The organism is Flavobacterium sp. R1_16, assembly GCF_057652095.1.
In genome coordinates, this window is sequence record NZ_JBYFCG010000011.1 from 1 (window position 1) to 47157 (window position 47157).

Genomic DNA, 47157 nt, shown 5'->3' on the forward strand with positions numbered 1-47157 from the left:
TAGTTCACCCGTTTCTTCTTCGGAAAAATAACTATTTATTTGATTATGCAAACTAAAGGCAAAACGTTAGTGGCAAGTTTGGAGCAACAGAACGAAAAAACATAATATGAACATAACTGAAAATAGAAAATTAATGACATTTACAAATAATCTTTGGCAAGAAATTAGCCCGATTTACGATTCAATTTTAGAACACAATTTTGTCAACGGACTTCAAACAGGTAAGTTATCAATGTCAAGTTTTCAATATTACATTCAACAAGATGCAATTTATCTTGCTGAATATGCGAGAGCCTTAAATCAATTAGCAGCAAGGTCAAATGAACCTGAATTAATGATGAAATTTATGCAATTCGCCCAAGATACTTTGCGAATAGAACGTGAATTACACGACAGTTATTTTAAACAATTTGATATTGAAGCGACAACAACAAAAATGCCAACTTGTTTTGCATATACGAATTATTTATTAGCAACAACAGCTCATCAACCTATTTCTGTAGGTTTAGCAGCGCTTTTACCTTGTTATTGGATTTATCCAGAAGTTGGAAAAAATATATATCAAAAATCTGTTAAACAGAATCCGTATCAAACTTGGATAGATACTTATGCGGGATACGTCTTCGAAGAATCAGTAAATGAAATGCTTGAATTGACAGAAATACTCGCTCAAAAAGCAAGTCCAACAGAAAAAAAAGCGATGAAAGAAGCTTTTCAAACATCAAGTCGAATGGAATGGTATTTTTGGAATGACGCTTATAATAAAAATAAATGGAAAGTTTAAAAATAAAACCTGCCACTAACAAAGAACTGTGCTTAAAAACAAATAAAACTTGATGTTTTTTAAATATATTTTGGCATAGTACTGTCTTGTCCTGAAATTAGAATTTATCAGTGTGTAAATAAAATGCTAATGCAAATCCTTTACTTCTTTCTGTTCTACTACAGTGGCGAAATCTCGGGTTAATCTTTCGGCATAAGTATCCAATAATTGTAAAATACGCTCATGTGATTGCGATTGCACAATGAGTCCTGCATGATACTCTAGAGGCACTCTAAAACACACTTCATCATCATCAAAGGAAGACAAATCGGGATGTTGGTATTTAGACAAGGTCAAAACGATTCCAGCATATTCTTTTTTTACTTCGGGTAATTGGTAGTCGATGCCGTTAACCAAAGCGTTTTCTATGGCTGCCCATTCGCTCCAAAGATTTATATTGGATGCAGCGGTAACCATCTCAGCAATGTGGGCTCCACCTACTCTTGAGGAAGTTTCTAGAAAATATACTTTCCCATCTTCATTGCATTTGATAAACTCTGTATGAGCCGCTCCATGTTTTAATCCAAAACCTTTAATGACTTGTTCGTTAATTTTTTTAATGGCCTTGTCGTCTTTAGAATCATACGAAATATTTGCCGTTCTGAAAATACCGCCTCCATGTGAAATTTCCATTGGAGTTGCCAGATATTTTGAAGTGATACTGAAAATGATTTTCCCATTCAAAATCAAACTGTCGCAATGGTACACATCGCCTGGGCGAAATTGCTCCACCAAATACTTGAAACGGTTGTTTCCCATTTCGTTAATATGCATCCACAAACTATCTTTATCATATACTTTTATAATTCCTGCTGCCGAAGCTTCAGAACGTGGTTTTAAAACCCATGGCGGAGTTACTGTATCTACAAAAGCATTGATATCAAAATCATTAAATAAAGAACAAAAATTAGGATTAGAAATACCACAACTTTTGGCTCTCATTCGCATGGCCAGTTTATCTCTGAAATAACGACCTGTAGTTTGCCCCATCCCGTCAATACGAAGATTTTCACGCAAATACGTCGCTTTCTCCACATCAAAATCATCCAATGCCACTATAGCATCAATTTTGTGATTTTTCATCAAATTGCCTACGCCCAATAGCAAATGTTCCATATTCCAGTCGGTATCATGACCTTCCATAAAAAATATTTCGTCAATATATTCTACTGGCCAAGACTTATCGCGAAGTTTCTCTGAAGTAACCAGAAAAACCTTGTTGCCTAATTTTTTTAAACTGATTAAAAAATCAGCTCCTTTAAAATAATTTGAAATGCAAATAAATGTTTTCATGTCGTTACTCCTATTTTACAGATTTTCAATAAATTTAGTCAATAAATGAACACCATAGGCGGTGGCATGTTTTGTTTTTGCAAATTCGTCATCGCCAAAAGCAACACCAGCAATATCCAAATGCGCCCAAGCGGTATGTTCTTCGGTAAAAAATTCTAAAAATTTCGCTGCAGTAATAGCGCCAGCCACTGGTTTTCCACTGTAATTTTTAACATCTGCAATTTCACTTTCAATGTCTGGTTTATAAGCGTCCCAAAGAGGCAGTTGCCAAAGTCTTTCTCCAACTTCATCACCTGCTTGTTGTAGTTTTTTAGAAATTGACTCATTATTGGTGAACAAGGCAGCACATTCATAACCAAAAGTACCTACGCTACTTCCTGTTAAAGTGGCAATATCGACAATAATTTCAGGAGAGAAATTTTTAATGAGATACGATAATCCATCGGCTAAAATAAGACGACCTTCTGCATCGGTATCAATAATTTCAATGGAATATCCGCCATAACTTTTGATAACATCACTTGGTAAAAAAGATTTGCTATCTACCGAATTTTCACAACAAGGAACAATAGCCGTAACTTTTACGGGTAACTTTAAATCGGATATCAATTGCATAGCACCAAAAACGGCAGCTCCACCAGCCATATCACATTTCATGTGCACCATGCCTGAGGTTTTGATATTTAAGCCTCCAGTGTCAAAAGTAATTCCTTTTCCTACTAGTCCAATGTGTTTGGTTTTAGCATCAGCATTTTCAGGAACATAGTTCATAATGATAAACTGTGGCTCTTTATCGCTTCCTTTTCCAACGGATAAAAAAGCCTCCAAATCGTTTATCTTGGCTTCTTCATAACCAAAAACCTTTGTGGTAAATCCGTATTTTTTTCCACTTTCAATAGCCCAATTGGACAGATACTTTGGTGTGATTTTATTGGGTGGCAAATCGACCAAATTGAATATTTGAAGTTGGGCAGAGGCAATTTTTATGGCCTTCACTACAGATTCTTTGTACTCCTTTTTGGATACGAGTTGTAAAACAAAATCAGGATTCAAAAAAGGATGTTCTACTTTCTCTCTTTTATAATATCCTAAATTGTAGGTGCCTAAAAACAAGCCCGAAATTACGGCCTCGACTTGCTCTGCTTGAAACGATTCGGGAATATTTAATGCTACGTGAGTATTGAACGAATCTTTAAGCTTTGATGCAATTCTTCTAAATGAAGTTTTTAACGATTTGTAATCAATTGTTTTTCCTAAGCCAACAAAAACATGCACACAATCGTACTTTTCCACCACATAATAGCTGTCTTTTTTTCCGTAGAATATTTTCGAAGAAACTGAGACTCCATGAAACTCAATTGGAACCAAACTTTTGGAATAGGTTTCATAAACTGGAATAATAATAGTCCCTGTAAATTTTTCTAAATTTTGTATTGTATTTGTTTTCATTGCTTAATTGATATTTTCGTTGCTATTATAACTTCCTAATTCTCCTTGGTACTAAAAAACAACCATTCAATAGCTTTAGGAAATTCGTCACTCCAATAGGTTTCATTGTGCTTGCCAAGCATGTTAATACTCAAATTAATTTTCATTTTATTGGACACAAATTCATTTTTAATCATGTTTTTCTTAAACTTTTTGACATGCTCCACCATAGTAGCACTTTCATCTCCACCGGCATATAAATAAATTTTGGTATCTCCTGGTTCCGAAAAATCAATCCCTGTAAAATCCATTTTGGGAACCACCCAAAGTGAAGGAGAAAAAATCATTAATTTACCATAGACTTCAGGATACATCAATCCACTGAAAATACTAACTAATCCACCCATAGAACTACCACCAATTCCTGTAAATTCTCGTTCGGGTTTGGTTCTAAATTGCTTGTCAACAAAAGGTTTTAAAGTATCAGTTATGAATCGAATGTATTTTTTTCCTTGTCCAGCACCAAGAATGGTGTTCCCAACATTGTATTCCTTGATTCGGTCTTGCTCTGCGTGCTCAATGGCGATGATGATAATTTTACCAATTTTATATTCTGCCATTACCGCAAGTTTTTTATCGATTTCCCAATTGCCATATTGGGCTTTTTCGTTGAATAAATTTTGCGCATCCTGCAAATACATTACTGGGTAATGCTCTTGAGAAGTTTCGTAATCGTGAGGAAGCAAAGCCCAAATCCTGCGGGTTTTATTCAACTGTGGGATTTCAAATTCTTCTGAAATAAGGTGAACTTTTGGTAAAAAATTAGGCTTAAAAGGCAACCAGTTTCTTCTCCATTTGTCGACATGTTCTTTTTTTACACCTGAATTTTGTTTGCAAACCCGATTTTCAGTTCTGTTACCGTATTTATCAATTTCAACCTCACTCCAATCGCCTTTGGTAAATTTATATAATAGCTCCTCTGGATAAACAAAATCATGCGGAAACTTAAAATGGTACAAGCCATTGCCAATTCTTTCCATCTGAAAATTTTGATCTTGTGTGTGCCAATGATTGAAATTCCCAGAAATATAAACGGGTCTTAAATCATCTTCATCAGTAGTGAGTACTATATTGAGTTGGGGTTCAACTAATTCGTCTTCAGTATGTCCTGAAAAGTTATTTTTATTAGAAATCATATCAATACTAAAAAAACTACATATCCTATTTGAGGAGTAAATATAGTTTTTTTGATTGTTTAAAAAAAGTTATCGCTTGATTAAGCTCTTAAAAAAGGTAAAGCAGTCCCTATTTTTCTCTCGCTTTTAAAACTGAAACCACGTCCTGCAATTGATAACCTTTGGCCTGAAGTAAAATAAGATAATGAAATAATAAATCAGCACTCTCACTTAGAAATAAATGGTCGTTACTATCTTTAGATTCAATTACAACCTCAACCGCTTCTTCCCCTACTTTTTGGGCAATTTTATTGATTCCTTTTTCAAATAAAGAGGCCACATAACTTGTATTTGAACTAGCATTTTCTTTTCTCTCTTTAATGGTGTTTTCTAATTTTGAAATAAAACCATATTCTTGATTATTAGATTCTTGCCAACAATTATCAGAACCTGTATGACAAGTTGGTCCAACTGGATTTACTTTGACTAAAAAGGTATCATTGTCACAATCGATTTTAATATCAATGAGATTAAGAAAATTTCCGCTTTCTTCTCCTTTAGTCCACAATCTATTTTTTGAACGACTGAAAAAAGTGACTTTTTTTGTTTCTAACGTCATTTGATATGCCTCTTCATTCATATAGCCCAACATCAAAACCGTTTTAGTTTCGACATCTTGAATAATGGCTGGAATTAATCCGTTTGTATTTTTTGAAAAATCTATCTTCATCTTGATTTAGGATTTTAAATGTAAGATTTAGGAACTAAAGCCTAACCTCAATATTGTTATTTTTAAGTTCTTGTTTTAAATCGTGAATTTCGATTTCTTGATAATGAAAAACACTTGCTGCCAGTGCTGCATCTGCTTTTCCTTTTTGAAAAGTATCCACAAAATGTTGCATGGTTCCCGCACCGCCCGAGGCTATTATTGGAATATTCACGATTTGTGATAATTTTGATAAAGCTTCATTTGCAAATCCGTTTTTGGTTCCATCATTGTCCATTGAAGTGAAGAGAATTTCACCTGCTCCTCTTTGCTCTACTTCTTTTGCCCAATCAAATAATTTAATTTCTGTGGGCACTTTCCCTCCTACCAAATACACCATCCACTCACCATCCATTTGTTTGGCATCAATAGCAACAACAACACATTGGCTTCCAAAAGCAGCAGCTAAATCATTGATTAACTGCGGATTTTTAACCGCCGATGAATTGATTGAAACCTTATCTGCTCCATTAATCAGAAGCTGAGACACATCCTCAACCGATGAAATTCCACCTCCAACAGTAAAGGGAATATTAATCGTCTCGGCTACTTTCCGAACCAAATCAAGTAACGTCTTTCTTCTTTCCTCAGTTGCTGAAATATCTAAAAAAACCAGTTCATCTGCCCCTTCTTCAGAATATTTTTTGGCCAATTCTACTGGGTCGCCAGCATCTTTCAAATCAACAAAATTGACTCCTTTGACGGTTCTTCCGTTTTTGATATCAAGACAAGGAATGATTCTTTTTGTTAACATTTTTTGTTTTTTGTTTGTGGTTTATCGTTTATGGTTTGCTGTTTAACAACTACAAACTATCAACAATAAACTATAAACCAATTATATAATTTTCTAGTTGTTTCAATGTAATTCGTCCTTCGTAAATTGCTTTTCCAATTATGGTTCCTTCGCAACCTATTTCGGCTAATTTTGGTAATTCATCAAAAGTTGAAATTCCGCCAGAAGCTATTAATTTTAATCCTTTAGTTTGTGATAAAATCTTTTGATACAACTCAAAACTAGGTCCTTCAAGCATTCCATCTTTGGCAATATCCGTACAAATAACATACTGAATTCCATTTTCTTGATAGTTATGAATAAAAGGGATTAAATCTTCTTTACTTTCTTCTAACCAACCCGAAATGGCTACTTTTTCATTATTCGCATCAGCACCAAGAATGATTTTATCAGAACCGTATTGAGCAATCCATTCTTTAAAAAGAATTGGATTTTTAATGGCTATACTTCCTCCTGTAATTTGACTAGCTCCGCTTTCAAAAGCAATTTTTAAATCGGCATCAGATTTTAATCCTCCTCCAAAATCAATTTTTAAGCTAGTTTTAGAAGCTATTTGCTCCAAAACTTTGTGATTCACAATTTTACTTGATTTTGCACCATCCAAATCTACTAAATGCAAATATTGAATTCCGTGTGCCTCAAAAGATTTAGCTACTTCTAGTGGATTTTCATAGTATATTTTTTTTGTGTCATAATCTCCTTTTGAAAGTCGAACACATTTTCCGTCGATAATATCTATTGCTGGTATTATTCTCATTTTAAAATTAGAAGTTAGAGGTTAGAAGTAGGAAGTTTTTTAGGATTTGCTCTCCAAATTTTCCGCTTTTTTCAGGATGAAACTGAACTCCATAGAAATTATCTTTTTGTAAAGCCGTGGCATATTCCATTTCATAATTCGTTATGGCAATGGCTTCTTCACATTTTGGGGCATAAAAACTGTGCACTAAATACATGTATTCGTTTTCAGCAATGCCTTCAAACAATGGAGATTTTAAATTATAAATCGTATTCCAACCCATTTGTGGTACTTTGACCGCATTTGAAAATTTGACAATATCAACATCAAAAATTCCTAATCCTTTTGTATTTCCCTCTTCAGAAGAATGACACATCAATTGCATTCCCAAACAAATCCCTAAAACGGGTTGCTTTAGAGTAGGTATTAGTGTATCTAATCCTATCTCTTGCAATTTTTTCATTGCACTACTCGCCTCACCCACACCAGGAAAAATAACCTTATCGGCTGATAGAATTTCATTTGAATCATTGGTCAAAATTCCTTCAAAACCTAGTCGTTGCAATGCAAATTGGATACTTTGAATGTTTCCTGCACCGTAATTTATAATAGCTATTTTCATTTATCTTGAATTAAGAATAGTGAGCAATCATTTTATTCACTAAACCTTGCTTGTCAAAAAACATGACCTCAATTGCTGTTTTATTCATAATCGATTTATAATATAACGCAACTGAATCTACTCCTTTAGTTACACCAATCAATTCAAAATGCAAATCAGGAATTTTATCTAAAGCCCTTGACCAATAATCTTTTACAGACTCTTTTCCTTTTAACGAATCACTTTCAATGCCTGTAGCTATGCGTATCATAGGAGTCGTAATTTCTACATCGTCAGAATAATGTTTGAGGATTTCGTCTAGATTATGAGAATTCCATACTTCAATCCATTTGTTAGCAAATTCATTCGCGTCCATAATTTCTATCTTTAAAGCATTCCTTTTGTACTTGGTAAAATCATTTTTTCTACATCTCGTTTTACTGCTGCCTTTATTGCTTTAGCAAAAGCTTTAAAAATGGCCTCGATTTTATGATGTTCATTGTCCCCTTTGGCTTTAATATTTAAATTGGCTTTGGCTCCGTCAGAAAACGATTTGAAGAAATGCAAAAACATCTCGGTTGGCATCTTCCCTATCATTTCACGCTTAAATTCGGTTTCCCAAACCAACCAATTTCTACCGCCAAAATCAATGGCAACTTGAGCCAAACAATCGTCCATAGGCAGGCAGAAACCATAGCGTTCGATACCCAATTTGTTACCTAATGCCTTTGCAAAAACTTCTCCCAATGCAATAGCAGTATCTTCAATAGTGTGATGTTCATCGACTTCTAAATCGCCTTTTACTTTGATTTCTAAATCCATTTGTCCGTGGCGAGCAATTTGGTCGAGCATGTGATCAAAAAAAGCAATTCCCGTTTCTATTTTACTTTTTCCTGTACCGTCGAGATTCAAGTTAATGTAAATATCTGTTTCATTTGTCTTTCTTGAAACAGTTGCTACTCTGTTGTCTAGTTTCAAAAATTCATAAATAGCTTTCCAATCGGTTGTTTTTAAAGCTATAACTGCTTCTAATTCGTGTAGTTTTGATGCAATTTCATCGCTTCCTAAACCTTCATCAGTATTGATGAAAATAGCTTTAGAACCTAGGTTTTTTGCTAATTCTACATCTGTAATTCTGTCCCCAATAACGAATGAATTTGCTAAATCATACTCCGAATTATCGATATATTTGGTCAACATACCTGTAGCAGGTTTACGTGTAGGTAAATTTTCGTGAGGAAACGATTTATCGATATACACAGCATCAAAATGAACGCCTTCGTTTTCAAAAGACTTCAAAATCAAATTATGAACAGGCCAAAAATTAGCTTCTGGATGTGAATCCGTACCAAGTCCATCTTGATTGGTCACCATAACCAACTCGTAGTCTAATTCATTAGCAATTTTCCCTAGATATTGAAACGCTTTTGGATAAAATTCCAATTTGTCAAAACTGTCTAATTGATAGTCGCTTGGTTCTAAAACCATTGTTCCGTCTCTATCGATAAAAAGTATTTTTTTCATTTTATTTTTAATTTAACCCTGCTAGTAGAGTTAGTGATTCAATTAATTTTAAATTCTCCTTTGCAGTACCAATGGTTAACCGCAACGTATTTTCACATAGTGGTTGCGTAGTTCTATTTCGAATTACAATTCCTTTTGCTATCAATTGATTGTATCTTTTGGTAGCATCGTCCACTTTTATTAAAATAAAATTAGCTTCGGTTGGATATACTTTTTCAACATATTTTATTTCTTGTAATTGTTGAAGTAATTTATCTCTTTCCTCTTTAATACAATGAATTTCATATTGTAAACTAATTGTATCTAAAATTCTAGTTAACGCTTTTTGCTGTGTCAATTCGTTAACATTATACGGCGGTTTTATTTTATTCAAAATCGCAATAATTGATGCGGAAGCATACAAAATTCCTAATCGAATTCCCGCCATTCCGTAAGCCTTTGAAAGAGTTTGGGTAATGACTAAATTGGGATATTGCTTTATTTTTTGCAACCAACTTTCTTTTTCGGAAAAGTCTATGTAAGCCTCGTCTAACACTATTAATCCATTAAATTGCTCTAATAACAATGAAACATTTTCATCGGAAAATGAATTACCCGTAGGATTATTTGGTGAACAAAGAAAAATCATTTTGGTGTTCTTATCCACTGCGTCTAGAATAGCTTCAACATTAGGCTGAAAGTCTTGATTTAAAAGTATTTCTTTGTTTTCGATGGCGTTTAAATTGGCTAAAACGCCATACATACCATAAGTTGGAGGGAGTGTAATTACATTGTCACGATTGGGTTCGCAAAAAGCACGAAATAACAAATCTAGCACCTCATCACTTCCGTTTCCTAATAAAATTTGATTCTGTTCGACTTTCTTCAATTCAGCCAAAACACCTTTAACCGTTTTTTGTTGTGGATCAGGATAGCGATTTACTCCATTTTGAAATGGATTCTCATTGGCATCTAAGAAAATCATATCGGAGGTATCAAAATCCTCGAACTCGTCACGCGCAGAAGAATAAGGCTTCATCGACTTAACGTTTTCGCGAATTAAACTATTTATATCAAAACTCATTTCTTTCAATCTTTAAATTTTAAATCATTCAATCTCAAAGTAACTGCGTTTTTATGAGCTTGTAAGCCTTCGGCTTCTGCCATAACCTCAATTGCTTTTCCGATATTTTGAATGCCCTTTTTGGATATTTTTTGAAACGTCATCGATTTTAAAAAGCTATCTAAATTTACCCCTGAGTAATTTTTAGCATAGCCGTTTGTAGGCAAGGTATGATTTGTTCCAGAAGCATAATCTCCTGCACTTTCTGGTGTATAATTTCCTATAAAGATGGAGCCTGCATTCGATATGTTCTCGACATAAAAATCTTCATTTTTACTACAAATGATAAAATGTTCAGGACCGTATTCATCGATTAAATCTAAGGCAATTTTGTCATTTTCAACATAAATTAATTTAGAGTTTTTGATGGCTTTTTCAGCGATGGCTTTTCTGGGTAACAGTTTAATTTGATTGCTAATTTCAGTTTCGACTTCATCAATTAATTCCTTAGAAGTACTGACTAAAATAACCTGACTATCAGCACCATGTTCCGCTTGACTTAACAAATCAGAGGCAACAAAACTAGCGTTTGCAGTATCATCAGCAACAACTAATAATTCTGAAGGTCCTGCAGGCATATCAATAGCTACTCCAAATTGTGTGGCAAATTGTTTGGCAACAGTTACAAATTGATTACCTGGCCCAAAAATTTTATATACTTTAGGAATCGCTTTAGTGCCAAAAGTCATTCCTGCAATTGCTTGAATTCCGCCCACTTTCAGTATTTTAGTTACTCCACACAAATGTGCAGCATATAAAATAGCTGGGTTTAGTTGCCCATTTTTATCTGGTGGCGAACACAAAACTATTTCTTGACATCCAGCGATTTTGGCTGGAACCGAGAGCATTAAAACCGTTGAAAACAAAGGAGCAGTTCCTCCTGGAATGTATAAACCCACTTTTTGAATAGGTCTTTTTTCCTGCCAGCATTTCACACCTTCTGTAGTCTCAACGAATACTTTTGATGTTTGTTGAGCGGCATGAAATTTCTCAATATTTGATTTTGCTATAGCAATAGCCTCTTTGAGGTCATCAGAGACTAAATTAATAGCTTCAATAATTTCATTGTTTGTAACTTCTATATTTTCAAGTGTAATTCCATCGAAAAGAGAGGTATATTTTGTTACAGCGGTATCTCCTTTTGCTTGAATTTCTTTAAAAATTCCTTTGACAGTTTCTTCAATATCATTGAAATTAGCTGTTGGTCGTTTTAATAATTTTGACCAAGTTGCTGCTGTTGGGTTGTATATTTTATTCATTTTAAAAAAAATTAAAGCACCATTTTTTCAATTGGACAAACTAATATTCCCTCAGCCCCAGCTTCTTTGAGTTGGTCAATAACATCCCAAAATGTATCTCTATCAATTACGGAATGAACACTACTCCATCCCTCTTCTGCTAATGGCATAACGGTGAGGCTTTTTAAAACAGGTAAAATTTTACCTATAGTTTCAATTTTGTCATTAGGGACATTCATCAAAATATATTTCGAATTTCGTGCTTTTAAAACCGATTGAATTCTAAATTGCAATTTGTCTAAAATAGATTGAGTTTCGGCCGAAATTGTTGGAGAAACTGCCAAAACCGCCTCGCTTTTTAAAATGACTTCTACTTCTTTCAAATTGTTTTTAAACAAAGTACTTCCACTAGAAACGATGTCTACAATGGCATCTGCTAAACCAATGTTAGGTGCAATTTCAACAGAACCGGATATTTGGTGAATATCTACAGTTAATCCAAAAGAATTAAAATATTCTATAACGGTATTGGGATAGGAAGTTGCGATACGCATTCCGTCTAAATCTTTTATCGATTGATATTGAAATGTTTTAGGCACCGCAACAGAAACTTTGCATTTTGAAAAGCCCAATTTTTGAGCAATTTTTATTCCTTTACCTTTTTCTATTAAAAGATTATCTCCAACAATAGCTGCATCTACAACTCCGTCAATAAGATATTGAGGAATATCAGAATTTCTAAGAAATAATACTTCTAATGGAAAATTGGTAGCCTGTGCTTTTAGTTGGTCGTTTCCGTTGTCTATTGAAATGCCACAGTCTTTTAAAATCTGGATACTATCTTCATTTAGACGTCCTGATTTTTGAATTGCGATTTTTAAAGTACTCATTTGTTGCTTTTTGTTTTTTTGATTTTGTACATTTTGTTTGAGCACTACTAACTAATAAAAAACCCGTTTGAAGTGCTCAAACGGGTCATTAAAATATAGTGAATTACACACATACCATTAACACATCGCTTGAGAGCAATTTGTAAAATGATGGTGATGTAATTGATTTATAAGCATGGTTATTTTTTATTTGTTGCAAATATAACTTAAAAAGAATTTAAAAAACAAAGCATTTAAAAAATATCACAAAAAACATCTGTCAGTATATTTTATTTAACTAGACAGATGTTTAATCAACAAACTTTAAAGAAACAAACACTATTCACTCATTACCGCTGCCTCAACTGATGGTCCTGCCGCCACTAGACGTTTCCCTTCTTCAGTATTGGTGTACTGCTGGAAGTTTTTGATGTATCGAGCTGATAAATCTTTGGCTTTACGTTCCCATTCTGCTTTATCTTTATAAGTATCTCTTGGATCAAGAATACCTTCGCTTACTCCTGTTAGAGCTGTAGGAATTGTTAAGTTCAAGAAAGGAATATGCTTAGTTTCAGCAGTATCTATTTCGCTGTTAATAATGGCATCTATAATCGCTCTAGTATTTTTAAGAGAGATTCTTTTTCCTGTTCCGTTCCAACCCGTATTCACTAGATAAGCCTTAGCCCCATGTTTTTTCATTTTTCCAATTAATGTTTTAGAATACATTGTTGGGTGTAATGTTAAAAAAGCTTCTCCAAATGCAGGTGAAAATGATGGTTCTGGCTCAGTTATTCCTCTTTCGGTTCCTGCTAGTTTAGAGGTATATCCGCAAAGAAAGTGGTATTGAGCTTGATCTTCATCTAAGATTGAAACTGGAGGCAGAACTCCAAAAGCATCGGCAGATAGGTAGATGATTTTACTTGCATGACCTGCTTTAGAAGGCAACACGATTTTATTGATGTGATAAATTGGATAAGACACTCTTGAATTTTCTGTTATAGAGTGGTCGAAATAATTGATTTCTCCATATTCGTCAACGATTACATTTTCTAACAAAGCATCTCTTTTGATAGCTCTCCAAATATCCGGTTCGTTATTTTCGCTCAAATCAATCACTTTTGCATAACATCCACCTTCATAATTAAAGACTCCGTTGTCATCCCAACCGTGCTCATCGTCTCCAATCAAATAGCGTTTTGGGTCAGCTGATAAGGTTGTTTTTCCAGTTCCAGAAAGACCGAAGAAAACAGCAACGTCTCCTTTTTCGCCTACGTTTGCAGAGCAGTGCATTGATGCCATTCCTTTTAAAGGAAGGTAATAATTCATCATAGAAAACATTCCTTTTTTCATTTCACCTCCGTACCAAGTTCCGCCTATAATTTGGATTTTTTCAGTAAGGTTAAATAAAACGAAGTTTTCAGAATTTAATCCGTGTTCTTTCCAATCAGGATTGGTTGCTTTAGAGCCATTCATTACGATAAAATCAGGTTCTCCAAAATTTTCTAGTTCATATATAGAAGGTCTAATGAACATGTTAGTTACAAAATGTGCCTGCCATGCCACTTCCATTATAAAACGAACTTTTAATCTTGTATCGGCATTGGTTCCACAAAAAGCATCCACTACATACAATTTTGGAGAGGTTGACAGTTGTTCTAAAACCAATGCTTTCAAATCATTCCAAACTTCTATAGTAGTAGGAAAATTAACTTTATCGTCCCAATATATAGTATCTTTGGTAATATCATCTTTTACAATATATCTGTCTTTAGGAGAACGTCCTGTAAAAATTCCTGTTTTTACAGCCACTGCACCAGTATCAGTTAAAGCTCCTTTTTCATATCCTTTTCTTTTATGAGAAACTTCTGCTTGAAATAACTCTTCATAAGAAGGATTGTAAGAAACCTCATGATACCCTGTAATTCCTAAGTCATGTAATTCCTGAATAATTTTAATGTTTTTCATATTGCTTAATTTTAAAAAATTCTTAGTTGTTTATTTATACTCCAAAATTAAAATTCTTAGATGGTATAAAACCTGATTTTTATCATATTAGTTAAAAAGATGCGAAATCGATTTCGAAAAAACATCACTATTTATAAGGCTTTTCAGTTGTCAAATAAATTTAGAAACGGTATTTCTGAAATGCTTAAATTTACAAAAATAATCTGATTTTTATCATGTAACCTGAAAAAAAGATGTTATTCATTTGCACTATTATTTACTTTAAATCATAAAATTATGTTTGATTGGTTTTACAAATTGTTTTCTCCGAATGATAATCCGGATATTACTCAATCATTAATTGTATTATTAATTGCCATTAGTGTAGGTTTTTTTGCAGGTAGAATAAAAGTACGAAATATATCTCTTGGTGTTTCTGCTGTTATGTTTGTTGGTCTATTTTTGGGACACTATGGATACAGAATGGATGAAAGCATTCTGGTTTTTGCGCGAGATTTTGGTTTGATCCTGTTCGTATATGGAATTGGTATTCAAGTAGGTCCTTCGTTCTTTTCGTCCTTTAAAAAAGATGGATTACTCTTTAATATTTTGGCTGTTGGTTCTGTTCTACTGGGTGGAATAATTACCTATTGTATCCATTATGTCACTAAGATCGATATTGAAAATGCTGTTGGTTTGATGTCAGGCTCGGTAACAAATACGCCTGGTCTTGGAGCAGCAAAATCTACTCTTCAAGAGATACAGAATCAATTTCCCTCAAAAGTGTTTGGCGACCCAACCATAGCTTATGCCATTACTTATCCATTGGGCGTTTTTGGAATTATTTTGACTATTATTTTATCCAAATCAGTACTAAAAATTGATTTACACAAGGAAAGTCTACTTCTTAAGATAAAATCATCAAACAAAGAAAATAAGATTATTCATGAAAAATGTAGAATTACCAATCAAGAGTTGTCAGGAAAAAGTATTTATCAGATTTACAAAGAATTAGACATTCATAACATCATTATTTCTAGACTCAAAAATAGTGGTTCAAAAGTAGTTTACTCTCCTTCATTAGACTCAAAAATTCATCACAAAGATGTAGTAATGGTAGTAGGAAACAAGAAAGATGTAGACCATTTTATTCAACTAACAGGAAAAGTTTCCACTGATTTATTCATTGAATCTGAAGAAGATGTTGTAGCAAAAAATATTCTTGTTACCCGCAAATCTGCCACTCATAAAACCCTAGCAGAATTGGATTTGCATAACAAATTTGATTTGAAAGTAACTCGTGTGATACGTTCAGGGTTGGAACTATTAGCACAGCCTTCATTAGAATTGTATTATGGTGACAAATTATTAATTGTAGGAAACAAAGAGGCCATTACTGAAGTTGAGAAAATAATTGGAAATTCTGAGAAAAGTCTCTTGGAACCTGATTTTTTATCCTTATTTGGCGGTCTGATTATAGGTATTATCGTAGGTTCAATTCCAATTTTTATTCCATCTCTTCCTGTTCCTCTGAAATTAGGTTTTGCAGCTGGACCACTTTTAACAGCGCTTTTCATTAGTAGGTATGGTGGTGTTGGAGTTATACATTCTTACATCAATAATGGAGCGGTGTATTTTATGAAAGACTTGGGAATTTGCCTCTTTTTTGCCGCTGTTGGAATTCATGCTGGTGCGGAGTTCTATGAAAATTTCATTAAATTCAACGGTTGGATTTGGATTTATTATGGTTGTTTCATCACTTTCATTCCATTGATTTTAATGGTTCTGGTGAGTCGATTTGTATTTAAACTTAACTTCTATCAACTAGTTGGAATCATGAGTGGAGCCTATACCGATCCTGCTGCTCTTGCATTTAGTACAAAATATTTAGATTCAGATATTCCAAATCAATCCTATGCTACGGTTTATCCTTTGGTAACCATATCCAGAATATTAGTTGCACAATTACTCATCTTGCTATTTGCTAGTTAATACTAAAATATTTTTCAATAGAAAAGGAGAATTACTTTAAAGCGATTCTCCTTTTTTGTTAAAACAATCTGCTATTATTTTTAATCTTCTTTTTCGCCTTGCTCCGTTTCTGTAGTATTTTGAGCTTCAGATGAAATAGTTGCGTTAGCTCTAATTTCGGTATGGCGAATTTCGCCGCCCGAAGTACCCACTTGTTTTGCAAAAAATACAGCAACTAATGCAAGTATAACTACAAGTATAGAAGTGTGTTTTTCAAATACTATCTTTTTAATAGAAAAATATAAAGAAAGTATAGAAAAAGCTCCAATGATATACAATAACAAAGCTAATGTTTCTGCAAGTTCCTCGTGTTCATGAATAATTTGTTTTCCAACACTTGGCATATCTTCCACTAACTCCTCTGCTCCTTCTCCTGTCCCCATACTGAACGCTCCAAATAAAGCTGCAATAATGAATAGGACATAAGCAACTGTTTTTACAGATTTATTCTTTAAAACAATTCCTATAATTAAAATTCCTAATCCAAAAATAGTTCCGATAATCGGAAAATGGTTTACTACCATGTGTAAATGTGCGTCGTTCATGATTTTATTTGTTATTTGTTGTTAATTTATCCTGCTAATGAAACACCTATTAAAGAGCCTATTCCATAAGTAACCGCAGCTGCTGCAAGTCCAAAAGCTACTTGTCTGAACCCAGAAAATAAGACGCTTTTACCTGTTAAAAGTGTTATGGCGGCACCTATACCAAAAAGACCTATTACACTGCTACCAATACTTAGTAAAATAGCATTTTTACCATCTAAGAAAATAAAAGGATACAATGGAATAATGGCTCCAATTGCAAATAAAATAAAAGAAGCAATAGCAGCTTCCCATGCTGAACCTCCTAATTCTTCTTTATCAATTCCTAACTCTTCGGTTATTATTGCATCAATTGCTGTTTGTGGATTTTCAAATGCTTTTTCAGCTAATTTCTTAGCCTCATCTGTACTCATACCTTTGGCTTGATACAATAAAATCAGTTCTTTCTTTTCTTCCTCAGGAGATGCTTCTAATTCTTCTGTTTCTAAATCTATTTGCCGTTGATTCAATTCTCTTGAACTTTGAACTGATAGCCATTCGCCTAAAGCCATAGAAATTGCTCCAGCTAAAAGTCCAGCAATTCCAGTTAAAAGAATGGTATTATTAGATACTGCCGCTCCAGCAACTCCCATAACCAAACTCATATTAGAAACCAATCCATCATTAGAACCTAAAACAGCCGCTCGCAGGGCATTTCCTCCAACGGATTTATGACGACTTTCAAATTTAGACAACAACCCTCCGGAAATATTTAAGGCAGCGTTATTATTGACTGCTTCAATAATATTAAGATGATTGTGCTCAAAACCTGTTGGCTTTTCACCATTTTCAATCTTGTTTTTTACTGCATTCACAGCAAACTGTCTTTCGATACTTGACAAATTACTGATGATGGAACCATAACCAAAAACTTTCCCCAATTTTAATTGAAATTTTGCTCTTGAAGATGGTAATGGCATAGTGTAACTCGAGTCAAAAGTCAATACTTTTTCCATCATGTGGCGAGCATGTCCTTTCTCAATTTCAGCTAAACTCTGTAAAACTCTGGCTAAATTTTCATCAGATTGAATTTCCGCAATACTCTCGTATAAAAAGGCAGTATCCACCTCCGTCTGCAGTTGTTCTTTTAATTTAGTACTATCCATATTTGTTTGTCATGTTAACTATTTACAAACTCAAAGGTAATCAAAATAAAGCTGAATTTTCATGATATTAATTGCTATAATAACCTGTTGGGTGTAATTAGTTTTTGATGAAAATCATTTTAACATCTTTACTTCTAAAGACAATTCAATACAGAAATACCCTACTTTAATTAAAAACATTAGACAATCATTTGAGTAGATTATCTACCTTTGTTAAAAATTTATTACGATGTCTTTCTTTAAAAAATTATCTCCTTTTTACACATTAGGTCTATTATATCTTTCGATTACTTTTATTTTGAGGATTGTACTACTTTTTCATCCTATTACACAATCTTCATTTGATTTTGGTAGTATCATTTCTATTTTCTCTTTTGGATTGCTATCCGATATTTTTGTTTTTATTGTTGCTAGTGGATTTTTATGGCTGTATTTGATTTTTATTTCCAACTCAAAATATACAAAACCCTATGGCTATATCCTTTTTGGATTATTACTTGCTTTATTGATTTATGTGAGTTTTTTCAATACCATACTGAATGAATATGGAGGTTCTCTTCCTGAAATAGGTATAAGTTTTATCGCCATTAAAACAATTCTATTTGGAATATTCCTTTTCCTACCAAAATATCGTAAAACCATTCGATTCTGGCTTTTTAGTTTTGTCGTATTTTTATTTGTAATCATCATCATTCAAAATGCTATTAGTGAATATTTTTTCTGGAATGAATTCGGGGTACGATATAATTTCATAGCCGTAGACTATTTAGTTTATACCAATGAAGTTATAGGAAACATCATGCAATCTTATCCCGTAATACCCATTTTTACTGGGTTATTTATAGTATCTGGATTGATTAGCTATCTTATTATACAGCAATCAAAATACTACATTGAAAATATTCCTACATTTTCGGAGAAAATTAAATTATCGGCTATCTATTTACTTTTGTTATTCATATCATTTGTAGCAATTCCATATTTATCTTCAAAAGAAAAATCTACGAATATTTTTGCTAATGAATTACAAGCTAACGGGATTTATAAATTTTATCTCGCCTTCATGAATAATGAACTGGACTATTTTAAATTTTATAAAACTATTTCGGAGAAAAAGGCTTATGAATTGTTGCATCAGCAAATTCCTGATACCTATGGCAAAAATATCATCCGACAAATAAACAGTAATTCAAGCGAATTACATAAAAATGTGGTTCTTATAACCATTGAAAGCTATAGTGGTGAGTTTTTAAAAATGAATGGAAACACACAAAATTTAACGCCGTTCATTGATAGCTTAGCAACCAAAAGTTTACTATTCACTAATCTTTATGCTGTAGGAAATAGAACGGTTCGCGGTCTTGAAGCCGTAACTTTGTGCTTGCCTCCAACTGCTGGTGAAAGTGTCATAAAAAGAAAAGACAATAAAAATAAATTTTCAACTGGATTCATCTTCAAACAAAAGGGTTACACTGTAAAATACATGTATGGTGGAGATGCTTTTTTTGACAATATGGAAGATTTTTTCTCAGGAAATGGATATGAAATTGTAGATAAAAAAGCTTTCCAACCTAATGAAATTACATTTCAGAATATTTGGGGTGTTTGTGATGAAGATATGTATAACAAGGCGATAAAAGTCATGAATCATGAAGCTGAAAAAGGCAAACCCTTTTTCAATCATATTATGACAGTGAGTAATCACCGACCATTCACTTTTCCTAATAATAAAATTGATATTTCTGGAGATTCAAAATCACGTGAAGGAGGTATAAAATACACGGATTTTGCAATGAAACAATTTTTTAAAATGGCTAGTAAACAGCCTTGGTTCAACAATACCGTTTTTGTGATTTTAGCCGATCATTGTGCCTCAAGTGCTGGTAAAACCGAACTTCCTCTTGATAAATATCGTATTCCTGCCATGATATATAGTCCTAGTTTTATTCCTCCTAAACAGGTAAATCAACTCATGTCGCAAATAGATGTCATGCCTACATTATTCGGATTATTGAATTTTAAGTATCAAAGTAAGTTTTTTGGTCAAGATGTATTAAAAGACACCTACAAACCAAGAGCTTTAATTGCTACTTATCAAAATTTAGGTTTAATAAAAGACTCTGTTTTGACGGTACTTTCACCTAAACAACAAGTAAAACAATTTCATTTGAACCAAATTAGAGACCCAAAACTAGGTTCCAATTTCCAATTGTACTATGATGAAGAGCCTCTAAAAAAAACACGACCAGATTTAGTAGACGAAACCATATCCTATTATCAAACAGCTTCCAGCATGTTAAAGAAAAAAGAGTATCAAAAATAAATTATGTTTAGACATCAGGGTAAAAATAGAACTTTCCTGCACAATCTTCGCTTGGCCACTTTACTATCTTTGGTTGCAGGCATGGTAAATATCACTGGTGTTTTGGCTCTAAAAACCCTTACTACAAATGTTACTGGACACTTTGCCTATTTTGCTGATGAGTTCATGAATAAAAATTATGCTGTTGCTTTTACCTTTTTGGCTTTTATCTTTTTCTTTTTTATAGGTTCATTTACTTCAAATTTTTTATCAGAACTTGTAGCATTACGACGCCCTCGTTTAATGCATCTCATACCCATTGCTCTCGAAATCATTGTATTAATCAATGTTGGCTATTTTGGTTCCAAATATGATTTATCAATGATTAATGGTAAACTAATGGCCTTTGCACTATTATTTGCTATGGGTTTACAAAATTCGCTTGTGACAAAAGTTTCAAATTCGACAGTTAGAACAACACATCTTACAGGACTTTTTACCGATTTAGGAATTGAATTATCTCAGTTGTTTTTTTATAAAAAACAGGAGGAAAAGAAACGATTAAAAAGCAATATATATCTACGCTTATCAATAATTACCTTCTTTTTTATTGGATGTTTCTTGGGTGATATCATCTATCTAACAGTTGCATTAAAAACATTGTATGTTGCCGCATTTGTTTTGTTACTAGCCTTGATGTATGATACTATTCGATTACATTTTCACGCTATTAGAAGAAAAACTTTTCATTAAGAATTTACAACAACCCATTATATTTTCTGATAAACCATTCTGAGGCTAACGTGAAGGCTGTCAAAATAAGCAACCAAATCCAATCAATCAAAGGAGTTCTTTTTACTATAGTTTTCTGAATGGCTTTGTAGTTTTCGTTTTCCAGAAGGGATTTAATTAATTCCTCAATTTGATTTGGATAATATACTTCCCCTTGTGTTTGAGTTGCTAGTTGAGTTAGTTTGACAACATCTGGATTCACAAACTGTTTCTCTATATCAAAATCTAAGATTTCAAAATAACCGTTGTACGCCGTATTTGAATTCAATTCTTTAACTACAAAAGTATATTGTCCAGCCGAAAGTCCATCAAGATTAACTTTAAAAGCATTATTTGTTTTGAGCAAATCGTATCGTTTCAACGCTTTTGTTTTCTTGTTCGTAACCGCAATTGTCAAACGGGCTTTTTCATCAAATTCATAATTCTTATTAAAATATTGAGCACCAATTTCAATAGCATCACCTGAATTGTAGAAACTTTCATGATTCACCACGAGAGATTTTTTTGTGTCATTTGAAGCCAAAAACTGGATAATTTTATTAATAAAAATATCATACTTTTCAAATGATTGATGGTCTAGATACGATTGCATCCTCCATTTCCAACTGTTTTCTCCCAATAAAAATGCAGAACGTTTTCCTTGATTTTCAACAAATGCCAACAACGGTGCATTAGTATCTATGTTTCTTATTTTTGATGAAAGTAAAACTGAAACAGCATCATTTACCGTAACAGCACCGAATGCATTTTGCAATGGTGGAAACTGCTCGAAACCAATATCTTCCAGAGCAAATAAATTAAATTGTGGATTATAACCCGACAAATAATCTTCTTTTTGATTACTCATTCGAAACACTAGATTGTTTTGTTGTTGGTTCAAAAAAGGAAAATCTGTATTGATTCCTGTTATAATAAAAGTATTGATTCCAGCATTTTTATTATTTTCAAAAACCGATTTGAATTCTGCCGTTGGTTGGTATAAAATCAAGACATTATAGTCTTGTAAAGATTTGATTTCACTGGGTTTCACAATACTCACTTTTCGTTGAGCATTACTTTCAATAGCTCGTTTTAATGCTCCAATATCAGGGTGATTTATTGCAGATACGATAGCAATTGATGTTTTTTGGTCAATAACTTCTACTGCAAAATTCTTGCTATTATTATACGTATTTTTCTCTTGTTTTTTGGATGAAATAGAAGCTTTAAATATTTGTAATCCAACTTTATCAGCTGGTAACAACACGTTCACGATAGCCGATTTTTTTGAAGAAGAAAAAGAAATACTTTGTTTACTCAATACTGAATTTCCTTGCGAAATGCTAAAATCAGCATTTATATTCTTGGTTCCAGAATACTGCAAAAAGACTTCTACTGGAAACTTATTTTTATGAAAAGCATATTTATTGACATTCAACTGATTGACTTTTAAATCTAAAAATGTAGTTGTATCACCAAGAATTAGAGGGAAAACTTTATTGTTAGCATCAAAACTATATACATAATCCTCACCTGCTGTTTGGTTTCCATCGGTTATCAAAACTGTAGGATAGATAGTGTTTTTATGTATACTTTTTAGATTCTTAGCTACTTCATCTAAATTGGTTTGGTTGCCTTTAAAAGTGAAAGTTGAAGTACTCTCAAACTCCGAATCAAAACTATAGGATTCAACATCAAACTTATCTTTCAGATCACTATTTTCTGATAGTTTTTTGTACAACTCGACTGCAACAGCATTGGCTTTCAAATCGACAATAGAACTTGAATTATCAACCACTATGGGCAATGGCGTTTTTATGGTTTCAAAAGTCTTGGTGGAAATTATTGGATTAATCAATAAAAGTAGGATTCCAAAAAGAGATACAAAACGTAAAAAAGCCAAAAACAAAGTGACCTTAGACTTGTTTTTGGCTTTATAAAGGTATTGATAAAACGACAAACCACCTGCTATAATCAAAGAAAGCAATAGGAATAGTAAAGTGTTTGTTGTCATTTATTTTTTAATTTAAGGATTAAAAAATTTAAAGATTAAAAAAATATAAATGTAATTATCTTAAAAATCTTTAAATTCTTTAATCATCAAATTTTTTAATTTATGTTAGCATTCCGCCATCTACATTCAAAACTTGACCCGTAATGTAAGCGCTCATGTCAGAGGCTAGGAACAGACAAGCATTGGCAACATCTTCTGAAGTTCCGCCTCGTTTCAATGGAATACCATCTCTCCAACCTTGAACTACGTCTTCATTTAGCTTTGCTGTCATCTCAGTTTCAATAAATCCAGGAGCTATAGCATTACAACGAATATTTCTAGAACCTAATTCTAAAGCTACTGATTTTGTAAATCCAATAATTCCAGCTTTGGAAGCCGCATAATTGGTTTGACCCGCATTCCCTTTTACTCCAACAACTGAACTCATATTAATGATGGATCCAGCACGTTGTTTTAAAAACGTTTTTTGAACCGCTTTGGTCATATTGAAAACTGATTTCAAATTCACTTCTATCACCTTGTCAAAATCTTCTTCTGACATTCGCATGAGTAAATTGTCTTTCGTGATTCCAGCATTGTTAATCAAAATATCTATTGTGCCAAATTCAGCCAAAACTGCATCTACAAAGGTTTGCGCTTGATTAAAATCAGCGGCATTCGATTGGTATCCTTTGGCTTTCACTCCCATATCGTTTAACTCCTCTTCTAAAGCTAAAGCCGATTCTACAGACGAACTGTAAGTAAACGCCACATTGGCACCGTGTTTTGCAAAAACTTCTGCAATTCCTTTACCTATTCCGCGACTTGCGCCAGTAATAATGGCTACTTTCCCTTCTAATAATTTCATAAAGATTTTGTTTTTTATGTCGGTCAAATATAACAATAATTGTGGTTTGAAAAAAATAGTCCTCATTCAATTCAATTCAACTAATATATATTTATCCAAATCCCGCCCAAGATTTTATAGCGATACAATCACAAATGAATAAATATAATTTAAAAGCCGAATTAATAGACCAATTAGGGAAAGTCATTAAAAGTTCTCAAATTTTACAAGGAAGTACCCTGAGTATCATCGAAACGGATACGTTGTATTATGGAATTTATTTTTTAAGAATTTCTGACTCTAAAAACAGTAAAACCTACAAAGTAGTTATTAATAAGTAATACTGAAATAGCATAGTCATACTATCAAAAAAACATTAGACAATTGTTAACGAACTGTTTAACAATAGTTCAACGCGATAAATTATTGAAAAATAGCATCTTATTTTTTTATTAAAATCATTTTTTATGTAACTTCTCTTCATATTTGAAGGAACTAAATTTTAACTAATACAGAACTAAAATGCTAGTAAATACTAAAAATTTAGAAACTGCTCTGAGGTCAGAAAGGAAGAAATTCAATTCTGAAACTGTTATTTTAGAAGAAGTAAAAGCCATTTTACAGGAGAATGAGAAACAAAGAGTAGCAATTAGGGAAAAACTTCAAGTGGAAAGTTCAACAAAACAAAATAATTTTGTGTTCGATTTACTAGAAACGGATAAAATTTTCCATATTCAAGAAATAAAAAATGTCTGTATCGATTACAGATTGCGATTTTTAGATACTCATTATTACAAAAACACTATTCCTGAAGAAGCTATTTCTAAAATAGCATCGCTGGAAAAAAAGCATACTACTCAACTAAGTGGATTTAAAATTATTGCTCCTAGTAAAGCATTTCTTTTGCTAAATTATGACGACCCTATGTTATTTGCTCCAATTGGAAATGACTACTATTATTTGATTCATAAATGGGGAAACGATATGAGTCCTTTTCGAAAATTGGCAGTTAAACCAGTCCGAAATTTATGGAATTTTACAATTTTTAGTTTGCTAATTAGCTCACTATTAACTTGTCTTGTTCCAGAAAACAATTTAAGTAAGTCGATTCCTTTTGCATCATTCATCATTTTTCTATTTATGTTTAAATCTGTAATTGCTGTTTTCTGCTACTACTTTTTTATGTTAGGGAAGAATTTTAATGAAGAAATTTGGCAACGAGAATATTATAATAATTAAATAAATGTTTGCCACAAATTACACAAATTAGCACGAATCAATTTGTGGTAATTTGTGTAGCTAGTGATAAAAATATTTTTTAGAAGCTAAAGTGAAATACATTAAAGTCTGCTCAAAAAAAGAGTTTTAAATCTGTTTATGACCAATAAAAAAGTCCCGAGTAATCGGGACTTTTTATATTAAAAATTAAGAAAAGAAATTATTTCTTTTTCTCGCTTTTTTCCATTTTCGCTTTCAAACCAGCAAGAATATCATTGTTATCTCCTAAAGTTGCAGCTGGTGCATTGTTAGAAGCAACAGCTTCAGATACAGCTTTCACATTTTTCTCTTCTTCTTCACGGAAGATAGCAGTGTGAGAAGCTACAACTCTTTTGAATTCTTTGTTAAATTCGATTACTTTGAAATCAGCAGTATCGCCTTTTTTCAATTTCTTTCCGTCTTCTTTTTCAAGGTGACGTGTAGGAATAAATGCAACGATATCATCACCAAATTCTACAGTAGCTCCTTTGTCAACAATTTCAGAAATTTCACCTGAGTGGATGGTTCCCACTGCAAATGAATCTTCGTATTGATCCCAAGGGTTAGCAGTAGTTTGTTTGTGACCTAAAGATAATTTACGTCCTTCAACATCTAATTCTAATACAACTACATCTAATTTCTCACCAACGTTTACAAATTCTGATGGATGTTTGATTTTCTTAGTCCAAGATAAGTCAGAAATGTAGATTAATCCGTCAATTCCTTCTTCTAATTCTACAAAAATACCAAAGTTGGTAAAGTTTCTAACAATTCCTGTATGTTTAGAACCTACTGGATATTTAGCAGTAATGTCTGTCCATGGATCTTGTGTCATTTGTTTGATACCCAATGACATTTTACGATCGTCTCTGTCAAGAGTTAAGATAACAGCTTCAACTGTATCTCCTACTTTTACGAAATCTTGAGCTGAACGCAAGTGTGTAGACCATGACATTTCAGAAACGTGGATTAAACCTTCAACACCTTCAGCCACTTCGATAAATGCACCATAATCAGCGATTACAACTACTTTACCTTTCACTTTATCTCCCACTTTTAAGTTAGCATCTAAAGCATCCCATGGATGAGCGTTTAATTGTTTTAAACCTAATTGAATTCTTGTTTTCTCATCATCGAAATCAAGGATTACAACATTTAATTTTTGGTCTAATTCAAGAACTTCACTTGGGTGATTAATTCTAGACCAAGAAAGGTCTGTAATGTGGATTAATCCATCAACACCACCTAAGTCAATAAATACACCATAAGAAGTAATGTTTTTAACAACCCCTTCTAATACTTGTCCTTTTTGTAATTGACCTATGATTTCTTTTTTCTGAACTTCGATATCTGCTTCAATAAGCGCTTTGTGAGATACAACAACGTTTTTGAATTCGTGGTTGATTTTTACCACTTTGAATTCCATCATTTTGTTCACATATACATCATAATCACGGATTGGTTTCACATCAATTTGTGAACCTGGTAAAAACGCTTCAATTCCGAAAACGTCTACAATCATACCACCTTTAGTTCTGCATTTAACAAAACCTTGAACAATTTCTCCACTTTCATTAGCTGCAATAACTCTATCCCAAGATTTAATTGTTCTTGCTTTTCTGTGAGATAATACCAATTGACCTGTTTTATCCTCACGGATATCAATTAATACTTCTACTTTGTCACCCACTTTTAAGTTTGGGTTGTAACGGAATTCATTCAAAGAAATAACACCTTCCGATTTTGCGTTGATGTCAACAATAGCGTCTCTGTCAGTAATTCTAACAACTACACCTTCTACTACTTCTTCCTGATCCGTGTCAATAAAAGTTTTAGAAACTAACTCTTCAAATTCTTGTAAGTTTTTTTCATCTACAGCGTCAATTCCTTCTTGGAAATTGTGCCAGTTAAAGTTAGTCAAAAACTCTTCTTGTGATTTTAATAATTCAGACATGCTGATAAAAAATTTGTATTCTGCTTTCTCTGTGTTTCTTAATGCGATGAAAATAACAGAAGTTGTTGATTTTAATTAGTTGATACCTAATGGAAACACTTCTCCGCCAAAAGGTGTGCAAAAGTAATTCTTTTTTGTTTATTTACAAATAGTTAAGCAGAAAAAAAGAATATAGAAAATAGAAGAAAAAGAAAAGAATCTCTGAAATTAATTTTTTTGGGAGCTATTTCCCGCTTTCGCCTTTATCTCTACGCTGCGCTACGAGGATATCGGCTCTATCGGGGCTAAAAAAACCCGATATACCTTAACATATATCGGGTTATTATTATTTTAATTTTTATCAATGACTCACATTTTCCACCGCATTTGGGTCATGTTTATGCTTGAACATTATACCAAAGAAAACAGCAATTACAAGGGCATAAATTGCAAAAGTTAACCAGATATTTTGCCAATCTTTAACACCTTCATGAGTAAAATAAGTATCTATCAAATATCCGCTTATGGAACTTCCCATTATCGCACCAAAACCGTTAGTCATCATCATAAACAATCCTTGTGCACTAGAGCGTATTTTTGAGTCAGTAGTAGTTTCTACAAATAAAGACCCTGAGATATTAAAGAAATCGAACGCCATTCCGTATACAATACAAGATACAATAATCATCCACAAGCCCTCTACTGGATTTCCATAGGCAAATAATCCAAAACGCAATACCCAAGCCAACATTGAAATCAACATCACTTGTTTAATACCAAATCGCTTCAAGAAAAATGGGATTGCCAATATGAATAAAGTCTCTGAAATTTGAGATATTGACATGATTATAGTGGAATATTTTACCACAAAGGAATCAGCATATTCAGGCACATTAGCAAATTCTGACAAATAAATATCTCCATACATATTGGTTAACTGTAATGCTCCTCCCAAAAACATTGAAAATATAAAAAACAATGCCATTTTATAAGTTCCAAATAATTTAAATGCATTTAAACCTAAAGATTCAAGTAGAGAAGCGTCTTTAGAATTTAAGTTTTGGGGAGTACATTTTGGCAAAGTGAAAGAATAAACTCCTAATATTACAGCAGAAAAAGCAGCAATATAAAACATGTTTGCAGAAGCTTTATTACCTGACAAATTAGTAATCCACATAGCGATAATAAATCCAATTGTTCCCCATACACGAATGGGCGGAAATACTTTTACTACATCAAACTTATTATTTTTTAATATGTTGTAAGCGATAGAATTTGATAATGAAATTGTTGGCATGTAACACAACATTGCAGCAAATATTACCCAAAAGAAACTGGTTGGGTTATCTACCTGTGGAATATAAGCTAATGCCAAACCTCCTAAAATATGTAGTATTCCATATAATTTTTCGGCATTAATCCAACGATCAGCAATAATACCTGTCAAGGCGGGCATTAAAATAGAAGAAAGTCCTAAAGTAGAAAAAATAGCGCCAAATTCGGCACCACTCCATTGTTTGGTAGCAAACCAATAATTTCCAACTGTAATCAACCAAGCTCCCCAAACGAAGAACTGTAGAAAGCTCATTACTGTCAATCTATACTTAATATTCATAAAATTTTGTTTTATTCCGCTTCGCTGCATACAATTCGGCTGCGCCTCGGGTTGGTTTTTAATAAAAATAGAATGTAAATCTACTATTAAAAACGAGATAAACAAAAAATTATGCCTTTTTAGTTACTTGCGCTACCAAGGCTAAAACAACCTCAAATTGCTCTTCTCTGGAAAGATTAGAATTGTCAATTTCAATGGCATCATCTGCCTTAACCAAAGGAGAATCATCCCGATGGGTATCAATATAATCACGCTCTTGGACGTTTTTATACACTTCATCAAAAGAAACATCTTGACCTTTAGCCTGCAATTCTTCAAAACGTCTTAGTGCTCTAGTCTCTGGGCTGGCTGTCATGAAAATCTTAAGTTCAGCATCAGGAAAAACAACGGTTCCAATATCCCTACCATCCATAACGATTCCTTTTCTTTTTCCCATTTGTTGCTGCTGTTGTACCAACTTAGCTCGCACTTCTGAAACTTCAGCAATCTTACTCACAAAATTAGAAACTTCTATGGTTCGAATTTCAGTTTCCACATTTACATCATTCAAATACATTTCTGCAAAACCTAAATCAGGATTGTAATTAAACTGTAAATTGATGAAAGGTAAACTATTGATTAGTGTTTGTTTATCAAAAAAATCTGCAGTAATACATCCATTTTGCATGGCAAATAAAGTTACAGCACGATACATAGCCCCAGTATCTACATAGGCATAACCCAACTTTTTAGCTAGTTGTTTTGCTAAAGTGCTTTTACCCGTTGAGGAAAAACCGTCAATGGCTATGGTGATTTTTTTCATATCTTTTGTGACTTGTAAGCTTTAGGTGAAAACAGTTTTTGATGTTACAAAAATAGAAAAACGAATCAAGACATTGATAATCCCAAGCTCTTATTTATGATTACTAATTTACCGTTCATTAAAATTGATGGTCAGACCAAATAAGCTTGTATTTGCTGCTAGTGTATATCGAGAATAGGAATAATCAAACTTAAGTCTTCCCATTTTAAGACCAAAACCTAGAGAAATTCCAGAGAAATTTCTTTGTTCTATTAATTTCAATTCTTCTCCTCTTCTAAAATTATACCCAAGTCGAATATTAAAACTTTTAGTAGGGAACAATTCTGCCCCAACAATTACATGGCGTAAAGCGTTATTAAAAAAAGAGACTTTTTCTTCTGTAGTTCCTCCATCTAAACTATTTACCGCTCTGTTTGGATTAGAAAATGCTATTTTCCATTGTTGTAGATTTTCCAAAGTCAAATGCCAACGAATAGGAACATTTTCAACTTGCTGAGAAATTCCAGCCATAATTTCCATGGGCAATTTCTCGTTGGTTCCTGAATAAGTAGTAAATTGAGTTCCAACATTTCTAATTACTAACGCATAATTTACCTCATTGACTTCATCGATATACAATCCTCCAATATCGATAGCTCCACCAAATGAATTGTAACTTTCCAATGTAGAAGAAATTAATTTTCCGCCGGCACCAATATAGAAATCGGTGTAAGGAACATTATAGGAATATCCAAAACTCAAGGCAATTTCACTACCAGTAAAGCTTGAAGTTGGTGTGCCATTCTCATCATAACCTTCAAATTGCCCATAATTAATGTAGTTAACTCCTGCTTGAAATGTTTGAACATGTCTATCAAAAGTGTACGCATAAGAAGCGGTTCCATATGTTGCCTGACCGTGATAATTCCCGTAATTGATAGCCAAACGATTGTTCATTTCCTGGTTAATCGTAGCTGGGTTAAAATTAGCTTGATTCACATCATAATCATAAATGGTAATCGTTTTGCCTCCCAAAGCAGCTTGTCGTGGTGAAGTAACGAGATTCAGAAACTGATAAACTGATTTTCCTCCTATTTGACTGTAGGACACAGTACTCAATAAAAAAAGGATACAATAAATTTTATTTTTAATCATGTTTACAAGAGCAGTTTCTATGAAGTATAACGCAAATGCGAAGATATTATTTTTTAATAAAAAAAACGGCTAAAATAATTAGCCGCTCTCTATTATAATTTTTTAGCATTCTTAACTTTCTGATTTGTTATTGCTATTGCTAAAACCTCACTCATTTCCTTGACATAGTGAAACGTCAAACCTTCTACGTACTCGGGTTTTATTTCATCAATATCACTTTTATTTTCATGACACAAGATAATTTCTTTGATATTGGCACGTTTTGCCGCCAAAATCTTTTCCTTAATTCCTCCTACTGGTAAAACTTTTCCTCTCAGAGTAATTTCTCCAGTCATGGCAAGGCTTTTTCTTATTTTCTTTTGTGTCAAAACTGATACTAATGAAGTTAGCATAGCTATTCCTGCACTTGGGCCGTCTTTTGGAGTTGCCCCTTCTGGAACATGAAGATGAATATTGTATTTGGACAACGTTTCAGAATCTAAGCCTAAAAGTTCTGTATTGGCTTTAATATACTCTAAGGCAATTGTTGCAGATTCTTTCATGACTGTTCCTAAATTTCCAGTTATAGTCATCATTCCTTTTCCGGGAGAAATCAAAGATTCAATAAAAAGTATATCTCCACCTACTGATGTCCAAGCTAGACCTGTTACCACTCCAGCCACATCATTATTCTCGTATTTATCTCTTTCTAACCTTGGATTTCCAAGAGCCTCCACAATATCTCCATCGGTAACTTTAGTATTGTATGGTTCTTCCATTGCAATCGACTTGGCTGCATGACGAATTACCTGAGCAATTTTTGCTTCAAGACCTCGAACACCTGATTCACGAGTATAGCCTTCAATTATTTTTTCTAATTGCTTTTTCCCAATGGTTAGCTGTTTTGTAGTCAACCCGTGTTCTTTTAATTGTCTTGGAAATAAATGTTGACGAGCAATTTCAATTTTCTCTTCAATAGTGTAGCCTGACATCTTAATCACTTCCATTCTATCTATCAAAGCTGGCTGAATTGCAGACATATTGTTTGAGGTAGCAATGAACATTACTTTAGACAAATCATAACCCATTTCCAGGAAATTATCATAAAATGAATTATTTTGTTCAGGGTCTAAAACTTCTAACAATGCTGAAGAAGGGTCACCTTGATGACTATTAGACAATTTATCTATTTCATCCAAAACAAAAACGGGATTAGATGTACCTGCCTTTTTTAAACTTTGAATAATTCTTCCGGGCATGGCGCCAATATAGGTCTTTCTATGTCCTCTTATTTCAGCCTCATCTCTCAATCCTCCCAAAGAGATTCTAACATATTCTCTACCCAATGCTTCAGCAACTGACCTACCAATTGAGGTTTTACCAACTCCTGGAGGACCTGTTAAACAAATGATAGGCGATTTCATATCGTTTCGCAATTTCAAAACGGCTAGATGTTCAATCATTCTTTTCTTAACGTCTTCCAATCCAAAATGATCTTTGTCTAAAATCTTTTGAGCACGTTTTAAATCAAAATTATCTTTTGAATATTCGTTCCAAGGTAAATCTAAAAATAATTCTAAATAATTTCTTTGAATACCAAAATCGGGTGCCTGAGGATTCATGCGTTGCATTTTGGACAACTCCTTTTCAAAATGCTTTTTTGTTTTTTCATCCCATTTTTTGGTTTTAGCCTTTTGACGCATTTCGTCCAATTCTTCTTCTTGTGAAACGCCACCCAATTCTTCCTGAATGGTTTTCATTTGTTGATGAAGAAAATATTCTCTTTGCTGCTGGTCTAAATCAAAACGAACTTTTGACTGAATATCATTTTTTAATTCTAATTTTTGCAATTCGATATTCATGTAACGAAGCGTCTCTAAAGCTCTTTCTTTCAGCACGTTTACCGCTAATAAATCTTGTTTTTCTTTAACAGATAAATTCATGTTAGAAGTTACAAAATTGATTAAAAACGATTGGCTTTCAATGTTTTTAATCGCAAAAGTTGCTTCACTAGGAATATTAGGACTTTCCTTGATAATTTGTATTGCTAGTTCTTTTATAGAATCTACTATAGCAACAAACTCGGTATCGTGTTTGCCTGGTCTTTTTTCAGGAACTTCTTTTACTTCTGCTCTTATGTAAGGATTTTCAGTAATTACTGTGTCAATTTCGAAACGCTTTTTACCCTGAAGAATAACGGTTACATTTCCATCAGGCATCTTAAGTACCCGTAAAATTTTAGCAACAGTTCCTATTTTATGAATATCATTTTTGGTAGGATCCTCATCTTCCTCATTTTTTTGAGCGACTACTCCAATGATTTTCCCTTCTGCATTGGCTTCATTAATTAACCGTATTGATTTATCCCTACCTGCGGTTATGGGGATAACAACACCTGGGAATAAAACCATGTTCCGAAGTGGTAATATTGCTAAATTATTGGGTAATTCTTCATTGTTCATCTCTTCTTCATCTTCTGGAGTAAGAAGAGGAATTAATTCTGCTTCTGAACCAAAATCTTGAAGTGACAGATTGTCTAGAGTAAATATTTTTTGGTGTGACATATATTTTTGTAAGTCAAAATGACATTAATTTCTTAAATAGCCTAACAAATGTAGTACATGTAAAGTTTACGGTGAATTAAAATCGATATAAAGCCAATTAATTCGTTGCATAAATGAAAAAGACAAAATGCATGCCATAAAAAAATCCGCAAACTTGCGGATTATATCCTTTTTATCCTATTTTGTTAATCAGTTGTATAAGGAATATTGGTGAATACTCCATTAGTAAACTCTTTTGTTGACGTCACTGAGCCGTCATTGCTGTAGCCCGTAAAATTAAAAGTGCCTGAAATTCTTTTATTAACGGTATTTATTGATGTAATAGTAATTTTGCCCGTATCCGAAACTTCATCTGCTGGATTAACACTAACAAACAAAGGTGCTGTAACGGAAGCTCTGTATGCTATTTCATTTTCATTTGTTGGATAATCACCTACAGTATTCCCCATTATATCCATTGAAAAAGATTCTAATTCATCGCCTCTAAATGCGTTAATAATAATATTACCATCTATAAAAACAGCACTAGCAAGTGAAGTTGTGTATGTCTTACCACTAAACGAAACTTTGAATGAAATCGGTAATGAAGGCGTTACAGGGTTTAAATTTACCGTGGAATCAACAGGCTCATTATCACAAGAAAACAAAAATAGAAGCATGAAAGTTCCTATTATCGATAAAATTTTTATTTTTTTCATTTTGAATTTATACTATAAGATTTTTTTCAAATATAGTAGATTCGTTCTTGAATAAAAAGAAATATTATTTTTTTATGATTGGTAAATAAAAAAATAAGTTTAGATAGTTTCTTTCTTTACCACTATTTTTCTCGGAACCCTAAACAATAAAAGTACTCCAACAATAAAAAACACTGCTAAAAAAACGATTGCAAATCTTGGACTTCCGGTAACTTGGTCGATGATTCCATAGACACACATTCCTATTACTATTCCAATTTTTTCAGAAACATCATAAAAACTAAAAAAAGAAGCTGTATCCAGTGTTTCGGGCAATAACTTAGAATAAGTAGAACGAGATAATGACTGTATGCCACCCATGACTAGACCTACTAAACCTGCCATAACATAAAAATGGATCGGTTTTGTAATAAAATAGGCCGCTATGCAAAGTAAAATCCAAAAACAATTAACTACAATTAGAGTTAGAATATTTCCAAATTTTGCTGATGCTCTTGAAGTTAAAACTGCTCCAATAACCGCAACCAATTGAATAACTAAAATACAGATTATCAAACCTGTTGTACTCTCACTTTTAGACTGCCAAGCTATTTCTTGTGCACCAAAATAAGTGGCAATGAGCATAACCGTTTGAACAGCCATGCTGTAAACAAAAAAACTGAACAAATATCTTTTTAATGGTTTATTGTGTTCTAATAATTTCAATACTTTTTTTAGTTCTTTAAAACCATTAAAAATCAAAGCCTTTGTCACTCTTCGCTCAGTGCTTTCGTTTCCTTTCGGTAAGTAATAATAGGTATATTGACTGAATACAATCCACCAGATTCCAACCATTATAAAGGAATAGCGCATTGCTTTCATAGCCGCCTCTCCTTTTGTTCCTGTAATACCAAATAGCTCTGGTTGCATTATCATGGCTAGATTGATAATTAGTAAAATTACACTTCCTATATAGCCTAAAGAATAGCCCTTAGCACTTACCTTATCTTGTTGCTCAGGAAAAGCTATATCGGGTAAATACGAATTATAAAATACCAAACTACCCCAAAAACCTATTAACCCTAAAAAATAAAACAACAATCCAACATAAATAGTACTCAAACTAAACCAATATAAACCCATACACGATAAAGCTCCTAGGTAACAAAAAAATTGCATGAATGATTTCTTGTTGCCCACATAATCTGAAATTCCAGAAAGTAAAGGAGATATAAAAGCAACAACTAAAAAAGCTGATGCTGTTATAAAACTTATTAGGGCAGAATTCTTTAGATGAGTTCCAAAGACATGGATATAATGATTCCTTTCTGAAAATAAAGCCTCATAAAAAATGGGAAATACTGCTGATGAAATTACTAGTGGATAAACCGAATTTGCCCAATCATAAAAAGCCCAAGCATTTAATAATTTTGAACTCCCTTTAGCTAAATTTGCCATAAATCATTTACTTTTTACTTTGGCTAATTTATTTATAAAATTTATAAAAATTCAATTATTTAAAAATAAACTATAAAGTGGTGCCTTGTAGAAACAAAAAAACCATTTCTTTCGAAATGGTTTTTAATATTTTAAAAAGTAATTTACTTAAAAACTACTCCAAATTTTGCCGCCTCAGCTTTTGCTTGAGGTATTAACTTTTTGATATTTGCAATTCTTGTTGCATCAGAAGGGTGGGTACTCATGAATTCTGGTGGTGCAGCCCCTCCAGATTTAGCTGACATTCTTTCCCAAAAAGCAACTGCTGTTTCGGGATTATAGCCCGCAATAGCCATCAAAGTTAAACCTATCATATCTGCCTCAGATTCATGACTTCTGCTAAAAGGCAACATTGCCCCAAATTGAGAACCAAGTCCATAAGCTTGTTGCCAAATTTGTTGTGTTTCTTGACTTTTATTTCCAGTTGCAACCGCAACTCCTACCGCTCCTATTTGTTGCAATTGAGCAGCACTCATTCGCTGTGCACCATGATTTGCTAAGGCATGTGAAACTTCGTGACCCATAACAGTTGCTAAGCCTGCATCATCCTTGGTTATCGGGAGAATACCTGTATAAACTACAATTTTTCCTCCTGGCATACACCAAGCATTTATATCTTTGCTGTCAACCAATTTATATTCCCATTGATAATCCTTTAAATATCCCGAATATCCATTAGCATTTAAATATTTTTCAGCTGCTGTCTTTATTTTCATCCCAACGGTTTCAACTCTCTTGGCATCAGCCGTTCCTGAAATCACTTTGTTCTCCTTAATAAATTGCCCATATTGCTGAAATGACGATGGAAATAGTTCATTATTAGAAACAAAATTCAAATTACTTTTTCCAGTAAATGGGTTTTTTGAACAAGAAAACACCAAACCCACAAATCCAATTACAAACAAATATTTTTTCATTTTTTTTACTATTTAGAAATCAAAATATAACTCAATTTACAAAATTAATCGTTCTTTACTTTAAATTGATTTAAATTTTAAATTGTTATACGCCAGTAATATGAATCTCGGTAAAGTCCCTATCTATAATTAAACTATTGTCTTTAAACGAAGCTTTTCCTAAAGCTACTTGCTCTTTATCGAATAATATTTTCTTCACCTTAAACGGTAATCCGTGAAAAATAATTTTATATCGAGTATAATTTGGCACAAACTTTCCTTCTTTATGCTGTTGGATAATTAATTCTGTTTCTTTTCCTCTTAAATTAAAAGTAGAAAGGCTATATCTACCTTTATTATAATCATATCCGTCTTGTGCATCTTCGTAAAAAATTGATTTTTCTTTACCTAATTTGAAATAAACATCTAATGTGATTTCTTCAAATTCTAATTCTCCAACATACTGCTGAACTGGATATTTTGGAATTATAGCTCCTTCTTTAACAAAAATTGGTATTTGATCGAAATCGGTTTGTACCCACAACTCTTTTTTCCCTGTAACCAATTCATCTGTCCAATAATTATACCAATTCCCTACAGGTAAATACATTCTTCTTCCCTGTGCATTAGGCTCTAGTATTGGACAAACTAATATTTGATTCCCAAAGATAAACTCATCAGTTCTATAATGAGTTTGTGGATCTTCTTGGTCAAAATATACCAAAGGTTTCAACATTGGAACACCATCATTGATATATTCCCAAAACATGGTGTACAAATACGGAAGTAATTGATAACGCATTTCGACAAACTTTCTTGTAATATCAATTACTTCATCATCGAAAGACCAGGGTTCTTGATCGCCATGATCTCCAGAAGAATGCGTTCTACAAAATGGATGAAAAACACCAAGTTGAATCCAGCGTGCATAGAGTTCTCCTGTAGGTTGTTCAGCAAATCCTCCAATATCCGAACCTGTGAATCCCATTCCTGAAATTGACATACGTTGCACTTGGATATTAGCTATCCAAAGATGCTCCCAACTCGCCACATTATCACCAGTCCATGATGAAGTATAGCGTTGAGCACCTGAATAGGCAGAACGAGTTATAACAAAAGGTCTTTTTGGGTGTGCAAATCGTTTGATTCCGTGATACGTAGCACGAGCCATTTGGGTACCATAAATATTATGAGCCTTTCTATGGCTACATGGATTTCCATCATAATCATGACGCACATCCATTGGGAATGTTTTTCCAGGAACCTCCATCACCGCAGGCTCATTCATATCATTCCAAACACCTTTTACCCCAAAATCAGAAATTAATTCTTTAAATAATCCTGCCCACCACTCTCTAACTTCTGGATTTGTATAATCTGGAAAATTACACTCTCCAGGCCATACCTTACCTTTCATGTAGGGACCGTCTGCTCTTTTGCAGAAATAATCTTTCTCAAGAGCTTCTTGGTAAACCCAATAATCTTTATCTATTTTTATTCCTGGATCTATAATTACTATTGTTTTAAAACCATCTTCAGCTAACTCTTTAACCATTCTTTTTGGATCAGGAAAATAATCTTTATTCCAGGTGAAGCATCTAAAACCATCCATGTAATCTATATCCAGATATATTGCATCACAAGGGATTTTTAATTCTCTGAACTTACTTGTAATTTCTTTAACTTTACTTTCAGGAAAATAACTCCATTTACATTGATGATACCCCAAAGCCCAAAGAGGAGGCAACTCTGGTTTTCCTGTCAAATGTGTATAAGTCGTAACAACATCTTGCATTTGAGGACCGTAGATAAAATAATAATTCATCTCCCCTCCTTCTGCCCAAAAACTGGTTACATTTCTTCTCTCGTGGCAAAAATCAAAGGAGGTTCTAAAGGTGTTGTCGAAAAAAATCCCATAAGCCAGCTTGTTTTGTAAGCCGATATAAAATGGAACAACTTTGTATAAAGGCTCTTGGTCTTTATGAAAAGCGTATTGATCAGTAGCGAAATTCTCTACTCTCTTCCCTTTTAAATTCATTTGAGTAGCCTTGTCACCTAATCCGTAAAAACTTTCTCCATCTTTAGAAGCCTTACTCATTTTTACAATATTTCCACCAAAATGGTAACTTTCCTCCCAATGAAATCCTAATTCATCCTCTAGAATACAATTCCCTTCCAAATCAGTTATTGAAACCCGTAAATCTTCTTTTTGAATTTTACAAATAACTTTGTTAGTTTGAATAACATAACAAACTTTTTCCTCAGTAACTTCAAGGAAATTATATCCATGTGATTGGTTTCTGTCAATAGCATACGAAAAATCTTTGCTAAAATATCCTTTGGTGGTGTATCTAAACCGTAAAAGACTGTCTCGGAGTACCGTAACTTTTAATATAACACTGTTGTCGGTGTAGAAGTAAACACTATCAACTTCTTTCTTGAATTCTATTATTTTTGATGGATATAAATCGCCTTTATATTCTAATTCCGTATTTGTAATCATAATGCTATTTTAAATTCAGGGTGTACTTATTTTTAAGTGACAAAGGCTTCAAACTTACAAAATTTGTTGGTTTTTAGTAGTGTATTTTATGGTTTTTTACGAAAACGTTATCGAATACTTATTAAAATCTCAATTCTTAATTCGAATAATCATGATTTTAAGAAAATATAAAAAATCTCGCACTAAATTCAATTTTATTTCTAGTGAGAGACTTTTTTCTGTTTATGGTCAAGATTTAATTTTTGACCAACTTATGCTATTTTAAAAACAACGACACTCAAAGGTGGTAAAACCAATGCGGCTGAAAAATCCCTTCCATTCCAAGGGTCTGCTTCGATTTTTATTGGCTTAGAGTTGGTCACTCCACTACCTCCATAAGTAGTCTCGTCACTGTTAAAAATTTGAGTAATTTTTCCTTTTTTTGACAAACCTATTCGATAATTTTCTCTTACAACTGGTGTAAAATTGCACACTACGACTAGATCGTCTTTTTGATTATTCCCCTTTCTGATGTAGGACATAACGGCATTTTGATAATCTGAATAGCTAATCCATTCAAATCCTTCTGGGCTGAATTGTTTCTCATATAATGCCGGATAACTTTTATATAAATTATTTAAATCGGTGATGACATTTTTTATACCTTGATGAAAATCATATTGTAATAAATGCCAATCCAAACTTCCTTGAAAATTCCATTCGCTACTTTGTCCAAACTCTGCACCCATGAACAATAACTTGGTCCCAGGATGAGTAAACATGTAACCATAAAGCAAACGTAAGTTAGCAAATTTTTGCCATTCATCTCCGGGCATTCTTCCTGCAATTGATTGTTTCCCATACACCACTTCATCATGAGATAAGGGTAACATGAAATTTTCAGAAAATGCATAGGTCATCGAGAACGTAAGATCGTTTTGGTGGTACTTTCTATATATAGGTTCTTTCTTAAAATACTCTAAAGTGTCATGCATCCAACCCATCATCCATTTCATTCCAAAACCTAAACCTCCAACAAAAGTAGGTCTAGAAACCATTGGAAACGAAGTACTTTCCTCTGCAATGGTTTGTACACCCTCAAAAGTAGAATATACTGCTTCATTAAAATCCTTTAAGAAACTTATGGTATCTAAATTCTCTCTACCTCCAAAAATATTTGGCTCCCATTCACCCTCTTCTCTAGAATAATCCAAATACAACATCGATGCAACAGCATCTACACGAAGTCCATCCACATGATAGTTTTGCAACCAAAAAATAGCATTACTTATCAAAAAGGAACGTACTTCATTACGTCCATAATTGAAAACCAAACTTTTCCAATCAGGATGATATCCTTTTCTTCTATCAGGATGCTCATAAAGATTCGAACCATCAAAAAATCCTAATCCATGAGAATCATCTGGAAAATGAGAAGGAACCCAATCCAATATAACACCAATACCTGCCTGATGCAGTTTATCTACCAATAACATAAAATCCTGTGGCTTACCAAAACGTGAGGTTGGCGCAAAATAGCCTACCAATTGATACCCCCAAGATGGGTCATAAGGATACTCCATTACAGGCATAAATTCAACATGAGTAAATCCAGTTTCCTTTACATATTTAACTAAATCATCCGCCATTTCAACATAGGTCAAAAACTTACCCTCGGCATTGCGTTTCCAAGAACCTAGATGTACTTCATAGACAGAATAAGGCTTGTCCAATCCATTTTTATCCTTTCGGGTTTCCATCCAAGACTTGTCTTTCCATTTATAATCCAAATCCCATATAACAGAAGCTGTATGAGGTGGATGCTCACAATAAAGTGCAAATGGATCGGCTTTCTCAGTTATAATACCATTGTTATGAGATTGAATTTTGTACTTATAGGTAGAACCTTTTTCTAATCCTGGAATAAAACCTTCCCAAATTCCTGAAGAATCCCATCTCACGAATAATTGATGCTCTCCTTGAATCCAATAATTGAAATCTCCAACAACTGAAACTGAACGAGCCGATGGAGCCCAAACTGCAAAATAAACACCTTTAACTCCGTTCACTTCTGTAAGATGTGCTCCTAATTTTTCATATAGCCTAAAATGTTTACCTGCTTTAAATAAATCAATATCAAAATCGGTAAAAAGTGAATACGCTTGTACTTGATTCATAATGCTTTGTTCTTTACTCATTATTTTTTCTAAATTAATTATTAAGTTAATTTGTCATAAAGATGACAAATTGTGATGGACCACTAACAAATCTATTTATTAAACGACATGATACTAGCAATTCCTGTTAAAGGAATTACTGCCCATCGCGGTCTCGAATTCAGTTCATAACCTAGCTCATAAACTGCTTTTTCTAATAAGCAATATTTTAATAAAAAGTCAATCTCTTTTCGGTAGCCAATATTTAAATTCCCAGCCTGTGCAATTTCTGTGTATGTTTGTATAAATACGCCTACAAAATATTTAAATAAAATTTCTCCTGCTTGAAAAAGTTCTTTTTGCTCAAAGGGATATTTATCTTTATTATTGAAAATGGTAGCATAAACCGCATAATGAAATGAACGGAACATTCCTGCAACGTCTTTCAATGGTGGTTGTTTTACTTTCCTGTCGCGAATAGTACTCTCAGGTTCTCCCTCAAAATCTAAAATAAAAAAATCATCCCCGCTAACTAAAACTTGCCCTAAATGATAATCTCCATGTATACGAATACGTTCTGATTTCATTTTAGTCCAGTCGAAATCTAAAAACAATTTTCTTATTTCCTTCTTGTTATCTAAAAATTGATTCGCTAATTCTAATGCTAATCCGTCTAATTTATGAAGGTTATTTTCTAGAATATTTAATCGATTTTGAAACTGATATGTCAATCTATTTTTTAACCAAACAGTATAATCTCCATTATATGTCATAGGTGTAAAAGCAGTTTGATGCATATCACCTCCCAAAGCTATATGCATTTCAGCTGTTCGAGTTGCTAAAGTTTGAATTCGAACGAAAATACTCAATCCAGCCCAATCTATTATTTCATGCGGAACTTCATTTAATTTCAGTCTTTTAAATAATTCAATATCAGGCAATTTATTAATCTTTATTTTTTTATCTTTTAAGTTTCCAAAAATATGATCAACTTCTTCTAACATAAAATGCCAAGCATCTCCTTGATTAGGAACTAATTCCTGCATTAATCCTAAGGTAATATTGCCTTCTGTCAATGAAACGCTGATACTTCCAGTGTAAGCAGGAGAGCTCTTAAAATTCATTCTTTCCGTAAGGAAACGGCTGATTTCATAATCTGGATTCGTACTGATATAAATTCTTCTGAATATTTTTAAAACCAATGTATTGTTGTAGATTATAGAAGTATTACTTTGTTCTACTCCCATAAATTTGGAACTCTTATATTCTTTATCTTCCAGCTTAATTCCTTTATGGAATTTAACTTTTGTATCAGATTTGTCTCCTGAAGTGAGTATTTTGTCAAACAACAATTTTCGAAAATCCTCTTGATGTAGCGCATCAACAAGAAAACCCTCTTGATCTTTCATTTTTATTGGAGCAATAATAGTATGTGTATCTAATTCATCCTCAGACATAAATGAAAGTGGCATAAAATAATGCTGATAAAATGCTTCTTTAAAATTTACTTCAAGTAATACTCCAATATAAGTATTTTTTTTAGAAGTTATTTTAAATGAATCGACTACCTCAATATATTTTAGAGTACTCGCTTTACCTCCATACCATCTTTTATTAATGATATAATTCTCTAATATATCTGAAGAAAAAACTTTTACAAATTCTTCATCATTAAATGCATCTTTCCATTCTATGTTAAAAACAAATGGATTTTGAAATTCGTCCTCGTTGATTTTATTTTCCATCATTGTTCCAAATGTATAAATTGCTTTCTGTTCAAAATCTCCTCTAATTTAAGCTAAAAAAATCAGATTAATTCTTAAATATAGACTTTACTTAACGTTGAATTTTGAATAAATGAAATGGTAATTCAGGACTAAGCTCTATATAATTCCACTCTCTATTCCAATTATAATTATTCCCCGTAATCAAATCTACTATATGAATTGGTTGATGCAAAGAATGCTCTAAGGGTAAACGTATCATGGCATTTATTCTGTCATAAGGATTCAAACTAACTACCATCAATGTTTCATTTTGTTTATCATCGTCATATTTGTAATAGGCCATGACTTGGTCATTATTGGTATCACAAAAAACTATATTATTGGTTTGTTGCAAAGAAGCCTGCTCTTTTCTAATTAAATTAATTTTGGTAATTAGAGTTGTTATTTTGTTCTTTTTATCCCAATCCCATTTGAAATACTCATATTTCTCAGAATTTAAATACTCCTCTCTTCCTGGTGCCAATGGGGTACAAACCATAAACTCAAAAACAGGTCCATAAATACCTATGTTAGAACTCAACGTTGCTGCAAGAAAATATTTTTGCAAATGAACCGATTCGTTTCCACTTTGTAGAGCAAATGGATTGATATCTGGAGTGTTAGGCCAAAAGTTAGGTCTATAATATTCTTTCTGACTCGACCTAGTTAGTTCAGTGACATACTCAGTCAATTCACTTTTAGAATTTCTCCATGTAAAATAAGTATAGGATTGAGAAAATCCTTGCTTTGCCAATTCATTCATAATCTTTGGACGTGTAAATGCTTCAGCCAAAAACAAAACATCAGGATGCTTTTTCTTGATTTCGCCTATCAACCAACCCCAAAAATAAAATGGCTTAGTATGAGGATTATCTACTCTGTAAATTTTAATATCACATTCTTCAATCCAAAATAGAGCAACATCTAGCAACTCCTTCCAAAGATTTTTCCAATCACCACTTTCAAAATAAATAGGTTGAATATCTTGATATTTTTTTGGTGGGTTTTCAGCATACTGAACCGTTCCGTCTGGTCTCCACTTGAACCATTGTGGAAAATCCTTTACATAAGGATGGTCAGGAGCTGCTTGAAGCGCATAATCCATTGCTACTTCAATTCCTAAATCTTTTGCCTTCTTCACCAACGATTTAAAATCATCAATTGAACCAAGTTCTGGGTGTGTTGACTTATGACCACCATATTGAGAACCAATTCCCCATGGAGAACCTACATCGCCAGGCTGTGCATTAGTTGCGTTATTTTTTCCCTTTCTATTAATTTCACCTATAGGATGAATTGGAGGAAAATATAAGGTATCAAAACCCATTGCTTGAACTCGAGGCAAAAGTCGTTCACAGTCTTTAAAAGTTCCATGCTTGTGTTCAAACTCTGAAGCCGAACGAGGGAAAAACTCATACCAAGTACTAAATAATGCCTTTTTCCTATCAACATATACCTTAAGTTCAAGAGATTGATTCTCTAAAAATCGAATAGGATATTTCTTGAATATTTCATGCAATTCCTTTGAAGTAGCTTCCGAAATGGCATTGTCATATTCTGATTCTGTTGTAAATAAATAATCTAACTTATTAAGATACTCTTTTTCAGAGTCATTAGCCATTTTTTGAACCGCTCTAACATACTCAGCCCCTTCTAAAAGTTCTGACTTTACATATTGATTGTCCTGAATTTTTCGCTCGGTTCCGTGTTGCCAATTCAAGGCATAATCAACCCATCCTTCTACATAATACGAATAAAAACCTTGCTTTTCAACTTTAAACTCTGCAGCCCATACGTCATTTTCCAAAGGATTCATTCTTACTTCATGCCAATTCTTATCATTTTCATGTTTAAACTTTACGCAACTTTGTAAAACATCATGCCCATCAGAAAAAACATCAGCGCTGACTGCAACCTTTTGACCAATAATTCTTTTTATAGGATAAGCACCACTATCTAATTGTGGCGAAACATTTTCGATGATTATTCGAGTTTGATTCTGCATTTTAAGTTATTTTTATGATATCTAAATTTAGTAAAAAATATATAATATCATAACTTGTGCAAAAAATTATTAAAATGTCAAAAAATAAGTCCAAAAATAATGATTATATAGAAATTCCTAAATTATTGTTGATAATCGCTAAGGTTTTATCTGTAATTTCATCAAAATTGACAGTCCTTTTTGTTGCCAAATTATTTAGCACCCCCATTAAATATAGAATTCCTAAAAGAGAATTAGAAATGGATGCCAAAAGCAAACAAGAGTTAGCATATATTCCGAGTATTAGAAAAAAAGTAATGATTTATCATTATGGAACAAGTCCAAGAAAAATTCTACTCATTCACGGATGGTCTGGAAGAGGAACGCAATTATTTAAAATAGCTGACGCTCTTTTAAAATCTGGTTATTCGACAATAAGTTTTGATGCACCAGCACATGGTAAATCTTCTGGAAACAATACACTAATGCCTGAATTTATTGAAACCATTTTAGAATTAGAAAACCAATTTGGCCCATTTGAAGCAGCAATTGGTCATTCACTAGGAGGAATGTCTTTACTAAATGCTGTGAAAAAAGGGTTCCAAACCAACCGTTTAGTACTAATTAGTAGTGGAGATATTGTAAAAGATATAATTGATGATTTTATAAAAAAATTAAAACTCAAGCCAAGAATAAGTGATTTATTTCAACAGCATTTAGAAAACAAATCAAATCAATCTATTGATGATTTTTCGGCCTATAAAGTCGCAAAAGATATCGAAATTCCTACCTTGATTGTTCATGATGAAAATGACAATGAAGTTCCAGTAAAATGTGCCATTCACATTCACAAACATTTAGTAAATAGTGAAATGATACTTACACAAAATTTAGGTCATCGAAAAATATTAGGTGACAAAAAAGTAATTGACAGAATACTCCATTTTATTCATTCACAATAAAATAACCTAAAAAAATGGACTTATTTAATACTGAAAATGATTGGAAAATCAAATTGGAACCCATATTACAAAAATACAAAGGCAAAAAACACCCCTTAGCATACAATAACATGTATCAATTGTTGGTCATGGTTATTTTATCGGCTCAAGATTCGGATGCCAATATCAACCGCATTGCTCCAGCCTTATTTGAAAAATTCCCCAATCTTGAAAGTTTGGCAGTTTCAGATAGTGACACTTTATCACCATATATCGCCAAAGTAAAGAATTTTGGAACCAAAGCCAATTGGCTACTAGAAATTGCACAAAGCATCAAAAGAGACGAAAATATTCCATTAACAATGGAAAGTTTGACTGCTTTAAAAGGAATCGGAAGAAAGTCTGCCAATGTTATTTTACGAGAGGCAAAAGCGCCAGCAGAAGGAATTATCTGTGACTTACATGTGATAAGAGTAGCCCCAAGAATCGGACTTGTTCAAGAATCAAAAGATGGAAACAAAATCGAAAAACAATTGATGCGAATTTTACCTAAAGAAATTTGGAATGAAATAGGAATGGCAATTTCATTTTTAGGACGAGAAATCTGTCGACCAACCAATCCAAAATGTGAAATATGCCCAATTCGAAACGATTGCCAATATCCTTTAAAAACAATATCTCAAATAACCTAAATTTTGTTTATGGAACATATTCCACTTTTCTCACTTGTTATTTTTCCTAATTCTGAACAATCAACTCTAATTAAATCCTATAAACAATCACTTAAAAATCACATCGGATGGTTTGGAAGTGCCAATGCCGCAGCTCATATTACAATAATCAACTTTGAAAATGAACTCTCACTTCAACTCCATCTTGACAATATTAGGGAATTTTGTAAAACTGTAGTTCCCCAAAAGGTAACTTTAAATGCTTGGGATTCTTTTGGAGAAAAAACTTTCTTCATTAGTCCTGATCAAAATTCACAAAAATACCTCAATAATCTCATCATAGAATTACATTCATATCTAGGTTTTAAAATCAAAAATGCTCATGCCCATTTAAGTATCGCACGAGGACTTGATACAAACAAAATGAAAAAAGCATATGAACTATTCAGAAATACTCAAATTAATTTACAATTTAACTGTGATTCATTTTATTTGAGGAGATTCAACGAACAGACTAAACAATATTCTGATATATTAGAAAAAATTGATTTTGGAAAATAGTATATAGGTATTTATCCTAAACATAACAATATAAAAAGCTTCCCATCAATACGATTAAAATTCTACAGAAACCCATCTGCTGTCAGCTTAAACGAGTCCATTTCAAAGGTTGAATAGGGCTTACCTACAAAACAAAAAACCCTATCCGAATTGGATAGGGCTTTCAAAAAGAAAGGCGACGACTTGAGGGCTTTGCCCGACAGCATCACACCTATAAAAAAAAATCAGGTTGCCCTTTCGGACAACCTGACTAAAGAAAGGCGACGACATACTCTCCCACATAACTGCAGTACCATCTGCGCTGGCGGGCTTAACT

Annotated in this window: 38 protein-coding genes; 9 read left to right on the plus strand and 29 right to left on the minus strand. The window is 33.1% G+C overall.

What is annotated here, in order from left to right; translation table 11 throughout:
• Positions 1-106: 106 nt before the first annotated feature.
• Positions 107-784 carry a thiaminase II gene (gene tenA / locus AC23L6_RS12855; RefSeq protein WP_487562881.1) on the plus strand — a complete coding sequence of 226 codons (678 nt, stop codon included), beginning with the start codon at positions 107-109 and terminating at the stop codon, positions 782-784.
• 126 nt (positions 785-910) lie between these two features.
• On the opposite strand, the gene AC23L6_RS12860 is transcribed toward tenA, so the two are convergent.
• The 13 genes from AC23L6_RS12860 to pckA form a co-directional block, all read right to left on the minus strand.
• Entirely contained in the window at positions 911-2116 is a 1206-nt protein-coding gene (locus AC23L6_RS12860; RefSeq protein ID WP_487562880.1) for an ATP-grasp domain-containing protein, read from the minus strand.
• 15 nt (positions 2117-2131) lie between these two features.
• A complete protein-coding gene (locus AC23L6_RS12865; protein ID WP_487562879.1) occupies positions 2132-3565 on the minus strand; it encodes a leucyl aminopeptidase family protein in 1434 nt (477 codons plus the stop codon).
• Between the two features lie 35 nt (positions 3566-3600).
• Complete coding sequence (locus AC23L6_RS12870; protein ID WP_487562878.1) at positions 3601-4740, minus strand: alpha/beta hydrolase; 1140 nt, start codon at positions 4738-4740, stop codon at positions 3601-3603.
• A gap of 109 nt (positions 4741-4849) precedes the next feature.
• Positions 4850-5449, minus strand: coding sequence for a bifunctional phosphoribosyl-AMP cyclohydrolase/phosphoribosyl-ATP diphosphatase HisIE (gene hisIE, locus AC23L6_RS12875; RefSeq protein WP_487562877.1), 600 nt, complete (start codon positions 5447-5449; stop codon positions 4850-4852).
• A gap of 34 nt (positions 5450-5483) precedes the next feature.
• On the minus strand, positions 5484-6239 hold the full coding sequence (gene hisF / locus AC23L6_RS12880) for an imidazole glycerol phosphate synthase subunit HisF (protein ID WP_487562876.1): 756 nt from the start codon (positions 6237-6239) through the stop codon (positions 5484-5486).
• 70 nt (positions 6240-6309) lie between these two features.
• Positions 6310-7035, minus strand: coding sequence for a 1-(5-phosphoribosyl)-5-[(5-phosphoribosylamino)methylideneamino]imidazole-4-carboxamide isomerase (hisA, locus tag AC23L6_RS12885; RefSeq protein WP_487562875.1), 726 nt, complete (start codon positions 7033-7035; stop codon positions 6310-6312).
• 7 nt (positions 7036-7042) lie between these two features.
• Positions 7043-7636 (minus strand): imidazole glycerol phosphate synthase subunit HisH, encoded by a 594-nt coding sequence (gene hisH / locus AC23L6_RS12890; protein ID WP_487562874.1) that lies wholly within the window; start codon positions 7634-7636, stop codon positions 7043-7045.
• A gap of 10 nt (positions 7637-7646) precedes the next feature.
• Positions 7647-7991: a nuclear transport factor 2 family protein gene (locus AC23L6_RS12895; protein ID WP_487562873.1), complete on the minus strand. Its 345-nt coding sequence runs from the start codon at positions 7989-7991 to the stop codon at positions 7647-7649.
• Between the two features lie 11 nt (positions 7992-8002).
• On the minus strand, positions 8003-9139 hold the full coding sequence (gene hisB, locus AC23L6_RS12900) for a bifunctional histidinol-phosphatase/imidazoleglycerol-phosphate dehydratase HisB (RefSeq protein ID WP_487562872.1): 1137 nt from the start codon (positions 9137-9139) through the stop codon (positions 8003-8005).
• A 7-nt stretch (positions 9140-9146) separates the two neighbouring features.
• Complete coding sequence (gene hisC / locus AC23L6_RS12905; protein ID WP_487562871.1) at positions 9147-10202, minus strand: histidinol-phosphate transaminase; 1056 nt, start codon at positions 10200-10202, stop codon at positions 9147-9149.
• Between the two features lie 5 nt (positions 10203-10207).
• On the minus strand, positions 10208-11500 hold the full coding sequence (gene hisD, locus AC23L6_RS12910) for a histidinol dehydrogenase (protein WP_487562870.1): 1293 nt from the start codon (positions 11498-11500) through the stop codon (positions 10208-10210).
• Positions 11501-11511: 11 nt separating this feature from the next.
• Positions 11512-12369 carry an ATP phosphoribosyltransferase gene (gene hisG, locus AC23L6_RS12915; protein WP_487562869.1) on the minus strand — a complete coding sequence of 286 codons (858 nt, stop codon included), beginning with the start codon at positions 12367-12369 and terminating at the stop codon, positions 11512-11514.
• Positions 12370-12687: 318 nt separating this feature from the next.
• On the minus strand, positions 12688-14313 hold the full coding sequence (gene pckA / locus AC23L6_RS12920; protein WP_487562868.1) for a phosphoenolpyruvate carboxykinase (ATP): 1626 nt from the start codon (positions 14311-14313) through the stop codon (positions 12688-12690).
• 276 nt (positions 14314-14589) lie between these two features.
• Between pckA and AC23L6_RS12925 the strand changes: the two genes are divergently transcribed.
• Positions 14590-16284, plus strand: coding sequence for a putative transporter (locus AC23L6_RS12925; RefSeq protein WP_487562867.1), 1695 nt, complete (start codon positions 14590-14592; stop codon positions 16282-16284).
• An 80-nt stretch (positions 16285-16364) separates the two neighbouring features.
• On the opposite strand, the gene AC23L6_RS12930 is transcribed toward AC23L6_RS12925, so the two are convergent.
• Together AC23L6_RS12930 and AC23L6_RS12935 are read right to left on the minus strand one after the other, a co-directional pair.
• Entirely contained in the window at positions 16365-16868 is a 504-nt protein-coding gene (locus AC23L6_RS12930; protein WP_487562866.1) for a hypothetical protein, read from the minus strand.
• Positions 16869-16894: 26 nt separating this feature from the next.
• Positions 16895-18013 (minus strand): VIT1/CCC1 transporter family protein, encoded by a 1119-nt coding sequence (locus AC23L6_RS12935; RefSeq protein ID WP_487562865.1) that lies wholly within the window; start codon positions 18011-18013, stop codon positions 16895-16897.
• A 229-nt stretch (positions 18014-18242) separates the two neighbouring features.
• On the opposite strand from AC23L6_RS12935, the gene AC23L6_RS12940 reads away from it, so the two are divergent.
• Both AC23L6_RS12940 and AC23L6_RS12945 read left to right on the plus strand, forming a co-directional pair.
• Entirely contained in the window at positions 18243-20336 is a 2094-nt protein-coding gene (locus AC23L6_RS12940) for an LTA synthase family protein (RefSeq protein ID WP_487562864.1), read from the plus strand.
• Between the two features lie 3 nt (positions 20337-20339).
• A complete protein-coding gene (locus AC23L6_RS12945; protein ID WP_487562863.1) occupies positions 20340-21068 on the plus strand; it encodes a YoaK family protein in 729 nt (242 codons plus the stop codon).
• Between the two features lie 4 nt (positions 21069-21072).
• On the opposite strand, the gene AC23L6_RS12950 is transcribed toward AC23L6_RS12945, so the two are convergent.
• Positions 21073-23100: a hypothetical protein gene (locus AC23L6_RS12950; protein ID WP_487562862.1), complete on the minus strand. Its 2028-nt coding sequence runs from the start codon at positions 23098-23100 to the stop codon at positions 21073-21075.
• Between the two features lie 100 nt (positions 23101-23200).
• Positions 23201-23947: a 3-oxoacyl-[acyl-carrier-protein] reductase gene (gene fabG / locus AC23L6_RS12955; protein WP_487562861.1), complete on the minus strand. Its 747-nt coding sequence runs from the start codon at positions 23945-23947 to the stop codon at positions 23201-23203.
• Between the two features lie 89 nt (positions 23948-24036).
• Between fabG and AC23L6_RS12960 the strand changes: the two genes are divergently transcribed.
• Both AC23L6_RS12960 and AC23L6_RS12965 read left to right on the plus strand, forming a co-directional pair.
• Positions 24037-24267, plus strand: a complete 231-nt coding sequence (locus AC23L6_RS12960; protein ID WP_487565536.1) for a T9SS type A sorting domain-containing protein — start codon at positions 24037-24039, stop codon at positions 24265-24267.
• 181 nt (positions 24268-24448) lie between these two features.
• Entirely contained in the window at positions 24449-25165 is a 717-nt protein-coding gene (locus AC23L6_RS12965) for a hypothetical protein (RefSeq protein ID WP_487562860.1), read from the plus strand.
• 199 nt (positions 25166-25364) lie between these two features.
• On the opposite strand, the gene rpsA is transcribed toward AC23L6_RS12965, so the two are convergent.
• The 12 genes from rpsA to AC23L6_RS13025 form a co-directional block, all read right to left on the minus strand.
• The gene (gene rpsA / locus AC23L6_RS12970) at positions 25365-27137 is read right to left on the minus strand and encodes a 30S ribosomal protein S1 (protein WP_487562858.1); all 1773 of its coding nucleotides are present in this window, start codon (positions 27135-27137) and stop codon (positions 25365-25367) included.
• Positions 27138-27477: 340 nt separating this feature from the next.
• A complete protein-coding gene (locus AC23L6_RS12975) occupies positions 27478-28731 on the minus strand; it encodes a nucleoside permease (protein ID WP_487562857.1) in 1254 nt (417 codons plus the stop codon).
• Between the two features lie 109 nt (positions 28732-28840).
• Positions 28841-29533, minus strand: a complete 693-nt coding sequence (gene cmk / locus AC23L6_RS12980; protein WP_487562856.1) for a (d)CMP kinase — start codon at positions 29531-29533, stop codon at positions 28841-28843.
• 108 nt (positions 29534-29641) lie between these two features.
• Positions 29642-30667 carry a type IX secretion system protein PorQ gene (porQ, locus tag AC23L6_RS12985; protein ID WP_487562855.1) on the minus strand — a complete coding sequence of 342 codons (1026 nt, stop codon included), beginning with the start codon at positions 30665-30667 and terminating at the stop codon, positions 29642-29644.
• Between the two features lie 92 nt (positions 30668-30759).
• Positions 30760-33210 (minus strand): endopeptidase La, encoded by a 2451-nt coding sequence (lon, locus tag AC23L6_RS12990; RefSeq protein WP_487562854.1) that lies wholly within the window; start codon positions 33208-33210, stop codon positions 30760-30762.
• Between the two features lie 185 nt (positions 33211-33395).
• A complete protein-coding gene (locus AC23L6_RS12995) occupies positions 33396-33908 on the minus strand; it encodes a DUF6252 domain-containing protein (RefSeq protein WP_487562853.1) in 513 nt (170 codons plus the stop codon).
• A gap of 99 nt (positions 33909-34007) precedes the next feature.
• Entirely contained in the window at positions 34008-35345 is a 1338-nt protein-coding gene (locus AC23L6_RS13000) for an MFS transporter (protein WP_487562852.1), read from the minus strand.
• A gap of 143 nt (positions 35346-35488) precedes the next feature.
• Complete coding sequence (locus AC23L6_RS13005; protein WP_487562851.1) at positions 35489-36301, minus strand: M48 family metallopeptidase; 813 nt, start codon at positions 36299-36301, stop codon at positions 35489-35491.
• Between the two features lie 85 nt (positions 36302-36386).
• Entirely contained in the window at positions 36387-38783 is a 2397-nt protein-coding gene (locus AC23L6_RS13010; protein WP_487562850.1) for a glycoside hydrolase family 31 protein, read from the minus strand.
• A 251-nt stretch (positions 38784-39034) separates the two neighbouring features.
• Complete coding sequence (gene glgB / locus AC23L6_RS13015; protein WP_487562882.1) at positions 39035-40939, minus strand: 1,4-alpha-glucan branching protein GlgB; 1905 nt, start codon at positions 40937-40939, stop codon at positions 39035-39037.
• A 92-nt stretch (positions 40940-41031) separates the two neighbouring features.
• A complete protein-coding gene (locus AC23L6_RS13020) occupies positions 41032-42666 on the minus strand; it encodes a maltokinase N-terminal cap-like domain-containing protein (protein ID WP_487562849.1) in 1635 nt (544 codons plus the stop codon).
• A gap of 88 nt (positions 42667-42754) precedes the next feature.
• Complete coding sequence (locus tag AC23L6_RS13025) at positions 42755-44689, minus strand: alpha-1,4-glucan--maltose-1-phosphate maltosyltransferase (protein ID WP_487562848.1); 1935 nt, start codon at positions 44687-44689, stop codon at positions 42755-42757.
• Positions 44690-44763: 74 nt separating this feature from the next.
• Here AC23L6_RS13025 and AC23L6_RS13030 point away from each other — a divergent pair, with 74 nt between their 5' ends.
• From AC23L6_RS13030 to AC23L6_RS13040, 3 genes are read left to right on the plus strand one after another with little or no spacing between them, the layout of a single operon-like run.
• On the plus strand, positions 44764-45630 hold the full coding sequence (locus AC23L6_RS13030; protein WP_487562847.1) for an alpha/beta hydrolase: 867 nt from the start codon (positions 44764-44766) through the stop codon (positions 45628-45630).
• A 14-nt stretch (positions 45631-45644) separates the two neighbouring features.
• Positions 45645-46301 (plus strand): endonuclease III domain-containing protein, encoded by a 657-nt coding sequence (locus tag AC23L6_RS13035; protein ID WP_487562846.1) that lies wholly within the window; start codon positions 45645-45647, stop codon positions 46299-46301.
• 9 nt (positions 46302-46310) lie between these two features.
• Positions 46311-46841, plus strand: coding sequence for a 2'-5' RNA ligase family protein (locus AC23L6_RS13040; protein ID WP_487562845.1), 531 nt, complete (start codon positions 46311-46313; stop codon positions 46839-46841).
• The last annotated feature ends 316 nt before the right edge of the window (positions 46842-47157 follow it).

Coding starts and splice junctions, on each gene's coding strand:
- tenA (WP_487562881.1), top strand. CDS start 107: ATGAACATAACTGAAAATAGAAAATTAATGACATTTACAAATAATCTT.
- AC23L6_RS12860 (WP_487562880.1), bottom strand. CDS start 2,116: ATGAAAACATTTATTTGCATTTCAAATTATTTTAAAGGAGCTGATTTT.
- AC23L6_RS12865 (WP_487562879.1), bottom strand. CDS start 3,565: ATGAAAACAAATACAATACAAAATTTAGAAAAATTTACAGGGACTATT.
- AC23L6_RS12870 (WP_487562878.1), bottom strand. CDS start 4,740: ATGATTTCTAATAAAAATAACTTTTCAGGACATACTGAAGACGAATTA.
- hisIE (WP_487562877.1), bottom strand. CDS start 5,449: ATGAAGATAGATTTTTCAAAAAATACAAACGGATTAATTCCAGCCATT.
- hisF (WP_487562876.1), bottom strand. CDS start 6,239: ATGTTAACAAAAAGAATCATTCCTTGTCTTGATATCAAAAACGGAAGA.
- hisA (WP_487562875.1), bottom strand. CDS start 7,035: ATGAGAATAATACCAGCAATAGATATTATCGACGGAAAATGTGTTCGA.
- hisH (WP_487562874.1), bottom strand. CDS start 7,636: ATGAAAATAGCTATTATAAATTACGGTGCAGGAAACATTCAAAGTATC.
- AC23L6_RS12895 (WP_487562873.1), bottom strand. CDS start 7,991: ATGGACGCGAATGAATTTGCTAACAAATGGATTGAAGTATGGAATTCT.
- hisB (WP_487562872.1), bottom strand. CDS start 9,139: ATGAAAAAAATACTTTTTATCGATAGAGACGGAACAATGGTTTTAGAA.
- hisC (WP_487562871.1), bottom strand. CDS start 10,202: ATGAGTTTTGATATAAATAGTTTAATTCGCGAAAACGTTAAGTCGATG.
- hisD (WP_487562870.1), bottom strand. CDS start 11,500: ATGAATAAAATATACAACCCAACAGCAGCAACTTGGTCAAAATTATTA.
- hisG (WP_487562869.1), bottom strand. CDS start 12,369: ATGAGTACTTTAAAAATCGCAATTCAAAAATCAGGACGTCTAAATGAA.
- pckA (WP_487562868.1), bottom strand. CDS start 14,313: ATGAAAAACATTAAAATTATTCAGGAATTACATGACTTAGGAATTACA.
- AC23L6_RS12925 (WP_487562867.1), top strand. CDS start 14,590: ATGTTTGATTGGTTTTACAAATTGTTTTCTCCGAATGATAATCCGGAT.
- AC23L6_RS12930 (WP_487562866.1), bottom strand. CDS start 16,868: ATGAACGACGCACATTTACACATGGTAGTAAACCATTTTCCGATTATC.
- AC23L6_RS12935 (WP_487562865.1), bottom strand. CDS start 18,013: ATGGATAGTACTAAATTAAAAGAACAACTGCAGACGGAGGTGGATACT.
- AC23L6_RS12940 (WP_487562864.1), top strand. CDS start 18,243: ATGTCTTTCTTTAAAAAATTATCTCCTTTTTACACATTAGGTCTATTA.
- AC23L6_RS12945 (WP_487562863.1), top strand. CDS start 20,340: ATGTTTAGACATCAGGGTAAAAATAGAACTTTCCTGCACAATCTTCGC.
- AC23L6_RS12950 (WP_487562862.1), bottom strand. CDS start 23,100: ATGACAACAAACACTTTACTATTCCTATTGCTTTCTTTGATTATAGCA.
- fabG (WP_487562861.1), bottom strand. CDS start 23,947: ATGAAATTATTAGAAGGGAAAGTAGCCATTATTACTGGCGCAAGTCGC.
- AC23L6_RS12965 (WP_487562860.1), top strand. CDS start 24,449: ATGCTAGTAAATACTAAAAATTTAGAAACTGCTCTGAGGTCAGAAAGG.
- rpsA (WP_487562858.1), bottom strand. CDS start 27,137: ATGTCTGAATTATTAAAATCACAAGAAGAGTTTTTGACTAACTTTAAC.
- AC23L6_RS12975 (WP_487562857.1), bottom strand. CDS start 28,731: ATGAATATTAAGTATAGATTGACAGTAATGAGCTTTCTACAGTTCTTC.
- cmk (WP_487562856.1), bottom strand. CDS start 29,533: ATGAAAAAAATCACCATAGCCATTGACGGTTTTTCCTCAACGGGTAAA.
- porQ (WP_487562855.1), bottom strand. CDS start 30,667: ATGATTAAAAATAAAATTTATTGTATCCTTTTTTTATTGAGTACTGTG.
- lon (WP_487562854.1), bottom strand. CDS start 33,210: ATGTCACACCAAAAAATATTTACTCTAGACAATCTGTCACTTCAAGAT.
- AC23L6_RS12995 (WP_487562853.1), bottom strand. CDS start 33,908: ATGAAAAAAATAAAAATTTTATCGATAATAGGAACTTTCATGCTTCTA.
- AC23L6_RS13000 (WP_487562852.1), bottom strand. CDS start 35,345: ATGGCAAATTTAGCTAAAGGGAGTTCAAAATTATTAAATGCTTGGGCT.
- AC23L6_RS13005 (WP_487562851.1), bottom strand. CDS start 36,301: ATGAAAAAATATTTGTTTGTAATTGGATTTGTGGGTTTGGTGTTTTCT.
- AC23L6_RS13010 (WP_487562850.1), bottom strand. CDS start 38,783: ATGATTACAAATACGGAATTAGAATATAAAGGCGATTTATATCCATCA.
- glgB (WP_487562882.1), bottom strand. CDS start 40,939: ATGAATCAAGTACAAGCGTATTCACTTTTTACCGATTTTGATATTGAT.
- AC23L6_RS13020 (WP_487562849.1), bottom strand. CDS start 42,666: ATGATGGAAAATAAAATCAACGAGGACGAATTTCAAAATCCATTTGTT.
- AC23L6_RS13025 (WP_487562848.1), bottom strand. CDS start 44,689: ATGCAGAATCAAACTCGAATAATCATCGAAAATGTTTCGCCACAATTA.
- AC23L6_RS13030 (WP_487562847.1), top strand. CDS start 44,764: ATGTCAAAAAATAAGTCCAAAAATAATGATTATATAGAAATTCCTAAA.
- AC23L6_RS13035 (WP_487562846.1), top strand. CDS start 45,645: ATGGACTTATTTAATACTGAAAATGATTGGAAAATCAAATTGGAACCC.
- AC23L6_RS13040 (WP_487562845.1), top strand. CDS start 46,311: ATGGAACATATTCCACTTTTCTCACTTGTTATTTTTCCTAATTCTGAA.